Consider the following 51,689-nt stretch of genomic DNA (forward strand, 5'->3'; position numbering starts at 1 on the left):
AATGGGGTGCGGGGTGGCGGTCATGGGCATTCCTGTCGGCGCGGTGCAAAGGTGAGGGTTATTCCCCTACACCGGGCGACAACGAAAAAGGTCTCAGCGAACAGTGAAAAAAAATTCAGCGCGGCTCAACGGTGACCCAGTAGCCGGTCAGGCTGCTGACCTTCACCGGCAGGGTTTCCTGCAGCAAACGCAGGCTGGCGTCGGTGTCGCGCAACGGGAACGCGCCGGAAACGGTCAAGCCCGCCACACGTTCATGGCAGCGCAACACACCGGGGCGGTAGCGGCCCAGTTCGTCGAGCAGATCCGCCAGGCGCATGTGCTGGGCCAGCAGCATGCCGTTCTCCCAGGTGGTCGCGCTGACCGCCAACGGTTCCACCGCCGCCACACGGTCGCGGCCAAACGCGCTCTGTTCACCGGCCTTGAGGATCACCCCACGGCTGGCTTGTTCCGGCAGCATTTCCACGGCCCCCTCAAGCACGGCGACGTGACTGCTCTGCTCACCCACGCGCACGCTGAAATGCGTCCCCAGGGCGCGGGCGGTGCCGTGGCGGGTCTGCACGATAAACGGGCGATGTATCGGCGCAGGGTCTTTGGCGGTGGTAATCATCACCTCGCCTTGCAACAGCTCGATGCGTCGCACCTGGTCGGTGAAGGCGATATTCAAGGAACTGTTGGTGTTGATCAGCAGCTGTGTGCCGTCGGGCAAGGTGAGGGGGCGCTGTTCGCCGATGGCCGTGTGCTGGTCGGCCGTCCAGGCTTGCCAGGGTTTGTGCTGGTACGCCAGCCATGTCGCCGGGCCCGCCAGCAGCAACAGCCCGAGCGCCTGGCGCCGGCCCAGGGATTGTTTGCGACCGATGCGCTTGAGGGTCTCACCGGCGATGGCCCCCGGCACGCTGTTGAAGTCGCCCAATATCGCTTCCGCGCGCTGCCAGGCTTGCGCGTGCTGGGCACTGCGGCCCTGCCATTGGGCCACGGCGCGGCGGTCTTCGTCGGTGGCGATGCCGGACTGCAGTTGCACCATCCAGTCGGCGGCTTCGCCGAGGATCTGCGGGTCGATGGACGGGTTCATGCCACGCTCAGGCACGCGAGGAAGGCATCGCGCATGTAGCGCTTGACCGAGGCCAGCGACACCTTCAGCTCATCGGCGATCTGCGGGTAGGTCAGGCCATCGATCTGCGACAACAGGAACGCCTGGCGGGTTTTCTCGGGCAAATCGCGCAGCATGGCTTCGATGCGGTACAGCGCCTCAAGGATCAGCCAGCGGGTTTCCGGCGACGGGACGTGCTGCTCCGGCAGATGGGCGATGGTTTCCAGATAAGCGCGCTCGACTTCCTGGCGGCGCCAGCTGTCGATCATCAGGCCCTTGGCGATATGGGTGAGCAAGGCGCGCGGCTCGCTGCCATACCCTGCGGGGTTCTGGCGCGTGAGCAAGCGCATGAAGGTGTCATGGGCCAGGTCGGCTGCATCACTGGCGTTGCCCAGCTTGCGGTCGAGCCAGCGGTACAACCATCCGTGGTGTTCGCAGTACAGCGCCTGGAGCGGCAGATGGAGCGAAGACGACATGCAGATCACCCGGAATCCGGAAGTAATTAAGAATTGATCGCATTCTAATCGCAGCCACAGAGACCGGCAACGCGTTAATTAATGTTATAGGATAACGCCAATTTTTCGCCTGACCTGTGACCCTCGCCCATGACCGACGCTGTCCCCCTGCGCCAACGCCTGCTTTCCATCGACGCCCTGCGTGGCCTGGTGATCCTGTTCATGTTGCTGGACCACGTGCGCGAAACCTTCCTGCTGCACCGCCAGGTCAGCGACCCGATGAACATCGACAGCACCGAACCGGCCCTGTTTGTCAGCCGCACCCTCGCCCACCTGTGCGCGCCGGTGTTCGTGCTGCTCACTGGCTTGTCGGCGTGGTTGTACGGCCAGAAATACCAGGGCCGCCAGGCTGTATCGGCATTCCTGTTCAAGCGCGGTCTGTTTTTGGTGGTGCTGGAATTCACCCTGGTCAACTTCGCCTGGACCTTCCAACTGCCGCCGAGCGTGATCTACCTGCAAGTGATCTGGGCCATCGGCGTAAGCATGCTCGCCCTTGCCGCCCTGGTATGGCTGCCAAGGTCGCTGTTGATTGGGTTGGCGTTGCTCATCATCGCTGGCCACAACCTGCTGGATGGCGTGCACTTCGCGCCCGGCTCGGCCCTGCAAAACCTGTGGGCGATCCTGCATGAGCGCAGCTGGATCGAAGTCGGCGATTCGCTGCGCCTGCGCACCACCTACCCGGTAATGCCGTGGATCGGCGTAATTGCCCTGGGTTACGGCCTGGGTCCGTGGTTTGCCAATGGCCTGCAGCCAGCGAGGCGTCAGCGTTATCTGCTGCTGGCGGGTGTGGGGGCGCTGATCGGGTTTGCCGTGGTGCGAACACTCAATGGCTACGGTGAAAAGCCCTGGCAGAGCTACGACAGTGGCGTGCAGACGCTGATGAGTGTTTTCAACGTGACCAAGTACCCGCCTTCACTGTTGTTCCTGGCGATGACCTTGGGCGTGGGTCTGCTGCTGTTGCTGGCCTTTGAGCGCGCGGGGCACAAACGCTGGATCGCCCTGCTGGCCACCTTTGGCGCCGCGCCGATGTTCTTTTATCTGCTGCACCTGTATGTGCTGAAAATCCTGTATGTCGCGTGCGTGGCGTTGTTTGGCCTCAATCACGGCACCTACTTCGGCTTCGACAGCATCGGCGCCGTGTGGCTGGTGGCGCTGCTGCTACCGCTGGCGCTGTATCCGCCCGTGCGCTGGTTTGCCGGGCTCAAGGCACGCCGCCGCGACCTGGCTTGGCTCAAATACCTGTAACGCCTACACGATGTGCACATAAAACGCGTGAAACATGAAGTACGCGCACACCGCCAACGCAATCCCCATGCACCGGTTGAACACGGTGAACGCCGAAGTACCGTTGATACGCCGCCCCAGCCCAGCCCCGAGCAGTGCGTACACCCACGGCGCACCAAACGCGCCAAAGGCCAGCACCGCCGACACCAGCGCAATCGACACGCCGGTGATGTGTGCTGCCGGCAGCATCACACTGGTGATCGGCAGCACCGCCATGATGCCCTTGGGATTGAGCAACTGGATCACCAACCCGTTCCAGAACGTCAGGGTCTTGGTCGGCGCCGTTGACGCCGCCTCATCCACCACCGTGCGCGCAGTGAACACCTGGTACGCGAGGTACAGCGTGTACACGCCGCCCACCAACGAGATGTAGGGCAGCGCCGCCTGGGAGATGATCGCTTCGCCGGTGTAGCCAAACAGCACGAACAACACCAGCATCGCGCAGCCCACGCCGATGAAAAACCCGGTGGAACGACGGAACTGGCCGGTAAGCCCGGCATTAAGGCCCATGAAATTCACCGGGCCGGGGCTGTACATGACGCTGAATGCGTAGAGAAAAATGTCCATGGAAAACCTGCAGTAGAGGGAATGCAGCGAGTCTACTGAGGGCTGCCATGGGGGTTCTTGTACGTTCGTAGGTCGGCACGGCAGTGGGTGGGCCTACGAATCGCAACTGGCACCGGGGCTGAGATTACGCCTACCATGTAATGACACCTAGCCTGTGAACGTGCCCAATGCTCAAAGCCAGTCTGCGTACTCACCTGACCCTGTGGTTTGCCGGTTTATCGGTGCTCACTCTGCTGATCGTGGGCTTTTACGTAGGCCATATCGCCACTGAACAGGTGAAGCAGGCCAGCGGCAACGCGCTGCTCAGCACCGCCCGTTCCAGCGCGGCACTGCTGGCGGTGCAGTTGCGTGAGCGGCAGCTGGAAGTGTCGTTGCTGAGCAAGGCGCCACTGTTCCGCCAGGGCAACCTGGATGCACCGGACATCATGACCTTGATGGAGTTGCGCACCCAGTCACGCGCCGAGTACGCGTGGATGGGCGTAGCGGACGCCGAGGGCCGTGTGCGCCAGGCGGTGAAGGGGTTGCTGGTCAATCAGTCGGTGCAGCAACGCCCGTGGTTCCAGGCGGGCATGCGCGGTGAGTACACCGGTGATCCCCACGAAGCCGTGCTGCTGGCCAAGCTGTTGCCGAGTGCGGCCAAGGGTGAGCCGTTGCGCTTTATCGACTTTGCCGCGCCGATCCGCAACGCCAAGGGTGAAACCATCGGCGTGCTCGGTGCCCACGCGCACTGGCGCTGGGTGACCCAGATCGTCGATGCGGCGGTGATGCAAAAGGACGCCGCGCCCAACCTGCAAGCACTGATCATCGACTTCGACGGCAAGGTGCTCTACCCCGAGATCCTCGCGGGCGAGCAAATGCCCCAGGCCAATCTGCACTCGCCTACCGGCTGGACCACCGGCAACGGCTACGTGAGTGCCTCGGTGGCGGTGCCGAGCCCGTCCAATGCCAACCTGTCGTGGTACATCGTGGTCCGCCAGCCGCTGGACATCGCCCTGCAACCGGCACGGGTGCTGTTGTACAAATTGCTGATCCTGGGCGTGCTCGCCGCCCTCGTGTTCGGCCTGGTGGCGTACTACCTGGCACTGACCCTGAGCCGGCCGATCGAACGCCTGGCCAAGTCCGCCAAGCTTGTGCAGGAACAGCAGCCCGGGGCGGTGTTTTCCCAGGAGCATCCGGTGCTGGAAATCGCCCAGCTGGGGCAGTCCATCAGCCGCATGACTCAATCGTTGCTTAGCAAGGAACGTGAGTTGCAGGAAGCCAATGCGTCCCTTGAAGCGACGGTCGCCCAACGCACGGCCGACCTCACCCAGGCCAACGCTGACCTGTTGAAACTGGCGACTCACGACGCGCTGACCGGGGTCTACAACCGCCGTCGCTTCGATGAAAAACTCGCCGAAAACAGTCTGTTGTTCCAGCGCACCGGGCGCACCTTCGCCCTGCTGTTGATCGACGCCGACTACTTCAAACGGGTCAACGATACCTACGGGCACGCTGTGGGTGACGACGTACTCTGCCAGCTCGCTGCCCTGATCGAAAGCACCACCCGCGCCACCGACTTTGTCGCGCGTTACGGCGGTGAGGAGTTCGCGGTGCTGCTACCCGAAGTCGAAGAACCGGACAGCCCCGAAGTAGTCGCCGAAAAAATCCGCGCCGCCGTGGCCGCCGCCCAATTCCCCACGGTGGGCCATGTGACGGTGAGCATTGGCGTGGGCGTGGCCGAGCCGTCGGACCGCGACTCCTCGGCACTGCTCAAGCGCGCCGACATGCAGCTCTACCAGGCCAAGGGTGCGGGCAGGAACCGGGTGGCGTAAACCTTGGGTTTTGCTTATCACTGAAATATCCGCCAGCGTCTGTATCCGCTGGCAGGGGCTTTTCATAATCGTGCTTCCTTAACACCTCAGGAAGCACACCATGCACCCATTGACGATAGTGCTGGCGCACGTTTTGGCACTGGCCCTCACTCTGCTTGGCGTGGGTTGCCTGGCGCTATTGCTGGCCTGTTTAGGTCGCCTGGTGTATTAACGGAGGCGGGTCTGAAAAGGGAAACGGGATGCAGGTAATAAACGACAACAGACCTGAATACATACTCAGGCTCGAACATCTTCTTTACGGCTACAACTACATGGTTTCGGTGGACAGTTATGGTCCATTGAGTACTGAGCAACCGTTGATTGAAGCGCTCAAGCAAACGGTGAGTTCATCCTGCGAAGTCACTCGCAGTGCGCCAATCAGTGCCGAGGACGCGCGCGCACTCATGCTTGAGTCGTTCTTGTTTGTGGGCGACTCAGGTGGAGGCCCTATTGACCTGCCGGATAAACGCGAAGAAATCATCGGCTTGGTGGAGCAATTGACCCAAGGCGTTCATCTTCACCAGGCCGATGCAATCCATGAGTTCTACTTGGCCAAAGGTCATCCGGGCTATCCGGTGTGGTGGGAGTTCGCCCTGGATATTCACGCGCAAGGACAGCGCTGGATTCTACTGGGCAGCAGCAGCGACTAAGCACACTGGGCTTGTAGTGAGCGGGCTCGCCCCGCGCCGCGTTGTCCCAGGCACCCGATTTCTCCTGCGAACGGGCGGTGTCTGGGCTGGCGCGGCGCGAGCAAGCTCGCTCACTACAAAGATCGGGTTTATAGCAGGGGGATCGAGTAGCTCACGAACACGCGGTTCTGGTCCTGGTCCCGTGCGACGTCGCTGCGCGATACGCCGTTGCGCCAGCCAAACCCGACGTTCTTGAACGTGCCGCTCTGCACCACGTAATCCAGGGAGATATCCCGCTCCCACTCGCTGGCGTTGTTGCCGGCGGTGGTGAGGATGTGGTCGCCCTTGAGGTACATCACCGACGCCTTGAGCCCCGGCAGGCCCAGTGCGACGAAGTCGTAGGCGTATTGCGCAAACGCCGTGCGCTCGCCGGCCTGGATGAAGGTCTGCACGGTGCGGTCGGTGTAGAGGTAGAGGCTGGAACCGCCCTCCCCTTTGTTCACCAGACCACCCTGGTTGAGCTGGGCGAAGTTGCTGTCGTCCGACACTTGCTGGTAACCCGCCGTAATCGCGTGCGGACCCAGGGAGTAGATGAACGCCGCACTCCAGGTGTTGTTGTCGATTTCACCCGTGCCGTTCTTGGTATAGCCGCTGAACTTGTAGCCTTCGGCCCGCCCGGCGGCGCTGCTGTTTTTGCCGTCGGAGGTGGTCTTGAAGTAACGCAGGTCGGTTTTCAACGAGCCGTAATCGCCCAGCGGCAACACGTGGATCAAACCGGCAAAGTGCTGCTGGTAATAGTCTTCAAGATTGGCGTAGTAGTACTGGACCATCAGGTCCTTGGTCACCTGGTAATCGGCGCCGGCATAGTTGAATTTGTTGCTTTCCTGAGTGCCGCCCGCCGCCGCCAACCCACTGCGGTCGCTGGAACCTCGACCGGTGGTGTGTTGCAGCTGGCCGCCGATCAGGGTCAGGTTGTCGATGTCCTTGCTGGTGATCTGCCCGCCTTCGAACGACTGCGGCAACAGGCGGCCATCGTTACTCACCAGGATCGGCAAGTTCGGCCGCAGGTAGCCGTAGCGCAGTTCACTCCCGGCGAAACGCGCCTTGGCCGTTGCGCCGCCACGGGCCCAGCTGTCTGCCGCCTTGCCGTCATCGTTGGGGATCATCGAACTGCCCACATGGCGCCCGGCGCCGCTGTCGAGGGTCACGCCGAGCATGCCGATCGCATCCAGGCCAAAGCCGACCGTGCCGTCGGTAAAGCCCGACTGGTAGTTGAGGATAAACGCCTGGGCCCACTCTTCAGTCTTCGACGGTGCCGCCGCACCGTCACGGTTATCGTTGTTGAAGTAGAAGTTGCGCATGTTCAAATTGGCTTTGCTGTCCCCCAGGAAGTCAGCCGAGGCCAAGGGGCTCAGGGCCACGCCCAACGTACCGGTCAATACGCTTAATACATTCAAAGTGGCTTTCATCAGGACGAGCTCCAGCGCGGAATTCAAGTTCCGGGCGCAAAAAATGGGCAGCAGAAAGCACTCGGCCAAACTCGGGTTGGCCGGTGCGTTAACTAACGTTCAACGACTTAGTTGTGCGAAGTGGACCTCCGTAAACGGCTAGTCAATCAATCCATGAGCGTCATAAAACGGGTACGGCCCCGGGTAGTCCCCGAACACCGCGTTGTGGCTGATCAACCCTTGAGATTGATCCCAGCGGTGCAGCAGGTAACCGGCCGGTTCCAGGTTGAAATGCGCAGGGGCTGCATCCTGCAAATCAAGCACGATCTGGTGCGAGGTGCCCGGGCACACACAACTGATGCTGCCACCGAAACGCCGCTGCATCGGACGATGCAAATGCCCGCAGAGCAGGCGCTCCACCTGCGGGTGACGAGCGACCACACGCTCCAGGGCAGCGGCGTTGATAAAGGGTTCGCGGTCCATATGGCCAATGCCGCTGATAAACGGCGGGTGGTGCAGGATCAGCAAAGTGGGCGCGTCGGGGCGCAGCGCCAACTGTTCGTCGAGCCACTGCAATTGACTGTCGAGCAACTGGCCGCCGTGGCCACCGGGGATGGTCGAGTCCAGGCCGATCAAGCGCAGCGGATGTTCGTCCACCACCCAGTCCAGCGGGCCGTCAGCCGACGCTGGCAAGTAGGCGTGATCCGCAAATGCGTGAAGCAACGGCCCCCGCGTGTCGTGGTTGCCTGGCACCAGGTAGCACGGCATGTGCAGGCGTGCGAGTTCAGGGTGCAGCACGGCGTATTCATCGGCACGGCCGAAGTCCACCAGGTCGCCACTGATGACCACGATGTCGGGCCGTGGGTGACTGGCGTTCAAATGGTCGACGGCACGGCGCAGCGCGCCCAAGGTATCGACCACACCATAGGTGAGGCGTTGGCCGGCTTTGAGGTGCAGGTCGCTGATCTGCGCAACGATAAACGGACGATTCACAAATAGAGTCTCAGGCATTCAGGGTGAACAACATATGCGGCGCAATCGCCAGGGCAATCGGTGCGCCGACGGCGTAGAGCTGGTTGTCGCTGCTGTCCACCAGCAGCGGTTGCGGGCCGCCCACCTCCACCAGTAAACGGCTCTGCGCGCCCTGGAAGAACTGCGCCAGCAGGTGGCCGTGCAGGTGCCCTTCGCTCTCCATCACCTTGAGGTGTTCGGGGCGGCAATACACCGTGCTGGGCCGCTCGGCGGCATGCCACGGCAGCTCGCCGCCGCAGACTTTCAAACCATGGGCCGACGACGCGATCACCGGGAAAGCATTGAGGTTGCCGACAAAGCCTGCGACGAAGGCATTGGCCGGTTTCTGGTAGATCTCCCGCGGGCTGGCCAACTGCGCGACACGCCCCTGCTCCATCACCAGGATGCGGTCGCCCAGGGCCATGGCTTCGCCCTGGTCGTGGGTGACGAACACCGAGGTGATGCCGAGGCCACGCAGCAGCTCATTGAGCTCGCTGCGCAGGCGTTCGCGCAGTTGTGCGTCGAGGGCCGCCAGGGGTTCGTCCAGCAACAACACTTTCGGGCGCGGGGCCAAGGCGCGGGCCAACGCCACCCGCTGGCGCTGGCCGCCCGACAACTCATGGATGCTGCGCTTGCCATGATTTTGCAAGCCAACCAGTTCCAGCAACTCGTCGCAGCGCTTGTTGCGCTCCAGCGCGGCCATGCCGCGAATCTTCAAGCCGTAGACGATGTTCCCGGCCACATCCAGGTTGGGAAACAGCGCGTAGTTCTGGAACACCATGCCCACGTCGCGGTGCTCGATGGGCAGGCGGGTCACGTCCTGATCACCAAACAGCACCTGGCCCACATCCGGGCGTTCCAGGCCGGCGATCAGGCGCAAGGTGGTGGTCTTGCCGCAGCCGGACGGGCCCAGGATCGCCAGGGTCTCGCCGCCTTCGACGGTCAGGTTCAAGTCATGCACGGCCACGGTGCCGTCGGCGAACGCCTTGCGACAGCCTTGCAGGCGGATAGTGATAGCGGTCATCGACGCTCTCCACGGGACAAACGGGCACTGATGGCCTGCAGCGCAATCAGCAGCGGCACGATCATCAGCAAAAAGATAAGGGTGTAGGCGCTGGCGATTTCCAGGCGTGCCGAGGCGTAGCTGTCGGCCAGGCCCACCGGCAGCGTCTTGGTCATGGGCGTGTGGAGCATCCAGGTCAGGTTGAATTCACCCAGGGACAAGGTCACCACCATCAGCACACCGGCCAGGATCCCGGCCCGGCAGTTGGGCACCACCACGCTGAAAAAGCGCTTGATCGGCCCCGCGCCAAGGCTGGCCGCCGCCTCTTCCAGCACCGGCAGTTGCTGGCGCTGCATCACCGCCATCACCGGGCGCACCAGGAACGGCAAGGTGAACAGCACATGGCCGACCAGGATGAACAGCCAGTTGCTGCGAAAGCTGCCGAACTGGCCGTAGGTCAACAGCAACGCCAGTGCACTGGCCAAGCCGGGCATGGCCACCGGCAGCACCATTAACTCTTCGAAGGCGCGGCTGAAGCGGTTGTTCATGCGCACCAGGGCGTAGGCCGCCGGTACGCCGATCATGCAGACGCACACCGCGCAGGCCAGGGCCAGTTGCAGCGACAGCCACACAGTGGGCGAATAGGCTTGCCACACCTGGACCAGCCAGTCGAAGGTCAAGCCGCTGGACAGGCCCACGAAGAAGTTGCGGGTCAAGCCGGCCAGCAGCGACATCAGCACCGGCACCAGCATGAAGGCGCACACCAGCAAGGTGAACAGCAGTTGAATCACGAACAGCGATGAACGTTTCACAGCACAGTCCCCGCGTTTTTCACCAGGCGCCGGGTAAGCAGCAGCACCGCCCAGGTCACCGCGCCCAGCACCACTGACAGCGCAGCAGCGACGGCAAAGTTGGCGTAGTTGGTGAACACGTTGTAGATCGCCACCGGGGTGACATTGAGCCGCGTGCCCAAGGTAAAGGCCGTACCGAAGGCGCCCATGGACGTGGCAAAACAGATCGCCCCGCACGACGCCAACGCAGGCGCCAAACCCGGCACGATCACGTCGCACACCACGCGCCAAAGCCCGGCGCCCAGGGAGTGCGCGGCCTCCTCCAGGCTGCGGTCGAGGCTCTCGCACGCCGCCATCACCGTGAGGATCACCCGCGGAATCGAGAAGTATAGGTAGCCCACAAACAGTCCTGCCAGCGAGTAGGCGAAGATCCAGCGCTCACCGACCAATTGCAGGCCCAGTGAAGCCAGCAAGCCTTGGCGACCGGCCAGCAGGATCACCAGGAAGCCCACCACCACGCCGGGAAAGGCCAAGGGAAAGGTGAGCAACGCGACCAATGCCGAGCGCCCGAAGAACTGGTGCCGGGCGAGGAACACCCCGCTGATGCCGCCGATCACCAACGCGACCAGCGTCACCACCACGGCCAGGACCAAGGTTTGCCCGAGGCTGCCCAGGTACTGCGCACTGCTGAGCACCTGCCAATAGCCGCTGCCATTGGCGTCACGGCTCTCGGCGCCAAGCACCACCAGGTGCGCCAGCGGCAACAGCCAGAACGCCAGCAGCACCGCAAAGGCCGGGGCCAGGGCCCAGGCTGCCTGTCTTGCCGATGCGGCCACTTACTTGACCTCGTTCAGGTAACGGGCGGCGAAGGCTTCCTGCACGGCGGCCATTTTTTCGTAGTCCACCACGCCGGCGCGGGCATAGTCGCTATCGGGCAGGAACTGTGCCGCCACGTCAGCCGGCATTTTCATCGCGCGCACCGGGCGCAGATAGGCCTTGGCCCACAGTGCCTGGCCTTCGTCCGACAGCACGAAGTCGAGGACCTTCTCGGCATTGGCGCGGTGCGGTGCGTTGGCCACCAGGCTCATCACGTAGGGAACGCTGATGCTGCCTTCCTTGGGGATCACGAAGGCGACGTTGGCGTTGTCCTTGTAGCGGGCGCGGTAGGCGTTGAAGTCGTAGTCCACCAGGATGGGCAGCTCACCCGACAGCACCCGCGCATAAGCAGTTTGCTTGGGCACGATGGGGGCGTTTTTCGCCAGCTTCTGGAAGTAGTCGATGGCCGGCGCGAAGTTGTCCAGGTCGCCGCCCATGGCGCGGTTGATCGCCACGGCCGAGACGTAGCCGACAAACGCGCTGGACGGGTCGAGGTAGCCGACCATGCCTTTGTACTCAGGCTTGAGCAGGTCGGCCCAGCTTTGCGGCACCGGCAAACCACCCAGCGCATCGACGTTGACCATGATACCCAAGGTGCCGGAGTGGATTGCGAACCAGTGGCCGGCCGGGTCTTTCAAACCAGCAGGAATCTGGTCCCAGGCCTTGGGTTTGTAGGTGCCCACCACGTCGGCCTTCTGCGCTTGCAGGCCGAAGGTCACGCCGTAGTAAACGACGTCGGCCACGGGCGCGGCTTTTTCGGCCACCAACTGCGCCAGGGACTGGCCGGAGTTCTTGTTGTCCAGCGGCACCTGCACGCCGGTGCTGGCGGCGATGGCCTTGAGCTGAGTGCCCCAGTCGGCCCAGTCGGGCGGGCAGTTGTAGCAGATAGCGGTTTCGGCAGCCTGGGCCAGGCTGGCGGCCCCGCACAGCAGCACGGCTGCCAGGGTTTTACTGAACGCGCGCATCAGGCGTCTCCTCATGGGGTTGGGTGCTGTCGCCCGGCCGGATATGGCAAGGCAGGCAATGGGAAATCGGATCGTTGCCGGCGATCTGCGCCAGCAACTGGTCAATCACGGTGCTGGCGAGCAGCGCGATGGGCTGCACCACGCTGCACAGGGTCGGGTGCATTTGGGTGCCGAGGCTGATGCCGTCAAAGCCCATCACCGAGAGTTGCTCGGGGACGTTCCAACGGTTGCGGCGCAGTTCGGCGATCAGGCTGATGGCCAGGAAATCGTTGGAACACACCAGTGCGGTGGGCGCGTCCGGACCTTGCAGGAAGGGTTCGATCGCGGCGAATTCGGCCTGGGTGTGGGCCGGCATTTCGATCACCGGGCGGCTGTCGAGGCCGTATTCGTTCATGGCGTCGCAGTAACCGGCGTAGCGCAGGCGCGCCCGGTCGGATTGCAACGCGGGGCCGGCGACCATACTGATACGGCGGTGCCCGGCCTCCAGCAAATAACGCGTGGCCAGGGCCATGCCGGCACGGTTATCCACCGACACGGCGCTGTAGTTGGGGTTGCTCGGTTGGTGATAAGCCAGCACGAACGGGGTTTGTTCGGTGTTCAGGCTGCTGAGCACGGCATTGCTTTCGGCATCGGTGACCGTCAGCACCAGGCCGTCGACCCGTTGGCGCAGCAGCTCTTCCACTACGATGCTCTCGCGCTCGCTGTTGTAGTCGGTAGTGGCCAGCAACAGGCTGTAGCCACGCAACCGAGCGGCGCGCTCCATGGCCTGGAACTGTTCGGCGAACACCGGGTTGAGCAGGTTGGGCACCACCACGCCGATCAACTGGGTGGTTTGCAGGCGCAACTGGCGACCCAGCAGATTGGGGCGAAACCCCAGTTCACGGGCGGCAGCGAACACCTGCTCACGGGTGGTCGGGCGCACTTGGTCGGGAGAAGCAAAGGTACGGGCGGCGGTAGCGCGGGATACGCCAGCCAGCCGTGCAACGTCTTTCAAGTCAGTCATTGTCACTCGCTTGAGATCGATCTCATTGGCGAGGACAGTAGCGAGGGAATGTGGCAGTCCAGTGGTGAGAAGATGACAATTTGATGGCAATCAGCAACGACACCCTCTGCCGCCAAGAGGAGATCCAATGGGGGAGCTGGCTTGCCTGCGATAGCGATGTGTCCGGCAGCACATCCGGCACAGGAAGACCGCTATCGCAGGCAAACCAGCTCCCACATTCGACCGCATTTCAAAGAGTGGACTCGGTCACCTGTGGGAGCTGTCGAGCTTCAGCGAGGCTGCGAAGGCGGTGGGTCAGGCGACGTCTCTATTGGCTGCGCCGCCGCTTTCGCAGGCAAGCCAGCTCCCACATTCGGCCGCATTTCAACGGATAGACTCGGTCACCTGTGGGAATTGTCGAGCCCCAGCGAGGCCGCGAAGGCGGTGGGTCAGGCGACGTCTCTATTGGCTGCGCCGCCGCTATCGCAGGCAAGCCAGCTCCCACATTCGGCCGCATTTCAACGGATAGACTCGGTTACCTGTGGGAGCTGTCGAGCTTCAGCGAGGCTGCGAAGGCGGTGGGTCAGGCGACGTCTCTATTGGCTGTACCGCCGCTTTCGCAGGCAAGCCAGCTCCCACAGTGAATTGCATTTCAAAGGATGGACTCGGTCACCTGTGGGAGTTGTCGAGCCCCAGCGAGGCTGCGAAGGCGGCTTGCCAGGCGACATCTGTATTGGCTGTACCACCGCTTTCGCAGGCAAGCCAGCTCCCACATTCGGCCGCATTTCAACGGATGGACTCGGTTACCTGTGGGAGCTGTCGAGCTTCAGCGAGGCTGCGAAGGCGGTGGGTCAGGCGACGTCTCTATTGGTTGTACCGCCGCTATCGCAGGCAAGCCAGCTCCCACATTCGACCGCATTTCAAAGGATGGACTCGGTCACCTGTGGGAGTTGTCGAGCCCCAGCGAGGCTGCGAAGGCGGTGGGTCAGGCGACGTCTCTATTGGCTGCGCCGCCGCTATCGCAGGCAAGCCAGCTCCCACATTCGACCGCATTTCAACGGATGGACTCGGTTACCTGTGGGAGCTGTCGAGCCCCAGCGAGGCTGCGAAGGCGGTGGGTCAGGCGACGTCTCTATTGGCTGTACCGCCGCTTTCGCAGGCAAGCCAGCTCCCACATTCGACCGCATTTCAAAGGATGGACTCGGTCACCTGTGGGAGTTGTCGAGCCCCAGCGAGGCTGCGAAGGCGGTGGGTCAGGTGGCACCTCTATTGGCTGTGCCATCGATTTCTCAGGCAAGCCAGCTCCCACAGGGAACGCGGTCAGGGATGGAACACCAAGCCTTCCTTGAAAGCGACTGCAAGTATGTCTTGGGCCGAAACGTTCACCCACCCCTCCGCATCGGGCGTACCGACAGTTGCCAACCATCGCCCCACCATCTGATACCCCAGCGCATAGCCCAGCCACCTCGGCTTGTCGCCCGTGCCAAAAAACCACGCGCTGTGATCGTAGTACGTCGCTGCCAGGTCACTCGCATCCACCGGATCCGCCTGCAAGGTTTCCAGGCTCAGCGCCCTCTCCCACGGCTCTGGCTCACTGCCCAACACGTGCCGCACAAACTGCCCGGCCAGGCCTTCGCTGATCAGAGCTTCGCCCAACGTCCAGCCATACCCGGGGCCCGCCATGCGCAGGCAGTGATGCACCTCATGAATGATGTGACGAAGCATCGCGCCGTCGCGCAGGCTGGCGGCAAAGTTTGGATTGTCAGGGTCCAGGGTCATGGAGAACATCGTACTGCGATAGGCGCGTCCCACCAGGCCGAGTTCGGCGAGGGTTTCGCCGGGCAGTCGCTGGATCAGTACATCCAGCCGAGGGGGTGGCATCCAGCGGGAAATGGCCTGGTAGGCGTTCTCGAATGCGAGGGTCAATTGACCGCGCTGCTCGACCAGTGAGCCCGAAGCCTCCAGCCAATGAAGTGTCCAAGCGTCCATTCTCACCTCTCGTCGTCCCAACCGGTTTATGTCACTGGAGCGGCCCATCATACCGTTGAGCTGTCATATCCATAGGTCAGTTTAAAAGCAGGGCAGCAAAATCCGCCCGCTAACCTTTCGATTCGATCCAAGTGCGGGCACAATGCGTGTCCTTTTTTGGCAGGCACCGCCGCAGGCTCTCAAAAATGATCAAAACGCCGTACTACCTCATCGATAAACAGAAGCTTCTGGTCAACATGCAGAAGATTGCTTACGTGCGCGAGCAGTCCGGCGCCAAGGCGTTGCTGGCGCTCAAGTGCTTTGCCACCTGGTCGGTGTTCGACCTGATGCAGCAGTACATGGACGGCACCACGTCGTCGTCGCTGTATGAGCTCAAGCTCGGTCGCCAGAAGTTCGAAGGCGAGGCGCACGCCTACAGCGTGGCCTGGGCCGACGATGAAATCGAAGAGATGCTGGATAACTGCGACAAGATCATCTTCAACTCCATCAGCCAGCTGCAGCGTTTTGCCGAACGTAGCGAAGGCAAGACCCGTGGCCTGCGTGTGAACCCGCAGGTGAGCAGCTCCGACTACCTGCTGGCCGACCCGGCGCGCCCGTTCAGCCGCCTGGGCGAATGGGACCCGGTGAAGATCGAAGGCGTGATCGACCAGATCTCCGGTTTCATGTTCCACAACAACTGCGAGAACGGCGACTTCAGCCTGTTCGACAAGATGCTCGGTGTAATCGAAGAACGCTTTGGCGCGCTGCTTCACAAGGTCGAGTGGGTCAGCCTCGGCGGCGGCATCCACTTCACCGGTGAAGACTATGCCGTGGACGCGTTCTGCGCCCGCCTCAAGGCGTTCTCCGAGAAGTACGGCGTGCAGGTCTACCTGGAGCCCGGCGAAGCGGCGATCACCAACAGCGCTTCCCTGGAAGTCACCGTGCTCGACACCCTCTACAACGGCAAGAACCTGGCCGTGGTAGACAGCTCCATCGAAGCCCACCTGCTGGACCTGCTGATCTATCGCCTCAACGCCAAGCTGGCGCCAAGCGACGGCGAACATACCTATATGGTGTGCGGCAAATCCTGCCTGGCCGGGGACATCTTCGGCGAGTATCAATTTGATCGTCCGCTGGCCATCGGCGATCGGCTGTCGTTCATCGACACCGCAGGCTACACCATGGTCAAGAAAAACTGGTTCAACGGCCTGAAAATGCCGTCCATCGTAGTGAAACAACTCGACGGTACTGTCGAGGTGGTTCGTGAATTTGGTTACGACGACTACCTGTCCAGCCTTTCGTAAGCTGGCGGATAAAGGAGAGATAAAGCAATTGAAAAAGAACGTTCTTATCATTGGTGCAGGAGGTGTCGCCAAGGTGGTGGCCCACAAGTGCGCGCAGCACAACGACGAACTCGGTCGTATTGCTATCGCGTCGCGCAACATCTCCAAATGCCAGGCCATCATCGACAGCGTCAAGGCCAAGGGTAGCCTCAAGGTTCCCGCCGACATCCAAGCCTTCGCGCTGAACGCCCTGGACGTGGAAGCGACCAAGGCCCTGATCCGCGAGACCGACTCGCAGATCGTCATCAACGTGGGTTCCGCGTTCCTCAACATGTCGGTCCTGCGTGCCTGCATCGACACGGGCGTTGCGTACCTCGACACCGCCATCCACGAAGAGCCGGGCAAGGTCTGCGAGACCCCGCCGTGGTACGGCAACTACGAATGGAACCACCTGGAAGAGTGCAAACAGAAGAACATCACAGCCATCCTTGGCGTGGGCTTCGACCCGGGTGTCGTCAACGCGTATGCCGCGCTGGCGCAGCAACAGCATTTCGACCGCATTGATTCGATCGACATCCTCGACGTCAATGCCGGCTCCCATGGCAAATACTTCGCCACCAACTTCGACCCGGAAATCAACTTCCGCGAGTTCACCGGACAGGTGTGGAGCTGGCAGAACAGCCAGTGGACCAGCAACACCATGTTCGAAGTCAAACGTACTGACGACCTGCCAGTTGTCGGTTCGCAGAACCTCTACCTCACCGGCCACGATGAAGTGCACTCGCTGTCGAAAAACCTCGACGTGCCCAACGTGCGTTTCTGGATGAGCTTCGGCGAACACTACATCAACGTGTTCACCGTGCTGAAGAACCTCGGCCTGCTCTCCGAGAAGCCGGTCACCACCGCCGAAGGCCTGGAAGTGGTGCCGTTGAAACTGGTCAAGGCCGTACTGCCCGACCCGTCTTCGCTCGCCCCTGGCTACACCGGTAAGACCTGCATCGGCGACCTGGTCAAAGGCACCAAGGACGGCCAGCCGCATGAGATGTTCATCTACAACGTGGCATGTCACGAAGAAGCCTTCGCTGAAACTGACAGCCAGGGCATCTCCTATACCGCAGGCGTGCCACCGGTGGCCGCTGCGCTGCTGGTTGCCCGTGGCGAGTGGGATGTCAAGCACATGGCCAACGTCGAAGAACTGCCGGCCGAGCCGTTCCTGAAGGCGCTGGATGTGATGGGCCTGCCGACCCGCATCAAGGACGAGCACGGTGATCGTGCGTGGGATGCGACTGCCTGATAGGCAATTGCTGACCAAAAAAATGCGCCCCACGGGGCGCATTTTTTGTTTGGGGCTCACACGAATCTCAAAGCCAATGAAGCTCTAAATGTGGGAGCGGGCTTGCTCGCGAATGCGGTGGGCCAGTCGATATCTCTAGTGACTGATACCCCGCATTCGCGAGCAAGCCCGCTCCCACATTTGGATCTCCAGTGGATTTTGAATATCGATTATTCCAGGTTACGGGCCGAGTTACTCAGCGCTCTCGAACATTGCAACAACGCCGGCGCCAACTGTTTCTCTGCATCCGCCCGAGTCCAGCGGCTGGTGGGCGCGACCACATGCACCGCCGCCACCGGCCGGCCATTGGCACCCAGCACGGGCGCGCCGATGGTCATGTCACCCAGGAACAGCTCCTGGCCATTCACCGCATACCCCTGCTCGCGCACCTGTTGCAACGATTCCAGAATCTGTTCGACGTCCGTCAGCGTCTGGCTGGTGTGGGCAATACGCTGGCTGTGCTTGATCAACACCAGCGCCTCTTCCTGCGGCAGCGCGCTCAGATACGCACGCCCCGACGCCGTGCAATACATCGGCACTCGCGAGCCGATCGGCATGTGCACCGGCACAAACCCCGAGCTGACGAATCGTGCGATGTAAGTCATGTCGTAGCCCGCAGGCTCAGTGAGGCACGAGGTTTCGCCGGTCAGCCGGGTCAGTTCCGACAGAAACGGGTTGGCCACTTCAATCAACGAATGCGCATCCAGGTAGCTGAAGCCCAGCTCCAGCACCCGTGGGGTGAGTTGGTAATGCCGTGTGCGAGAGTGTTTCCGAAGGTAACCCAGGCTTTCGAGGGTAAACACCATGCGCTGGGCCGAACTTTTGGTCATGCCGGCCGCCTCGGCCACCTCTGCAAGGCTCATGCTGCGGCGCTGTGCGCTGAATGCCTTGAGCACCGACAGGCCTTTTTCCAAGGATTGGTTGTGCAAACTGTTGCGTTCTTCAGACATGGCGGACTCGCGGCGTAGGTGGCTCAGGCGTGGCGATATTTCTACCGCAAATTACAAAAATAGACCACTAAATATCGCATATCGATACGAACAGTTCATTTTGTCGATTTTATAAAGCGCTATACGATTTTTAACAATCGAAATGGCACAGAGCTTGCGTTTTCATCGGCAGCCGCTTGCGGTACTGACTTTCCGTTTTCCTTCTGGAGTAACCCGATGAACAGTCTTTCGCCCTTGTTTCGCCGCCTCGCCTTCGGTCTCTGTGCCGCCCTGTGTGTCACCGCCGTGCACGCAGAAAGTGCGTCCTCGTACAAAGTCGGTGCAACGGCCAGTGGTTCGCCGTTCACCTTCCTCGACATCAAGAGCAACAGCATTCAGGGGGTGATGGTCGACGTGGCCGAGGCCGTGGGCAAGGCCGGTGGATTTACCAGCCAGATCGAGCAGACCAACTTCGCCGCGCTGATTCCCTCCCTCACCTCCGGCAAGCTGGACTTCATTTCGGCCGGCATGCTCAAGACCGAGGAGCGCACCAAGGTCGTCGATTTCAGCGCCCCGGTGTATGCCTACGGTGAAGGCCTGATCATCAACGCCGACGACAACGCCAGCTACCCCGACCTGACGCCCCTCAAAGACCAAGTGGTCGGCGTGCAGGCCGGCACGATCTTTTATGACCAACTGAACAAGCTCGGCATCTTCAAGGAAATCCGCACCTACGACTCCATCGGCGAGATGGTTCGCGACCTGTCCCTGGGCCGCATTAAAGCCGCCGTGGGCGACCAGCCGGTGGTGGCGTACCAGATCCGTCAGAAGCTGTTCAAAGGCGTGAAACTGGCCGCCGACTACAAGCCCACCAACGTCGGCGAAGTGTGCCTGGTGGTGCGCAAGGGCGACACGCAAACCCTGGAACGCCTGAACAGCGCCATCGCCAGCATCAAGGCCGACGGCACCCTGGACAGCATCCTCAAGAAGTGGGGACTTGATACCCAGGTGCGCCCATGAACCCGGCTGAGTTCCTGCAAAACGCCCAGGATTTCCTGCCGATCCTGCTGCAAGGCGCCTGGGTGACGATCCAGATCACCGTGCTGTCGTTCCTGCTCAGCAGCGCCATCGGCCTGGTGCTGGCGCTGCTCAAGCTGTCGCCGATCCGTGCGCTGTCGTGGACCGCCAGCACCATCATCAACGTGATCCGTGGCCTGCCGATCATCGTGCAGCTGTTCTACATCTACTTCGTGCTGCCGGACATGGGCGTGCACCTCACCGCGTTCTATGCCGGTGTGATCGGCATGGGCATCGCCTACTCGGCGTACCAGGCCGAGAACTTCCGCACCGGCATCATTGCCGTGGAACAGGGCCAGCGTGAAGCCGCCGAAGCCCTGGGCATGCGCTCGGTGCTGATGATGCGCCGGGTGATCCTGCCCCAAGCGTTTCGCATCGCCTTGCCGCCCTATGGCAACACGCTGGTGATGATGCTCAAGGACTCGTCCCTGGTGTCCACCATCACCGTGGCGGAGATGACCCGCCAGGGCCAACTGATCGCCTCGTCGACCTTCCAGAACATGACCGTCTACACCCTGGTCGCCCTGCTCTACCTGCTGATGAGCCTGCCGCTGGTGTATGGCCTGCGCCGCATGGAACAGCACCTGGGCCGGAGGAAAAAAGCATGATCGAGATTCGCCAACTGCAAAAACACTACGGCAGCCACCGCGTTCTGCACGGCGTCGACCTGGACGTGGCCAAGGGCGAAGTGGTGTGCCTGATCGGGCCGTCGGGTTCGGGCAAGTCCACCCTGCTGCGCTGCATCAATGCGCTGGAAGCCTATGACGGCGGGCACATCAACGTGTTCGGCGAAACCGTGCAGCGCGGCAGCAAGACCGTGCACGCCCTGCGCAGCCGCATGGGCATGGTGTTCCAGCGCTTCAACCTGTTCCCCCACCGCACCGTGCTGGAAAACGTCATGGAAGGCCCGGTGTACGTCAAAGGTGAACCCGTACAGCAGGCCCGCGAAGAAGCCCTGGTGCTGCTGGAAAAAGTCGGCCTGAGCGCCAAGGCCGATGCCTACCCGGAACAACTCTCCGGTGGCCAGCAACAACGCGTGGCCATCGCCCGCGCCCTGGCGATGAAACCCGAAGCCATGCTGTTCGACGAACCCACCTCGGCCCTCGACCCTGAGCTGGTGGGCGACGTGCTGGCGGTGATGCGCACCCTCGCCGACGAAGGCATGACCATGATCGTGGTCACCCACGAAATGGGCTTTGCCCGGGAAGTGGCCGACCGCGTGTGCTTCCTGCACGGCGGCTACATCGTCGAAAGCGGCCCGGCCGAGCAAGTGCTGGGCAACCCGCAGCAACCGCGCACCCAGGACTTCCTGCGCCGCGTGCTGCACCCCACCGGCGATACGCGGAGCCTGTCATGAAGTCATTGTGGTCAGCGACCGCTCCTGCGGCCGTGCCAACCCCGACGCTGGGTGAGTCGGTGAAGGTGGATGTGGCAATTGTCGGCGCCGGCTATACCGGCCTGTCCACCGCCCTGCACTTGGCCGAACGTGGCGTGAGCGTGTGCGTGCTGGAAGCCAACGAGCCGGGCTGGGGCGCTTCCGGGCGCAATGGTGGGCAGGTCAACCCGACGCTCAAATACGACCCGGAACAGCTGGTGCAGATGTACGGGCCAGAGCGTGCCGAACCGTTGATTTCCACCGTGTCGAATTCGGCCGACCTGGTGTTCAGGTTGATCGAAAAACACCGCATCGATTGCGCCCCAGTGCGCAAGGGTTGGATGCAGGTGTCGTACACCGAAAAAGGCGTGGCCGGGTTGCACGCACGGGCCGAGCAATGGGCGCGGCGTGGCGTGCCGGTGCAGGCCTTGAACGCCACAGCAGTGGCTTCGCGCATGGGCAGCGAGGCCTTTGCCGGTGGTTGGCTCGATGGCCGCGCCGGGGCGATTCAACCCTTGGCCTACGCGCGCGGCCTGGTGGGCGCGGCGTTGGCGGCGGGTGTGCGGATTCATGGGCAAAGTGCGGTGACGGGCTTGCAGCGCCAGGGTTCTGGCTGGCAATTGCAGACGGCTGGCGGTGCCCAGGTCACGGCGGATCGCGTGGTGCTGGCCACCAACGGCTACAGCGGCAACCTGTGGCCGGGCATGGCCCAGAGCATCCTGGCGGCCAACAGTTTTATCGTCGCCACCAAGCCGTTGAGTGGGCGTGCGGCCGAGAGCATTTTGCCGGGGCAGGAAACGGTGTCCACTGCTCAGCGGCTGTTGTTGTACTTCCGCAAAGACAGCCATGGGCGCTTGCTGATGGGCGGACGCGGGTTGTTCAACGACCCCACTGACCCCACGGATTTTGCTCACCTTGAGCGCTCACTGGCGCTGCTGTTTCCGCAACTGGGGCCATTGGAATTCGAGTATCGCTGGGCCGGGCGGATCGCGATCACACGGGACTTCATGCCCCACGTTCACGAACCGGCACCGGGGCTCACGTTGGCGCTGGGTTGCAATGGCCGAGGCATCGCGTTGTGTACCAGCCTGGGGCAGCAATTGGCCGGGCGTTTGTGTGACAACAGCGCGGAGTTTGCCTACCCGGTCACGCCGTTGCAGCGTTTGCCGATGCATGGGTTGCAGCGCTTCTACATCGGCGCGGGGGTGGCGTGGTACAGCCTGCTGGATCGGCTCAATGTGAGCTGATATGGGAGCGGGCAAGCCTTAATGCCGATCAGTTAAGCGCAACACGACCTCTGTAGTGAGCGGGCTTGCCCGCGCTGGGCTGCGAAGCGGCCCCCAAACCAGACAACCGAATTCTGTCTGGAAGAACGCTGCCACAGGTTTAGGGCGGCTGTGCCACCCAGCGCGGGCGGTGCGACGATTCGACAAGCCCGCTCACTACAAGAACCTGGCTGCCCTTTGGTTCCTTAACTGACTGGCATTAGGGCTTGCCCGCGATGGCGGAGTATCAGCCACTGGAGGTGCTGGCAGATGTATCGCTATCGCAGGCAAGTCGAATCGTCGCACCGCAGCTCCCACACTGGATCGCCTTTTCTGGAGAATCGGATAGTCAATATTCCTCCCCCTCATCGCCCCTGATCCTGGCAGCCAGGGCCTGAGCAATGGACTTAGCTTTTACGAAGGCCTCGTCGCTGTACACGAAGGAAATTTCGCCACGGCGGTAGTCGAAATAGTAAGCCTGTTGCGTCGTGGGAGAGGTCCAGTACGCGGTTTGGTGACCACCGATGGAAATGGTCGCACCCGTGGTGGGATTAACGGCCGTCACTTCATCCTGCAACGTCATTGAAGGGTCATTGGCGCATAGCGCACGCCATTCTTCAAATGTGATTACGTGGCTTTGCGTACGAGCGATATGGAGTTCATAGGCCATGAAAAGATCCAATTGAGATGGGGTTGAAAATCCCTGAGTCGCAGCGTATCACTCGTCATCTACATTGGCTCCTCTCGGACTTTTCCGACAAGGCTTTCAGGTTGTCGCTCGGAACTTCGCTGGCTAACCTCCCTGCCGTCGCTGCCAATTCAGCGGCCGGATTTGACCGTCTGACTTCAAAGAGCAACTGCGCCAACACCGAGCTTAGGCGTTTTTTTACGTCTGATGTATCGTGTAGCGGCAGCTGTACGCGGGATACCTTCGGGTATGCCGGTTTTGTTCTTTGGGCCGGTCGGTCAACCCGCGTACAGTTGCCACCCTCTTCGATTGACCGCGAATCGTGGCAGCCCCATTTACAAAGGAGCTTCACCATGATCAGAAACACTCCAATTCCCCCAGAAACACTCTTCACTGTCCGCTCCGATTTAGACACAGAAACCTTGCTGGCCAACGCATCCCAAGACCTGGCCTCCATCAATGACATCGCGGCCCACCTGGCATTTGAAGTCAACGGTGCTCAACGCAACGTGGCGCTGGGTATCTGCCGCATGCTGGAAGGCGTGCAACTCTTAGTGAACAGGGCATTGGACGAGGCCCATCCAACCACTTGAACGTAGACGATATAAGGCGTCTGAGCTATCTTCGGACGCTTTATTGACCGACCTGGAACAGGAAGTTACCGCTTGAGCACGTCGTCCCTACTGCGAGGCCGCACCTTCGCCCTCTTCGCAGGCCTCGCCTTCATTGCAATGGACCAACTCGTCAAACTACTGGCCCTGATTTCACTGCAAACCAACAGCTTCAAATTCGGCTCCAACCTCTCAACCTCGCCTTGGAACTGAGCCTGAATCCAGGCGCCTTTCTGATCCTGGGCGCGGCGTTGCCGCCGCAGGTCAAGCAACTGATTTTTATCGTCGGGGTTGCCGTCGCAGTGGCGTGGGCGATGTGGTGGTCGCTGTCCAAATGGAGCCAACCGCTGCGTAAAGTCCTGCCGCTGTACACCATCGCCCTGGGCGGTCTCGCCAACCTGATCGACCGTATTTTCCACGACGGTCATGTGGTCGACTACATGGTGTTGAACATTCGCCCGACACATACCGGGGTGTTCAATATTGCCGATATCGCCATCACTGCCGGGGCACTACTCTAGATGCGTGAATCATTGGTAAAAACCGCATAAAGCCTAACCTGCGAGTTCAGCGAGTTGCTTAGTCTATCTTTCTATTTTGCAAGCCTTCGCGCCGCCGAGATCGACGAATATGTAGTTAAAGCACTCCAAGCTAGCAGCGCCAAACAAAAAAACGCTAAGAAGCTGGCAGCGGCATCGCCCCATTGTTTTTCCACGCAAAGGAAAAGCCCGAATTGAAAAAACACTAACGCCAAAGGGCCAAGTAAAAAATAAAACCACGTGGACAGCTTGGCATTGAAATCCGCCTTCTTGGCATCCTTTAAAACAAAACGCCCTTGAACCAGATCCAAATAACTTCTACCGCTTCTATAATCATACATACCCGATAATGGCTCGGGCCCGGACATTACGGCTCTAATGAAATTCGGATCGCCTTGGAAGTTATAATCCGATTTAACCGCCAATTGTAGGCTATAGTCACTGACCCCTGCCAAACCGCTCTGCACCAGACCAAGCAAAGCGCCGCCAAATGCCGTTCGAGGCATCCGTTCCAAATACCTCCAATAAAAAAATATAGAAATAAATACACATACCGCTCCGACATAAAAAAATATCATTTCCGGCCCCACGTCAGCCTTCCAGGAAACTGAATATCCAGCTCCTTTCAACTCAGCACTCGCGCTACCAAAAAACTTATATCCCAAAACACTGCTTATCAACAGCACCCCCAAACCAAACAACCTCTTGATAAACTTGATCTGATAAGGCCCATTCAGAAAAGAATCAAACTTGCGCAAGACACTGTCCATAAATCTATCCCAATGCATCACACTATCTCCTTGAAAAACCAATAATGACTTAAAATTCAGCGAGCAAAAGTATCAATTAGCCATCACTGCGTCCAGCACAAATATACTGGCCAAGCTGACACCTGATCGATCTGTCTAAAATTTTTAAACTTTCAAAACACCGACCACCCAATCCGCTCACTCAACAACTCCAACGCCTTCATCCCCGCCAGCGAGTTCCCCGCCGTGTTCAGCTCCGGCGACCACACGCACACCGTAAATTGCCCCGGCACCACCGCAACAATCCCGCCGCCCACGCCGCTCTTGCCCGGCAACCCAACGCGGTAGGCAAAGTTGCCCGCTTCGTCATACAGCCCGCTGGTGGCCATGATCGAGTTGACTTGCTTGGTCTGGCGCGCGGTGAGGATCTGTTCGCCGCTGTGGGCGCTCACGCCTTCGTTGGCCAGGAAGCTGAATGCGCGGGCCAGGTCCAGGCAGCTCATTTGCAGGGCGCAGTAGTTGAAGTAGCTGTGCAGCACGGCGTCCACGTCGTTGTGGAAGTTGCCGAAGGATTTCATCAGGTAGGCCATGGCGGCGTTGCGCGCGCCGTGCTGGGCTTCGGAGTCGGCGACCACGCTGTTGACCAGGATCTGCGGGTTGCCCGACAGGCGCCGCACGAAGTCGCGCATCGACAGAATCGGCACGGCAAAACGCGATTGGTTGATGTCGCAGATTACCAGCGCACCCGCATTGATGAAGGGGTTGCGCGGCCGGCCGCGCTCGAACTCCAGCTGCACCAGGGAGTTGAACGGCTGTCCGGAAGGCTCGTGGCCCAGGCGTTCCCAGATGGTTTCGCCGCCATGGTCGATGGCCTGCACCAGGCTGAACACTTTGGAAATGCTCTGCACCGAGAACAAGGTGTCGGCATCGCCGGCGCAATAGGCCGAGCCGTCGTTGCCGTACACGGCGATACCGAGCTGGTTGGCGGGCACATCGGCGAGTGCGGGGATGTAGTCGGCGACTTTGCCGAGGCCGATCAGGGGGCGCACTTCGTCGAGGATCGACGAAAGCATTGCCTGCATGTCTTGTCCTGTCATCTGTCTTTGAATCGGTGATAAGCGGGGCGCGGAGGATACCTGAAGCGAGTGCTAAGATGCGCGCCACCTCTGCACTCAGGACCTCCCGAATGAAACTGCCACTCGCCCTTGCCTCCCTGCTGCTGATATCCGCCTGCACCGCTACGCCACCAGTTGCGCCACCCGCTCAGGATTCCGCAGCCTCTACCTGCCTGGCGGGTGGTGGCAGCATGAAGCAAGTCGGCAAATTGCAGACCTGGAAGTGCATCACGCCGTACAAGGACGCAGGCAAGGCCTGTACCGATTCGAGTCAGTGCGAAGGCGAGTGCCAGACCAGCGTCACCACCCAGTCGAACAAAGGCCCAGTGACCGGCGCATGCCAGGTGGACAATAGCCACTTCGGCTGCTCGGCAACCGTGGAGAAAGGCAAGCTGGGCCGTGCGATTTGCGTGGACTGACCCACCACAACCTGTAGGAGCCGGCTTGCCGGCGCCTACAGGTTGTGGTGTTGTTTAGAAATGCGCCACATCCGACACCCGCTCATCCAGTACATCCCGCGCCAGCGCCCAGGCGCGGTCCTGGGACTCCACCACCAGCAGCGGGTAGCCCCAGGCCTTGCCGAAGGTCACGGCAAACGGCTTGAAGGCCAGGCGCTTGGCCGCACTGGGCTCCACCTGGATCATGCCTTTGACGTAGGCCCGCAGCGCCGGCTTGTTTTTCTTCATCCAGATCGACGCGTGCTTGCGCTCTTCGTGGGAGTGTTCGTGGTTGCTTTCATCCACGGCTTTTTCATGCAGCAGCACAAAGGCTTGCTGACGGGCCAGGAGGCCTTCGAAGACCAGGAAAGCGTCAGCCGGGCCGCCTTCGTTGGGAGCGTCGAAAACGATTTTCACCACCGGGAATGTTGTGCTGTCGAGTCGCATGGCAGAGCTCCTTGTTGAGAATGGATCTCACTATAGCGATCGACCTACTGGACGGCATTGCACAAAATAGCCAGACTGTTTCGCAATTCAGCCAAGCTGTGATGCCCGCCATGAAACACCACCGTCTTGAAATGCATGACCGCTCGATGGTCAAGGATGCGGATCAATTCCCCCGCGCCGTGGTGGCCGTGGGCGCCACCAGCACGTCGGATGCCTGGGAGCATGCGCAGCACGCCCACCGCAAGGGCCAGCTGCTGTACACCCTGCGCGGGGTCATCCATTGCGAGATCGAAGCGGGCATCTGGATCGTGCCGCCGCAGTGCGCGCTGTGGATTCCCGGCGGCGTCTCCCATGCGGCCCGCGGCTCGGGCGAAGCCGAAGTCTATTGCCTGCTGATCGACCCCGACGCCGCCTGCGCCCTGCCCCCGCAATGCTGCACCCTGGCGGTGTCAGGCTTGCTGCATGAGCTGATCAGCAAGGCCGTGAGTTTTCCGCTGCTGTATGACGAGGACGGTGCCCAGGGCCGTTTGATCAACACGCTGCTGGATGAATTGGCGGCCGCGCCCATCGAGGCCCTGCACCTGCCCATGCCCCAGGACCCGCGTTTGCGTCGCCTGGCCGACAGCCTGCTGGCCGAACCCGCCGACAAGGCCACGCTCAGCCAATGGGCGGTGCGCATCGGCATGAGTGAACGCAGCATGACGCGCCTGTTGCTGGAGGAACTGGGCCTGAGTTTTGGCCGCTGGCGCCGGCAGTTGCACGTGATCCTCTCGTTGCAACGCCTGGCCAAGGGCCAGAGCGTGCAGACGGTGGCGCTGGACCTCGGCTATGAGAACGCCAGCGGCTTTATCACTATGTTCCGCAAGGCCGTCGGACAACCGCCAGCGCGTTACCTGGCAGACCGTGCCGGGGCCCTGAACGCGCCGTCCCCCGCGGCCATTGCGCTAAAGGAGGCAAAAGGCTAGCTACGTTGCACTGCAATCGGGTGATTTAAGACCCGAATCGGGTAGTGCGGAAAATGAGAACCCGTATCATTTGCGCCATTCTCCTTCAGGCGTGGACACCATGGAACGCTCTTCCCTCTCCCAAGCCGTACGCTGTGCCTTGTTTTTGTCTTGCACCCTGCCGCTGATGCAATCGGCGACGGCCGCCGATGTGACCGTCGATGAGCTGGATGCCACGGTTATCACGGCGACCAAGCAGGACACGCCGCAGTTCAAGACCACCAACAGCGTCAGCGTGGTCAAGGGCGAAAAAATCGAGGACAGCCACCTCGACACCCTTGGCGAAGTGGCCCAGCGCCAACCCAACCTGTACTTCAGCACGTTCACCCAGCACACGCCGTCGCTGACCATTCGTGGCCTGGGTTTTTCCGATGATGAAGGCGATAGCATCAGCAACAGCGTGTACATCGACGGCGTGCCCATGAATGGCCTGGTGCTCGGCCAGCTGTACGACATCGACCAAGTGGAAATCCTGCGCGGCCCGCAAAACACCCTGTACGGGCAAAACAGCATGGGCGGCCTGGTGGCCCTGCGCACCCGAGACCCGGAGTTCACGGCGGGTGGCAAGGTCAAGCTCGAATACGGCACCCACAACCAGCAGCGCGCCGAGGTCACCGGCAACCTGCCCCTCACTGAAAACACCGCCGTACGGGTGACCGTCGGCGGCGAAAAGAACGATGGCATGATCGCCAACTCCACCCTCGGCCGCCACGACACAGCCGGCTGGGACAGCGGTTTCGGCCGTATCAAGTTGCTGCACCTGGACGACGACGGCGGCGAGTGGCGCTTCGGCTTGCACCACATGAACACCCATGGCGACAACGACTATTTCGCCACCCGCGACCTGGCGAAAAAGTACCAGTCCAACGCCACCGACGCCGGCACCAACAACACCGAATACACCTTGTTCACCGGCGAATACCGCAAGCGCTTTGCCGATGACACGCAACTGGTGGTCAACGTCGGCGCCAACCAGACCGAGTGGGATTACTGGTTGCCCAAATCGATCTTCGGCGGCACTGCCGGCTACGACATGAAGACCCGTCAGTACACCGGTGAAGCCCGGCTCAACGGCCAGAACGGCAACATCGACTGGCTGGTGGGCGGCTTCCTGTCCCATGTGCGCCGCGACGCACCCTACACCTTCGACCTCAGCCCGTCTTTCCTCAGCGCCACCAAGGCCAAGGTCGAGGGTGACACCGTGGCCACCTTCGGCGAGCTGGGCTGGCGCTTCCAGCCGCAATGGCGCGCCGCCGTCGGCCTGCGGGTGGAACACAACCGTCGCACCATGGACTGGAGCAGCACCCAGGGCGGCATGTTCGACAGCGATGGCGACGGCGTGCCCGACACCAGCTTCGCCAGCCTGGAATCGTTCAACGACCGCAAGGTCAGTGAAACCGTGGCCCTGCCGCGTTTCAGCCTGGAGTTCAGCCCCAACGACCAGCACTTCACCTACCTGGTGCTGGCGCGCGGCTACAAGGCTTCCGGCTTCAATACCTATTCCACCACCGCCAGCGCGGCTGGCGATGCCTACCACCCGGAATACGGCAGCTACGCCGAGCTGGGCTACCGCTACCGCGCGCCGAGCAAGGTGTGGGAAGTCGGCGCCGACGTGTTCTACACCCGCCTGCGCGATCAGCAGGTAATCGTCGAGGACGGCGGCGGCCAGACCTCCACCAGCAACGCCGGCAAGTCCCATAACAAAGGCCTGGAGCTGACCGCCACGGTGCGTCCGGTGGAGTCGGTGCAGGTCAATGCCTATGCCGCGCTGCTTGAGGCGCAGTTCGACGACTACACCCGTGGCGCGGTGGACTATTCCGGCAAGCAGTTCCCGAGTACACCCAAGCACAGCTACGGCGTGTCGATGGACTGGGCGGCCACCGACCACATCACCGTCGGCACCGGCCTGACGCGCCAGGGGCAATCCTATCTGTACCCGAACGCCACGCTGTCCCAGGGCGCCTACACCCTGTGGGACGCCAACATCGATTATCGCCTCAAGCAATGGACCATCGGCCTGTTCGGCAAGAACCTGGGCGACACCACCTACTTCACCCGCGCCATGGCCAACGGCATGGTCATCGCCGGACAGCCGCGTACCCTGGGCGTGCGGGTGGGCATGGAGTTCTGAGACTAACGTTACAACCTTGCAAATGAGAACAATTAGTAATAGCCTGCGATCCATCTTGAATGCTCGCAGGGATTTCCGGGCAATGCGCTGGCCTCTCCGTAACAGGGGCCCGCGCAGGAACAAGGACACTTGCGAGCCGTCTGCCCCCTGCCCAGGTCTCCTGGGCGGTTGCCTGCGAGGACGACCATGTACCAGCTTCGCGCTTCCACCTTCTTTGACGAAACCGCGCCCCAGGCCGGCCCGCCCGGCTGTCACGTGCGAACCCAGGTGGTCCAACCCGGCCTGGAAGTCTCCCTGGTGACCTTCAACGCCACGGACTCGGTGCGCATCAGCACCATCGACGACAACCCTCACCTGCACTTCAGCTGCATGCTCAACGGCGATATCGACGTGCGCGTCGGCCGCAAAGGCCTGCACCTGGGCAAAGACCAACTGATGACCAGCTTCGCCCCCGCCGAACGCTTCGAGCTGGAATTCGCCCCCGCCCATCGCAACCTCGAACTGCGCATCACGCCCCAGCGCCTCAGCGAACTGGCCGGCGAGGATTACCAGCGGCTGGGCGACAGCATCGAAGGCAACTTCTGCCTGCACACCACCCACGGCAACCAGCGCATCAAGGACGCCGCCCTGCGCCTGGAACGCCTGCTGGGGGATGATTCAGCCTCGCCGCTGCTGGTGCACTCGGCCAGCCTGGAATTCCTCGCCTGGCACCTCAAGGCCTTCAACCCCAAGGACCAGAGCGAGCAGATTTCCCGGCGCGAACAGAAGCAACTGCTGGCCGCCCGCGAACGCCTGCTGATGGACCTCAGCGCCGCGCCCACCATCGAACAACTGGCCCGCGAGACCGGGCTCAACCAGCTCAAGCTCAAGCGTGGGTTCAAGGCCATGTTCGATGTGAGCATCTACGCGCTGTTCCAGCGCGAACGCATGGGCAAGGCGCGCCAGTTGCTGCAGCACCATGGGGTGACCGACACCGCCTCGATGCTCGGCTACAGCAACATCAGCCACTTCAGCGTGGCGTTTCGCAAACAGTACGGCGTACTGCCGCGCGATGCCCGGCGCGGCGCGCTGGAATAAGCCTTACCCCGCCTGCTGCTGCCACAACTCGGCATACAGCCCGCCACGTGCCAGCAACGGCGCGTGGCGGCCGCGCTCGACGATACGCCCCTGGTCCAGCACCAGAATCACATCGGCATGGCGCACCGTGCGCAAACGGTGCGCCACCATGATCAGCGTGCGCCCCTGGGCCAGGCGCGACAACGCGCGCTGGATCTCATACTGCGCCAGCGGGTCGACCGACGCTGTGGCTTCGTCCAGCAGCAAAATCGGCGCGTCCTTGAGCAACGCCCGGGCGATCGACAAACGCTGACGTTCGCCCCCGGACAAACGCTGGCCGTTCTCGCCGATGGGCGTGTCATACCCCTGGGGCAAACGCTGGATAAACTCATCACAACCGGCCTGGGCACAGGCGTGCCTCACCTGCGCCAGGCTGGCGTCGGGTTTGCCCAAGCGCACGTTGTCGAGCACGCTGGCGTCAAACAGTTGCACGTCCTGGAACACGAAACTGCACGCGGCGTAGAGCTGGTCCAGGCGCATGTCGCGTACGTCTACGCCCCCCAATTCAATGCGCCCCTGCTGCGGGTCATAAAAGCGCGCCAGCAAGTGCAGCACGCTGCTTTTACCGGCACCAGAAGGCCCGACAATCGCCAGCATCTGCCCTGGCTCCACGGCAAAAGCCACCCCCTGCAACGCCCACTCCGGCTGTTCGGGGTAACGCAGGCTCACGTCACAAAAACGCACGCCATGGCCCTGTGGCGCCACCGGCTGCGAGGGCTCGACAACTGCCGGAATATCCAGCAAGGCCTGCAACCGCGCTTGCGCCTGGGCCAGGCCGCGCAGTTCGCTCAGGTACGCTGCCACATCCAGCAAGGGGTCGAGCAAACGCGGCGCCACCAGCGCGAACAACATCCAGGTCAGCGCCGGCAGTTGCTCGGCATTTGCCAGCAGGCCCGCCACGAGCAACAACAGCACCAGGCTCAAGTCCACGCACAAACGGTACAACTGGATGGCGCTGCCACCCCACACTTCCACGCCCAGGCTGTGACGTTCGATCTCGCCGAACTGCTGGTCCAACCCTTCGCGCCACGCCCCGGCGCGATTGAACAGACGCAAGGTGCGCAGCCCGCCGATAAACTCCACCAGCAGTCCCGCCGCCCGCATAAAGCTGTGCTGCTTGCGCCGGCCCGCCGCCAGGAAAAACCCGCTCAAGCGGTTCAACAACACAAACGCCAAGGGCAGCGTCACCAGCAGCGCCGGGGCCAGGCGCCAGTCCACCCACACCAGCACGCCCATAAACAGCAACGGCACCGCCAGCGACGCCAGCAACTCGCCGAGCACGTGGGTGAAAATGGTTTCGATACGCTTGACGTCTTCCGTCAGGCGCTCACCCAGTTGCCCGATCCTCTCTTGGCGAAGCGCGCCCAACGGCAAATGCGCCACATGGTCGAGCAAGTGGCGCCGGTAACCGTGCATCAACTCATAACCGCCGAGAAAACTGTTGAGCTGCCCGAAGTGCGAACACACCAACTGCGCCACCAACAGCGCCGCCAAGCCCACGCTCAGCCACACCAGTGAAGGCATCGCGGGTTCAAGCAGCCACACAAACCCGAGAAAGAACGGCGCAATCGCACACGCCCGCTCCAACCCGCGCAAGCCCAAGCCCCACCACAGGCGCGGCGAGCGTGTATCGGCAATGCTCACCACTTGGCGCAGCCCTTCAATCAACCCGTGCATGCTGCGTACTCCCGTCTCGGATGGTCCAGTCTTCGCTGTCGAACTGGTGCTGCCATTGCGTGGCATAAGTGCCGCTGCGCGCGAGCAACTGGGCGTGGGTGCCCGATGCCTGGATCACTCCGCGCTCGAGCAACACGATCTGTTCGGCATCGCAAATGCTGGTCAGGCGATGGGCAATCACCAGCAAGGTCTTGTCCGGCCAGGTGGCGCGCAGGGCCTGGTAAAAGCGCCGCTCCGTGCGGCTGTCGGCAAAGGCCGTCGCCTCGTCCAGCACCAGGATCGGCGTCTGCGCCAGCAGCGCCCGGGCCAGGCCAATGCGCTGGCGCTCGCCCCCGGACAAACGCACGCCACGCTCATCCATCGGCGTGTTCAGCCCCATTGGCAAGGTCCGTACAAAGTCCTCGGCCTGGGCCACGCGCAGGGCGCTGTCGATCTGTTCGAGGGTCGCGTCGGGCCGGCCGATGCGCAGGTTATCCAGCAACGTGCCCTGGAAGATGAATGCGTCCTGGGACACCACGCCCACCGTGGCCGCACGGGCCGCTTCACTGAGTGCCGACAGCGGCTCACCGTTCACCCGCACCTGCCCGCTTTCAGCGTCCAGCAACCCACCCAATAACCAGGCCAGGGTACTTTTGCCACTGCCGGAGGGCCCTACCAACGCAGTCATCTGCCCGCCAGGCAAGTGCAGGTCGATGTGTTGCAACACAGGCTGCCGGTCATAGCTGAACGACACCCCTTCAAACATCACTTCCAGCGGCGGGTTCAAGGCTTGATCACGCGCGCCCGCCGGCTGCGGCCACACCAGCAACGGCGCGAATCGACGCACGCCGCCCATGATTTCCTGTACCTGGGAATTGAGCCGCGCCACCCGTAATAACGGCCGCAGCATGCCGGTGCCCAGGATCAACACCAGCACCAGCTCGGCCTGGGTCAACTGCCCCGCGCCGTACAACCACAACCCCACGGGGAACAGCACCGCGACGTTGGCCCCCAGCAACACCACGAACACCGACCAACCGGGCACCGTCATGCCGATCATGCGGCCGATCAATTGCCGGTAATGGACCAAGGCCTCGCGCATGCGCTTGAACGAACGGGCGTCCTGGCGGAAGGCTTTCATCAACGGTGCACTGCGCAAAAACTCCAGGGTGGCGCCATCCAGGTCATCCACCGCCCCGGCGTATTGCGCCAGCCGCTCACCCAGTCCGCGCATCATCCAGGCCTGGGCCAGCAGCGCCAACGGCACCGGCAACAAGGCACACAACGCCAGGCGCCAATCGAGCAAGCACAGGGCGATGAATACCCAGATCGGGCTCAACAGAGCCGCCACGCACTCGACGCTGTGGTGGGCGATGAATTGCTCCATGCGCTCCACATCCTGGATCACCCGCTGCTTGAGTTCGCCGCTGCTCAAGCGGCTCAACCACGGCAGCGGCGCCCACGACAAATGCCGCACCAACGCACGCCGGGTGTTGAGCAACACGCGATACGCCGCCACATGGCTCAGGTAATACGCCAGGGTGTACAGCAGGTATTTGCCTAGCAGGGCCGCCGCCATCCAGCCGGCCAGGGTGAACAGGTCAGCCCCCACGCCAGGCCCGCCCTGCACCACGCGGTTCACAGCCTGAGCCAGCAAGAAAAACGGCAGCAACTCCACTGCCGCCGCCAGCACCGCCATGGCCACCGCCAGGCCCAATCGTCGCCCCTGGCCCCGTAGCAGCCAACGCCAGCTCGGCGTTGGCGCGTCGGCCTGTTCAGTTTTCATCGCCATCCCCAGCCTGATTCGAGTGTCCCGGGATGATTGATCAAGTGGCCGGCCGACGGCTCCCCTGATCGGTTCGCACAGGCCCCGGATGGGAATTATTGCTGGCCCGGCGCTGCGCACTTTTGGGCATAAGGTTGTAACCAAAAAATTCGGATCAGGGCCATGACGTTCGGTTTCGGGCAGTCCATTCGTTGAATAAGGAGAATGATTCTCAACAAACCAGCTTTCCAGCGACCCTCACAAGGAGCCCGAACCATGCACCCTCTTCATTGGCGCGACACTCAAGCCCTGCACCTGACCGGAGGCGGCCTGTGGCAACCCCAAAGCCTGAATGAGCACCTGCAAGGCTGGGCACGCGCCTTCGGACCACGCATCGCCCTGATCGAAGGCGAGCAGCAACTGAGCTACCGCGACTTCGAACATCAAGTGTGTTGCCTCGCCGGTGGGCTGGCCGACCTCGGCATCCACAGCGGCGACCGCGTACTGGTGCAACTGCCCAACGGCATCGACTTCGCCCGCACCCTGTTCGCCCTGCTGCGGGTGGGCGCATGGCCGATCCTGGCAATGCCGGCGCACCGCGAACGGGAAATCCAGGCCCTGTGCGAGCTGGCCGAACCCAGTGCCTACATCGTCGCCGAGCGCTTCCTGGGCTTTGATTACCGGCCCATGGCCGAACGCCAATTGGCGCTGTGCCCGTCCCTGAAACAGCTGATCATCGCCGGTGCCGTGGCCACCCAAGGCGTGCCCCTAGCCAGCGTCAACGGCGCACTGCGCGAACCGGCGAAGGTAGCCCCCCACAGCACCGCGTTGCTGTTGCTGTCCGGCGGTACCACCGGCACCCCCAAACTGATCCCACGCAGCCATGCCGATTACGCCTACAACGCCATGGCGTCTGCGCAACTCTGCGGGTTCGACCAAGACTCGGTGTACCTCGCCGCCCTGCCCATCGCGCATAATTTTCCACTGGCTTGCCCGGGGCTGATCGGTGCCTTGTCCACCGGCGGTCGCGTGGTGTTTTCGCGCACGGCGGGCGCCGATGAAGCCTTCGACCTGATCGCCCGCCACCGCGTGACCCACACCGCCCTGGTGCCGCCCCTGGTGAAGCTGTGGTTGCAGGCGCGCGAGTGGGACCACAGTGACCTGTCCAGCCTGCGCCTGTTGCAGGTGGGCGGCGCGCGGCTGTCCAGCGACGTCGCCGCACGCGTCACCCCCGCCTTGGGTTGCGCCTTGCAACAGGTGTTCGGCATGGCCGAGGGTTTGCTCTGCTACACCCGCCTGGATGACCCACAATCGGTGGTGCTCAACACCCAGGGCCGGCCCCTGTGCGACGCCGACGACGTGCGCCTGGTGGACGCGAATGGCACACCCGTTGCCCCCGGCGAAGTCGGCGAGCTGATCGTGCGCGGCCCCTACACCATCGCCGGCTATTACCGTGCCGACACCCACAACCGCCAGGTGTTCGACGCCGAAGGCTTCTTCCATTCCGGCGACCTGGCGCGCTGGACCGCCGACGGCAACCTGGTGGTCGAAGGGCGGATCAAGGAACAGATCAACCGCGCCGGGGAAAAAATCGCCGCCGCAGAAATCGAACAACTGCTGCGCGAGCACCCGCTGGTGCAAGACGCCGCCGTCGTCGCCCTCACCGACGAACGCCTGGGCGAACGGGTGTGCGCCTGCGTGATCCTGCACACACCGCAACCCTTTGCCTTGAGCACCCTGCACCAGCATTTCCAGGGCCTCGGCCTGCCGCGCCACAAGTGGCCGGACCAGCTGGAAATCCTGCACAGCTGGCCCCTGACCAGCGTCGGCAAACTCGACAAACGCCAATTGCAGCAACGCTTCCAATGCAAGGCCGAACCGCGCCAGCGTTACCTGGAATGCCGCGTACCGATCAGTGCCGAACCCCAGGAACTGGCGGCGGCTCTGGCCGGTGTCTACCTGCCCGAGGACCTGACCCTTTACGAGCACCAAGGCGAATGGTCCCTCGGCGTGGGCAGCATCGCCCAGGTGCGCCTCAGTGGCAGCAACGTGCAACTGAGCGTGGCCGGCCAGCGCTGGAGCTGGCCCGCCGACGACATCCCGCTGGCCCTGGAAAAAGCCGCCCAGGCCCTGCCTTTCGAACAGTGGCGCGCCTACGGCACCGCCACCTTTGAACTGGCGCGACGCTTTTACCAACTGGCAGACCTGCCCAGTACCCGCCCGCTGCTGCAGCTGGACATCCCCACCCTGGAGATCCGCCTGCGCGAGGGCTGCGCGCTGATTCGCGCCCTGCAACCGGCCGCCCTCGCCGCTGCGCAAAGCCGCGTGCAGGCCCTGGACGCCGAGTGCGCCCTGGAGCAACCGTTGCCCCGCACCGCCAAGGTAGACGTCGCCGGGCATGACGCCGCGCGGTATTGCAGCCAGGTCGAAAGCGCCGTGGCGCAGATCGTCCGTGGCGATTACCAGAAGATCATCCTTTCGCGCAAAGTGCCTCTCGACGGCCACGTCGACCTGGTGGCCAGCTACCGCGCCGGGCGCCGCGCCAACACACCGGCGCGCTCGTTCATCCATCATCAGGGCGGGTTCTCCTGTGTGGGCTTCAGCCCGGAAACCGTGGTGGAAGTCAGTGCCGGCGGCGCCGTGAGCACCCAGCCTCTGGCCGGCACGCGCGCGCTGGGCCGTGACGTGGAAGAGGAAGCGCGCCTGCGCCAATCGCTGTACCAGGACCCCAAGGAAATCGCCGAACATGCCGTGTCGGTCAAGCTGGCGTTTGAAGAGCTGCAACCGATCTGCGAGCCACAGGGCCTGGGGGTCAGCGAGTTCATGGGCATCTCGCGGCGAGGCAGCGTGCAGCACCTGAGTTCGCGCCTCAAAGGTCGGCTCAAGCCCGACTGCAATGCCTGGCACGCTTTCGCCGCGCTGTTCCCCGCCGTGACCGCATCGGGCATTCCCAAGCGTGAAGCCATTGCCGCGATTGCCGAGCACGAGGGCCGCAGCCGCGACCTCTACAGCGGTTGCGTGCTGATCGCCGACAGCGACGGCAGCCTCGACGCCGCCCTGGTGTTGCGCAGTGTGTTCGAAGATCAGGGCCAAGCGTGGGTGCAGGCCGGCGCGGGGATTGTCTCGTTGTCGCTGCCCGAACGGGAACTGGAAGAGACCCGCGAAAAACTCGCCAGCATCGCCCCCCATGTGCGCGTGCTGGCCGTTGAAACCCAGCGCGCCGCCGAGGTGCAGCCATGAGCGCGCTGACGGTCGAACACCTGCGCGAACAGATCGGCGCGCTGCTGCACGGTGGCCCGGCGCTGGACGATCAAGCCAACCTGATCGAGCTGGGCCTGGACTCCCTGCACCTGATGCGCCTGGTCAACCAATGGCGCCAGGCCGGCGCCCCGGTGACCTTCGCCGACCTGATCGAACAACCGACCCTCGCCCACTGGCTGCCACGGCTCACGGCCACCCCGCGTAAAGCGGCCAACGCGGCTGTCGTCATCGACCCAGCGGCGCCCTTCGCCCTCACCGACGTGCAACACGCCTACTGGATTGGCCGAGGCGCCGAACAGGTGCTGGGCGGCGTCGGTTGTCACGCTTACCTGGAGCTGGACGGCAACGCCCTCGACCCACAGCAACTGGCCCTTGCCTGGCAAGGGTTGCAGCAATGGCACGGCATGTTGCGCGCGCGGTTTGATGACGAAGGCCGCCAGCAGATCCTCGACGACGGCATGTCCGCGCTGCGGGTTCATGACCTGCGCGGCCTGGCACCGGCGGCTCGTGAACAGGCCTTGCAGGCGACGCGTGACAGCCTGTCTCATCGGCAACTGGCGGTCGAACACGGCGAAGTCGCCGGGCTGCAATTGAGCCTGCTGCCCGAGGGCCGTACGCGCCTGCACTTCGACCTCGACCTGCTGGTGGCGGACGTGCACAGCCTGCACCTGATCCTGCGCGACCTGGCCGCGCTGTACCGTGGCGAACGCCTGCCCGAGGCCGGGCGCGATTGGCATTTCGCGCACTACCTGGCCCAACGCCCGGCTCCTAAAGCCAGCGCCGCGCAGTACTGGCAGGCGCGACTGGACCACCTGCCCGCCGGCCCCGCCCTGCCTTTGGCCTGCGAACCCCAGGCCATCGAGCAGGTGCGCTTTACCCGTCGCCAGCAACGCCTCACGCCAGCGGTGTGGCAACGCCTGCGGGAAGCCGCCGCCAAGCGCCAACTCACCCCGGCCATGCTGCTCGCCGGGGCCTTCGCCCAGGTGTTGGGGCGCTGGAGCGAGGTGCCGCACTTCCTGCTCAACCTGCCGCTGTTCGATCGCCAGGGCGACGCGCCGGGGCTGGATCAAGTCGTCGCGGACTTCACCAACCTGCTGTTGCTCGAAGTCGACCTGCGCCAGCCCGGCAGCCTCGCCCAGCAGTTGACGCAGGTGCAGGCGCAGTTCCACCGCGACATGGCCCACGCCGACTATTCCGGCGTGCAGGTGCAACGCGACCTCGCCCAGCGTGGCGCGGGCCAGCGCAGTTTTTCGCCGGTGGTGTTCGCCTGCAACCTCGGCACGCCGCTGTTGGGCCAAGGGGACGCGCAAACCCTCGGCGCCCTCACCCAGATGATTTCCCAGACGCCGCAGGTGTGGCTCGACCACCAGGTCTACGAAGAGGACGGCGCCCTGCTACTGGCGTGGGATGCCCAGGACGCGTTGTTTCCCGATGGCCTGCTGGACGCCATGTTCGGCGCCTACCTGGACCTGCTCCATAATCTGCAACACGACACTGCTTGGGATGCGCCCGCCCTGCCTCATCTGCCGGTGCACCAGCACCAGGTGCGCCAACAGGTCAACGCCACCGCCACCGCGATTGCTCCACGCACGCTGCATCAAGCGCCGTTTGCCATCAGCGGTGAGCGCCTGGCCCTGATCGATGGCGAGCAGCGCATCAGCTACGCACAGCTGCAACAGGGCGCCCTGCGAATTGCCGCGGCGCTGCTGGAACAGGGTGTACAACCGGGTGAGGCAGTTGGCGTATGCCTGCCCCGTGGCCATCGCGCGGTGCTGGCGTTGTATGGCGTACTCGCGGCGGGCGCATGTTACGTGCCCATCAGCCCGAGCCAGCCCCGGGCCCGTCGTGAACGCATCTGCCAACGTGCCGCCATCGACACGCTGATCGACCCTGCCTGGCTGGATCACGCCCTGGCCTTCGCGCCGCTGCCGGCACCTGTGGCGGTGAGCCCCGACAGCCCGGCCTACGTCATCTTCACCTCCGGCTCCACCGGCGAACCCAAGGGCGTGCAGATCAGCCATCGCGCTGCCTGCAATACCCTGGATGACCTGAACCAACGCTTCTGCATCAATGAGAACGACCGCTTGCTCGCCGTGTCAGCGCTGGATTTCGACCTCTCGGTGTACGACCTGTTTGGCGTGCTGACCGTGGGCGGCAGCGTGGTGCTGCTGGACGAAGCGCAACGCCGCGACGCCTCGGTGTGGAACCGCCTGATCCAGCAACACCAGGTCACCCTGTGGAACTCGGTGCCGTTGCTGCTGGACATGCTGCTGACCGTGGCCGACACGCTGCCGCTGCGCATGGCGTGGCTGTCCGGCGACTGGATCGGCCTCGACCTGCCTGCACGCCTGCACACAGCGAGCAACGGCGGTTGCCGTTTGATCGCCATGGGCGGCGCCACCGAAGCGGCGATCTGGTCCAACTACCAGCCGGTCGACCTGCCCTTGCCGGCGCACTGGCGCTCGATCCCTTACGGCACACCGTTGGGCAACCAGCAATATCGCGTGGTCGACAGCCTGGGCCGCGACTGCCCAGATTGGCTGGCAGGCGAGCTTTGGATCGGCGGCGCGGGTATTGCCGACGGTTACCGAGGTGCGCCGCACCTGAGCGCCGAGCGCTTCGTTGAACACCAGGGCGCACGCTGGTATCGCACCGGTGATCTAGGGCGCTATTGGCCCGATGGCCGCCTGGAGTTCCTCGGCCGCCGCGACCACCAGGTGAAAGTGCGCGGTCACCGTATTGAGCTGGGTGAAATCGAAAATGCCCTGCTCGTGCAACCGCGCATCCGCCAAGCCGTGGCCCTGGCGGTGGGTACGCCGTTGCACCTGCTGGCGGCGGTGGTCCCGACCGAAGGGGCGCTGTGCACCGAGGAACTGCGCCAGGCCCTCAGCACGCAATTGCCCGACTACATGTTGCCCAGCCAATGGCTGCTACTGGACGCGCTGCCCCTGAGTGCCAACGGCAAACTCGACCGCCATGCACTGGTGACACGTGCCGAGCAGGTTCACCCGCAACACGCCACCGCCAACGAAGCGCCATGCGGTGAGCGCGAGCAACAGGTTGCCGCGATCTGGGCCGAGTTGCTGCCCGGTGCCCAGGTGTATCGCCAGAGTGATTTCTTCCGTTTGGGCGGCGACAGCCTGCTCGCCACCCAATGCAGCGCACGCCTGCGCCGTGCCGGCCTGGCCAATGCGCAGAGCCTGCGACAGCTGTTTGCCACGCCGCGCCTGGCGGAGTTCGTGGCACAGTTGCAAACCCCCGGTGTACAGGCCGAGCAACGCCTGGTGGCCGACCCCGGCCAACGCCATCAATCCTTCCCACTCACCGAAGTGCAGCAAGCTTATTGGCGCGGGCAAAGCCAGGGCCTGCCGCTGTCGTGCGGCACCACCTACCTGATCGAACTGGACGGCGAAGCGCTGGATATTCCACGCTTTGAACAGGCCTGGGACCGCCTCATTCAGCGCCATGAAATGCTGCGTGCGCAGTTGGTGGGCGATGATCAGCAAGTGATCCTGGCCGAGGTACCGCCGATGCAGGTGCATCGGCACCAGGCGCCTGACGCACACGCCGCCCGCCAGCGCCTGGCCGACTGTTGGGCCTCGCGCCCGCGCCAACGCCATCAGTGGCCGATGTTCGAGGTCCACGCGGTGAACTACGGCGAGCACGGCTGGCGTGTCGGGCTGTTCTTCGACTACCTGACCCTCGACGGCCTGAGCATCAAGCGCCTGCTGGCGGAACTGGCGCTGCTCTACACCCAGCCGCACACGCAATTGCCTGCGCTGGACCTGTCGTTTCGCGATTACGTGCTGCAGGTCCAACCCGACCCGGCGGGCCTTGCACTCGCCCAGGCCTATTGGCAGGCACGCCTGGACGACCTGCCCGGCCCACCCGCGCTGCCGTTGCACACCGCGCCGCAGCAGTTGGGCGAGGTGCACTTCAGCCGCCGTGAATTCCGCCTGGCCGCGCCGCAGTGGCAAGCCTTGCGCCAACGCGCACGGGAGTCTGGCATCACCGCCTCGGTGCTGTTGCTGAGCGTGTATGCCCAGACCCTGGCGCGCTGGAGCGATGGCCAGCCGCACACCCTCAACCTGACGCTGTTCGACCGCCAGGACCTGCACCCGCAGATTGGCCAGGTGCTGGGGGATTTCACCTCCTTGGCGCCGGTGAGTGTCTACCCGCGCGCCCACGCCAGCTTCCTCAGCGAAGCCCAGGCGGTGCAGGCCCAGGTCGCCGATGTGCTGCAACACGCAGCGTGCTCATCCATCTGGGTGCAGCGCGAACGCGCCCGTCGTGTCGGGCCACAGGCCGCCGCGTTGCCGGTGGTGTTCACCAGCACGCTGGGGCTGGCCGATGACCTGCTGCAAGACCTGCCCGAAGGCTTCCCGGACATCGTCGCTGGCGGCCTGTCGGAAACCCCGCAGGTGTGGCTCGACCACCAGCTTTATGAACATCGCGGCGCGCTGGTGCTGTGTTGGGACGCGGTAGATGCGCTGTTTCCCGAAGGTCTGCTGGACGCCGCCTTTGCCAGCTACACCCAGGCTTTGCTCGGGCTGATCGACGCCGACTGGCAGGCGCCACTGGCCTTGCCACTGCCAGGCAACCAAGCGCAAATACGCGCCCAGGCCAACGCCACTGCCGTCGAGATTGCCCCCCGGACCCTGCTCGACGCGCCCTTCGCCATCGCCTCCCGACGCTTGGCGTTGGTCGACGGCGAGCGCCGCGTCAGCTACGGGCAATTGCGTGAAGGCGCCTTGCGAGTGGCCGCCTGGCTGCAGGCCCAGGGCGTGCAACCCGCAGACGCCATTGGCGTACACCTGCCCCGGGGTGCTGACACGGTGATCGCCCTGTTCGGCGTATTGGCCGCCGGCGCCTGCTACGTGCCGATGGGCATACGCCAACCGCTGGAGCGCCGCCAACGCATCGAACAGCGCGCAGCGATTCGCCTGACCCTGGATGCCGAACGACTGGCCCTGGCCCTGCACAGCGAAGCATTGCCCACGCCCGTCGCCGTCAGTGTCGACAGCCCGGCCTACGTGATCTTCACCTCCGGCTCCACCGGTGAACCCAAGGGTGTGCAGATCAGCCATCGCGCCGCCTGCAATACCCTGGACGACCTCAATCAGCGCTTCGTCATCGGTGCCGAAGACCGCTTGCTGGCCGTGTCCGCGCTGGATTTTGACCTGTCGGTGTACGACCTCTTCGGCGTGCTGGCGGTGGGCGGCAGCGTGGTGCTGCTGGATGAAGAGCAGCGCCGCGATGCCTCGGCCTGGCAGCGCCTGATCCAGCAACACCAGGTCACCCTGTGGAACTCGGTGCCGATGCTACTGGACATGTTGCTGACCGTCGCCGACACCTTGCCGCTACGCCAGGCCTGGTTGTCCGGTGACTGGATCGGCCTTGACCTGCCGGCGCGCCTGCACGCGGCCAGCCATGGTCGCTGCCAGTTGATCGCCATGGGCGGTGCCACCGAAGCGGCGATCTGGTCCAACTACCAGCCCGTTTGCCTGCCGCTGCCCCGCCACTGGCAATCGATCCCGTACGGCCGCCCGCTGGGCAACCAGTGCTATCGCGTGGTGGACAGCCAAGGGCGCGATTGCCCGGACTGGCTCACCGGCGAGCTATGGATTGGCGGGCGCGGCGTGGCCATGGGGTATCGCGGTGCACCCGAGCTGACGGCCGAGCGCTTTGTCGAGCATGACGGCCAGCGCTGGTACCGCACCGGCGACATGGGCCGCTACTGGCCGGACGGCAGCCTGGAGTTTCTCGGCCGCCGTGACCAGCAGGTGAAAGTGCGCGGCCATCGCATTGAACTGGGGGAAATCGACAACGCTCTGCTCGCCTGCCCGCAGGTGCGCCAGGCGCTCACGGTAACCCTGGGCAACCCGCCAAGCCTGGCCGCCGCCGTGGTGGTCGACGGCGAAGTGTCGCTGGAAGTGCTGCGCCAACAGCTGCGCCAGCGCCTGCCGGACTACATGCTGCCCGCCAGCCTGCACCTGCTCAACGAGCTGCCCTTGAGCGCCAACGGCAAGGCCGACCGCAATGCACTGCGCCACTGCCTGGCGGACATCGCCATTGAGCACAGCGATGCCCCGCAAGGTGCGCAGGAACGGGAAATGGCCGAAGTCTGGAGCGAGGTGCTGCAACGCCCGATCACCGGGCGCCACAGTGATTTTTTCCTGCTGGGGGGCGACAGCCTGAGCGCCACGCGCCTGGTGGAAACCCTCAAGCGCCGCCGCGTGTGCCAGGCCCCGCTGAGCCTGCGCGAACTCTTCGCTCATCCGAGCATTGCCGCCCTGTGCGACTACCTGGGCAGCCCTACCGAACAACACGCCGAGCATTTCGAGGAAGGCACCTTATGAATTCCCCATTGAACCTGTCGCACTTTCTCGCTGAATGCGAAGCCCTGGGTATCCGCCTGTGGGCCGAAGACGGCCAACTGCGGTTTCGCGCACCAGCCGGCGCCTTGGACGACGCCCTCAAACAACGCCTGCGCGAGCACAAGGAACTGCTGTTGCAGTGGTTCAGCCCGCAGCAGGCGGAGGTGGTCGCCGACCCGGCCAATCAGTTCCAACCCTTTGCCCTCACCGATGTGCAAGCCGCCTACCTGGTGGGTCGCAGCGATGCCTACGACTATGGCGGTGTCGGTTGCCACGGCTATGTGGAACTCGATGGCCCGGCCCTCGACCCCAAGCGCCTGGAGCGCGCCTGGCACCAACTGATTCTGCGTCATCCGATGCTGCGTGCGGTGATTGCCCAAGCTGGCCACCAGCAGGTACTGCCCGAGGTGGAACTGCCATCGCTGCACAGCCAGGACCTGCGTGCACTGCCTGCCGATGCCGAGCAACAGGCGCTGCTGGCCACCCGCGAAGACTTGGCCCACCGCGTGTACGCCGCCGACGCCTGGCCGCTGTACGAACTGCGCCTGAGCCAGCGCAACAACGGCAGTCGCCTGCACTTGTCGATTGATTTGCTGGTGGCCGACTTTGTCAGCATCCAGTGCCTGCTGGGGGAGCTGGACCAGCTCTATCACGCTCCCGAGCAGCCACTGCCGGCACTGGAACTGACCTTTCGCGATGCCCTGCTGGCCGAGCGCGCCGCCCTCGACACCCCCGCCGCGCAAGCCCGTCACAGCCGTGACCGCGACTACTGGCTGGCACGCCTGGAGCAATTGCCGCCGGCCCCCGAATTGCCCACTCTGGAACCGGTACAGGGCCAGACGCCGCGTTTCGAACGCCATGCCACCGGCCTCTCCCCTGAGCAGTGGCAACGCTTCTGCGCCCACGCCGCGCAACAACGCCTCACGCCCTCGGCCGCCGTGCTCGCCGCCTTCGCCGAGACACTGGGGCGCTGGTCACGCCGACCGGCGTTCAGCCTGAGTGTCACCGTGCTCAAGCGCCCGCCGTTGCACCCCGACATCGACAAGGTGCTGGGCGACTTCACGGCGGTGAACGTGCTGGCGGTACAGCCGCCCTCCGACAGTGATTTCCACCAACGCGCCAGTGCTTTGCAGGAACAGCTGTGGCAAGACCTGGAGCATGGCGCCTTCTCCGGCATCGAGGTGCTGCGTGAACGCGCCCGGGTTCACGGGCGCAGCCTGATGCCGGTGGTGTTCACCAGCACCCTGGGCGTGGGCGAAGCGCGCCCATTCATGCGTGGTTCAACCCTGGGCTATGGCATCACCCAAACACCCCAGGTGTGGCTGGACTGCCAGGTCAGCGAAGGCCCGCAAGGCTTGCAAGTGAACTGGGACGTGCGCAGCGGCGTGTTCCCCGAAGGCCTGGTGGAGGCCGCGTTTGCCAGCTTTGAACAGTTTCTGCGCGAGCTTGCCGAACACCCTGCCAGCTGGCAGGCCGTAAGCCCCTCGCAGTTGCCTGCTGCCATGGCCGAACGCCGTTTGCACAGTAATGCTACCGAGGTCTACTGGCCACACGGCTGCCTGCACGACGGGTTTGTCGACAGCCTGCAACGCACGCCGCAGGCCCCGGCACTGATCACCCATGAAGGTACGTTCAGCTACCGCGCCCTGGCCGAACGAGCCAACGCCGTGGCGCAAGCCTTGCATCGTGAAGGCTGCCAGGCGGGTGCCAAGGTCGCCATCGTGCTCGACAAAGGGGTGGACCAAGTGGCCGCTGTACTCGGCACGCTGCTGCGCGGCGCAGTGTATGTGCCCATCGACAGCGGCCAGCCAGAGGCACGCCGTGACGCGATTCTTGAAGACGCGGGCATCCGCTACGTGCTCACCGACACCGCCCAGGCGGAACACCGTATCTGGCCAGAGCATGCCACGTTAATCGCCGTCGAACGCCTGGCGCCATTGCCCTTCGAGCAGTTGCCCCAGGTGAAAACCGACCCGGCCAGCCTCGCCTATGTGATCTACACCTCGGGCACCACCGGGCGCCCCAAGGGCGTGATGATGAGCCACCGCGCCACCTTCAACACCCTGCTCGACATCAACCAACGGGTGACGTTGAGCGCACAGGACCGTGTGCTCGGCCTGGCCAATCTCGGCTTCGATCTGTCGGTGTACGACCTGTTCGGCAGCTTCCTCGCGGGCGCCACGCTGGTGCTGCCCGACCCGGCTCAACGCAGCGACCCGGCGCACTGGGCCGGCTTGATCAACCTGCATCAGGTCAGCCTGTGGAACTCGGTGCCGGCGCAGATGCAGATGCTTTGCAGCTACCTGGAAGCCGAACCCTATGCCGCCCCCAAATGCCTGCGCGTGGCGCTGTTGTCCGGCGACTGGATCGCCGTCAGCCTGCCGGGTGCGATCAAGGCCCATTGCCCGGGGTTGCGTTTGATCAGCCTCGGCGGTGCCACCGAGGCGGCGATCTGGTCGATTGGCCATGAGATCGACAGCGTCCCCGCCAACGCCCGCAGCATTCCCTACGGAACCCCCTTGGCCAACCAGCAGTTCCATGTGCTGGATGAACAGTTCCAGGACCGCCCGGACGGCGTGGTCGGCGAGTTGTACATCGGCGGCGTGGGCCTGGCGGACGGTTACCTCAACGACCCCGAGCGCACCGACCAGCGTTTTATCCGCCACCCCCACAGTGGCGCACGGCTGTACCGGACCGGCGACTTCGGCCGCTACCGTGCCGACGGGCAAATCGAGTTCCTCGGCCGCGAAGACACCCAGGTCAAGTTGCGCGGCCACCGCATCGAACTCAGCGAGATCGAAAGCCTGCTCAACGAACACCCGGACGTGGCCCACGGCGTGGTGCTGCTCAGCGGTGACAACCCGATGGAGCGCCGCCTGGCCGCGTTCGTCGAGGCGCGCCACCTGAACACCGACAGCAGCGCCGCGCCCCTGGCCGACTGTGCCCTGGCATGTGGCGCCCAGGCCACCGAACAGCTGGACCGCAGCCTGTTCGCCGAATGGGTGGCGATGGCCAACCGTATCGCCCTGCTCGACATCCTCAAGACCCTGCGCGACGCCGGGCTGTTCACCGATGCCAAGGCCCACCACAGCCTGGCCCAGGTGCAGCAGCAATGCCGTGTTGCGCCTGCCCATCAACGCCTGATGCGCCGCTGGCTCAAGGCGTTGGTCAACGAAGGCTGGCTGTTGCACGACGCCGATCAGTACCGCTTGGGCGAGGCACCGGGGGCCGAACAGCGCGCCGTGTGCTGGCAGGCCATGAATGCCTTGGAGCAACGCCTGAACTATGGTGCTGAACTGCTGCGTTACCTGCACGAATCCAGCGAGCGCCTGCCGCAGTTGCTCAGTGGCGAGGTCGACCCGCTGGCGTTGCTGTTCCCCCAGGGCAGCATGGACACCGCGCTGGCGGCCTATAACGAAAACCTGTTGATGCGTTGCATGAACCAGGTGATCTGCGCCAGCGCCCAGCACATTGCCCGTGAACGCGCCACCCTCGGCCTACCGTTGAGAGTGCTGGAAATCGGCGCCGGGGTGGGTGGCACCAGCCGCGATTTGATCCCGGCCCTCGATGGGTTTGCCGTGGATTACCTGTTCACCGACGTCTCGACGTTTTTTATCAACGAAGCACGGGAGCATTTTGCCGACCGACCGTGGGTGCGCTTCGGCCTGTTCGACATCAACAGCGATGCCCTGACCCAGGGGCTGAACGCGGGAAGCTGGGACCTGATCGTCTGCGCCAACGTGCTGCACAACGCCCGCCATGCGCCCACGGTGTTGAATAACCTACGCGAATTGGCGGCGCCCGGTGGGCACTTGCTGGTGATGGAGGCCACCCGCGAGATCCTTTCATTGCTGACTTCCATGGAGTTCAAGGAAGGCCTGGACGGCTTCACCGACTTGCGCGCCGGCAGTGACCAGACCTTTATCAGTCGCGCCCAATGGCAGGCGTTGTTCAGCGACGCCGGCGCCGAGCTGGTGGCCGCGTGGCCCCAGGCCCAGGACGTGCTCGATTGCGCGGGCCAGACCACATTTGTCACGCGCTTCCCGGCGCGGCGCGTAGCGCTGGGTGGCGAACAACTGCAGGACTACCTGCACCAGCGCCTGCCCGGCTACATGGTGCCAAGCCAGCTGCAAGTGCTCGAAAGCCTGCCGCTGTCGGCCAATGGCAAGGTCGATCGCGCACGCCTGGCCCAGCGCATGCAGGCTCAAGGCAGCAGCGTGATGGACAGCGGTGAGGCGCCGCAAACCGATTTGGAACAGCGCATCGCCAAGCTGTGGAGCCAGGCCTTGGGTTGCACCGAGCTGGCCCGGGACCAGGACTTTTTCGCAGCCGGTGGCGACTCGCTGCTGGTGGCGCAGATCGTCGCCAGGATGCGCGAGCAACTGCCGGAAACCTCAGGCTGGGAGTGGGACCGCCTGCTGCGCGAAGTGCTGCGTGAACCCACGGTCAAGGCCATCGCCGCACGCTTGCAGGATGCGCCAGCGCAAGCGTCCACCGGCCAAGCCACTGACGCGTCGTGTTTGAGCGTACTGGCGCCGGCCCGCGACCCGGCGTGCAGCACCGTGCATGTGTTGCTGCACGATGGCAGCGGCACCCTCGCCCCTTACCGCAGCCTGCTCGCCGCCCTGCGCACGGCGCCGCAACGCCAAGGTGCAATCCTGGGCCTGAGCCTGCTGGATGAGGCGGCTTACCTGAAGGTGGACGCCGAACAATTGATCGAGCAATTGGGCGCACGGTATGCCAATGAACTGTTGGCCCACGGCAACCTGCGCTTCGAGTTGGTGGGCTATTGCATGGGCGGCCTGCTGGCCACTGAGGTCGCCCGCTGCTTGCTGGAAGCCGGTGCACAGGTGGGTACGGTGAGCATCATCAGCAGCGACCGCTTCCGCTATGAAATCGCCGATGAACTGTTGCTGGAACGCGCCTTCGGCCGCTTGCTCGGCGCCGATATCCAGGCGGCCGGGCATGCGGTCGACGACGCCGGTTTACACAGTGCCCTGGCGCACTTGATTGAGCGCCACGGCCGACAACTCCCGGCCGATTGCCTGCAACAGCTGGATGGTGAATGGGCGCCCATCGCGGCCAGCTACCGCCAGCTCGCCGAGCAACCCAGCGATAGGCGTCTGCAAGCCCTCGCCGCTCAGGTACCGACCCAAGCCGAGGCGATGCCAGCCGAACAAGTGCAGGCGCTGTTCCGCGTGTTCCGCCACAGTCTCAATGCCGTGGCGCGTTACCAGCCGGCGCCGTTTACCGGTGACCTGCGCATCCTGCTCGACGATGAAACCCTGCATTTCCTGCCGGGCCTGCAAGGCGATATGCGCGGCTTCTGGAATGACCTGGCGTTGGGGGACATCAGCTTGCAGACCATCAGCGGCGACCATGTGTCGTGCATGCAGGCGCCCCATGTCAGCCAACTGTTGCCCGTGCTGCTGGGCGCGCAGGTGCCCGCATGAACCGGTGTTTGGTTGGACTGGTCGGCGCCGGAGGGGCCGTGGGCAGCGCGGCGCTGGCTCAGTTACGGCGGCAAGCGGACGTGCACGTGCGTGCAGGCCAGCGCCGGGCTCAACGCTGGCCTGACGATGTCGAGGGATGGGTGTTGGATGTATTCGACCCGCAGGCACTGGCAGCGTTTTGCAGCGGCTGCCAGGTGGTCCTCAACTGCGCGGGGCCGTCGTGGCAAGTGGGTGACCGCGTGGCCCAAGCCGCCCATGCGGCGGGTGCGGCGTATGTGGATGCCTTTGGCAATGCGGCGTTGCTGACGGCGTTGCAGGGTGCCCGTCAGCCGTCGATCATCGGCGCCGGGGTGTTTCCGGGCCTTACTGCGTTGCTGCCGCGCTGGATGGCGAATCGGGGCTTCGACCGGGTCAGCAGCCTGCACATTCACGCCGGTGGCCGCGAGTATTGCAGCCAGGCCGGCGGTGCCGATGTGTTACTCAGCGCCTTGGGCGGCTTTGGTACGCCGAATGCCCAATGGGTGGAAGGCCGTATGCAAACATCGCCATTCGAGCAGCAGGCGCAGCGCCTGGCGGGCTTTCCCGAGGCGGTGTTTTGCAGTGCCTACTTCACCGATGAACTGCAACGCCTGGCCCGCACCCTTGGCGTGCCCCGGGCGAGCTTTCATAACGTGTTCGACCAGGCGCAGATCCCTGCGCTGATCGCTGCGTCATGCCAACGCCTGAGCCAGGACCCGAGCGCCCTGCCCGCTGCGGTGGCGCAACTGGTGCACGCCGCTGAACTGCAATTGCTCGGCCGTCGCCCGTACTACCGGCTGAGCGTGGAACTCAGCGGCTGGCGTGGCGGGCAAGCCGTGCGCCAACGCGCGGTGCTCAGCAGCCAGGACAGCTACGGGCTGAGTGCCTGCGTCGCGGTGTGTGCGACGTTGCAACTGCTGCGCGATCCGTCCTGGCGTGGCGCGCACTGGGCCGGTGACTGCCTGATGCCCGACGACGTGATCACGGCCGTGCAAGCCGACGCTGCGTGCCAGGCCCTGAGCATCGTCAACCTGGCGGCGCAGACGACCTCGGCCGAAGAGGAAGGCGTGTTATGAGCACGGTATTAAAGGTGATTGTGTGCGGCACCACCTTCGGCAACGTCTACCTGCAAGGGCTTGCGCGATTGCCGGCGCACTACCACGTGGTGGGCATCCTGGGGCGCGGCAGCGTAGCGTCCGAGGCCTGTGCCCGGCACTGGAAGGTGCCGTTGTACCGCAGTGTCGAGGAACTGCCCGAGGTGGACCTGGCCTGCGTGGCCGTGCGTTCGGCGGTGGTCGGCGGCCATGGCACCGAGCTGGCCAAGGCATTGCTGGCCCGAGGCATCAACGTGGTCCAGGAGCACCCGGTGCATCACGACGAAGTGGTCGACTGCCTGCGCCTGGCCCGTCAGCACGGCGTGCTGTACCGGCTCAATCCGTTCTACAGCGACCTGGCGCCCGTGCGGTGTTTTATCGACGCGGCGCGCCATGTGCTGAGCCTGCGTGAAGCCGAATACATCGACGCCGCCTGCAGTGTGCACGTGCTGTTCCCGCTGGTGGAGATGCTCGGCCAGGCCCTCGGTGGCCTGCGCCCCTGGGCCTTCAACCTGCACGCCGAGGCCGTGGGGCCGTTCATGAGCATCAGCGGCGAACTGGCCGGAATCCCCCTGCATTTGCGGGTACAGAACCAGATGCACCCCGGCGACCCGGACAACCACACCCAGTTGCTGCACCGCATTGTGCTGGGCACCCGTGGCGGCACGTTGAGCCTGACCGACACCCACGCCAGCGTGCTGTGGAGCCCCCGCGCACACGTGCATCGCAATGCCCAGGGCGTGCTGGAAATGGACGGCGACGCCCCCGCCCTGGACCTGGCGGTGAGCAGCCTGATCGGTCATCCGCAGCCACCGACCTTGCGCGAGGTGTTCAGCGACCTGTGGCCCGACAGCATCGCCCAGGCGTTGCTGCGGGTACACGCGGCGATTGGCGAGCCCAACGACTCGGCCCTGGCGCAGTTCCACCTCAGTTGCTGCAAGGCCTGGCAGCAACTGGGCACCGTGCTGGGCCCCGCCCAAGCCATCCACC

The 51,689-nt window shown here is 63.5% G+C and carries 37 protein-coding genes and 3 pseudogenes (1 of these 40 only partly in view); 21 read left to right on the top strand and 19 right to left on the bottom strand.

Annotated elements, in window-relative coordinates:
• The 3 genes from HX803_RS18065 to HX803_RS18075 all read right to left on the bottom strand — a co-directional run.
• Positions 1 to 24: the beginning of a TonB-dependent receptor gene (locus HX803_RS18065; RefSeq protein WP_178922220.1), read on the bottom strand. Its footprint begins 2,412 nt before the window's first position; only the first 24 of its 2,436 coding nucleotides appear in the window; the start codon lies at positions 22 to 24; its stop codon lies off the left edge, out of view.
• 91 nt (positions 25 to 115) lie between these two features.
• Positions 116 to 1,069, bottom strand: a complete 954-nt coding sequence (locus HX803_RS18070; protein ID WP_178922222.1) for a FecR domain-containing protein — start codon at positions 1,067 to 1,069, stop codon at positions 116 to 118.
• The gene (locus tag HX803_RS18075) at positions 1,066 to 1,563 is read right to left on the bottom strand and encodes a sigma-70 family RNA polymerase sigma factor (RefSeq protein ID WP_178922224.1); all 498 of its coding nucleotides are present in this window, start codon (positions 1,561 to 1,563) and stop codon (positions 1,066 to 1,068) included. Before HX803_RS18075 ends, HX803_RS18070 begins: the two co-directional genes overlap by 4 nt.
• A gap of 129 nt (positions 1,564 to 1,692) precedes the next feature.
• On the opposite strand from HX803_RS18075, the gene HX803_RS18080 reads away from it, so the two are divergent.
• Positions 1,693 to 2,847 (top strand): DUF1624 domain-containing protein, encoded by a 1,155-nt coding sequence (locus HX803_RS18080; RefSeq protein ID WP_178922226.1) that lies wholly within the window; start codon positions 1,693 to 1,695, stop codon positions 2,845 to 2,847.
• A 3-nt stretch (positions 2,848 to 2,850) separates the two neighbouring features.
• Here HX803_RS18080 and HX803_RS18085 read toward each other — a convergent pair whose 3' ends face one another.
• Positions 2,851 to 3,453, bottom strand: a complete 603-nt coding sequence (locus HX803_RS18085) for a LysE family translocator (RefSeq protein WP_178922228.1) — start codon at positions 3,451 to 3,453, stop codon at positions 2,851 to 2,853.
• Positions 3,454 to 3,620: 167 nt separating this feature from the next.
• Here HX803_RS18085 and HX803_RS18090 point away from each other — a divergent pair, with 167 nt between their 5' ends.
• The gene (locus HX803_RS18090; RefSeq protein ID WP_178922230.1) at positions 3,621 to 5,264 is read left to right on the top strand and encodes a sensor domain-containing diguanylate cyclase; all 1,644 of its coding nucleotides are present in this window, start codon (positions 3,621 to 3,623) and stop codon (positions 5,262 to 5,264) included.
• Between the two features lie 239 nt (positions 5,265 to 5,503).
• Positions 5,504 to 5,953: a hypothetical protein gene (locus HX803_RS18095; RefSeq protein ID WP_178922232.1), complete on the top strand. Its 450-nt coding sequence runs from the start codon at positions 5,504 to 5,506 to the stop codon at positions 5,951 to 5,953.
• 128 nt (positions 5,954 to 6,081) lie between these two features.
• Here HX803_RS18095 and HX803_RS18100 read toward each other — a convergent pair whose 3' ends face one another.
• The 8 genes from HX803_RS18100 to HX803_RS18135 form a co-directional block, all read right to left on the bottom strand.
• Entirely contained in the window at positions 6,082 to 7,401 is a 1,320-nt protein-coding gene (locus HX803_RS18100) for an OprD family porin (RefSeq protein WP_178922234.1), read from the bottom strand.
• A 138-nt stretch (positions 7,402 to 7,539) separates the two neighbouring features.
• Positions 7,540 to 8,373, bottom strand: coding sequence for a phosphodiesterase (locus HX803_RS18105; protein WP_178922236.1), 834 nt, complete (start codon positions 8,371 to 8,373; stop codon positions 7,540 to 7,542).
• Positions 8,374 to 8,383: 10 nt separating this feature from the next.
• Positions 8,384 to 9,415 carry an ABC transporter ATP-binding protein gene (locus HX803_RS18110; protein ID WP_178922238.1) on the bottom strand — a complete coding sequence of 344 codons (1,032 nt, stop codon included), beginning with the start codon at positions 9,413 to 9,415 and terminating at the stop codon, positions 8,384 to 8,386.
• Complete coding sequence (locus HX803_RS18115) at positions 9,412 to 10,206, bottom strand: ABC transporter permease subunit (RefSeq protein ID WP_178922240.1); 795 nt, start codon at positions 10,204 to 10,206, stop codon at positions 9,412 to 9,414. The genes HX803_RS18110 and HX803_RS18115 overlap by 4 nt, the downstream gene beginning before the upstream one ends.
• Positions 10,203 to 11,021, bottom strand: a complete 819-nt coding sequence (locus HX803_RS18120) for an ABC transporter permease (protein ID WP_178922242.1) — start codon at positions 11,019 to 11,021, stop codon at positions 10,203 to 10,205. Before HX803_RS18120 ends, HX803_RS18115 begins: the two co-directional genes overlap by 4 nt.
• Entirely contained in the window at positions 11,022 to 12,026 is a 1,005-nt protein-coding gene (locus tag HX803_RS18125) for an ABC transporter substrate-binding protein (protein ID WP_178922244.1), read from the bottom strand.
• A complete protein-coding gene (locus HX803_RS18130) occupies positions 12,010 to 13,029 on the bottom strand; it encodes a LacI family DNA-binding transcriptional regulator (protein WP_176995643.1) in 1,020 nt (339 codons plus the stop codon). The genes HX803_RS18125 and HX803_RS18130 overlap by 17 nt, the downstream gene beginning before the upstream one ends.
• A 1,299-nt stretch (positions 13,030 to 14,328) precedes the next feature.
• Complete coding sequence (locus HX803_RS18135) at positions 14,329 to 14,997, bottom strand: DUF2268 domain-containing putative Zn-dependent protease (protein WP_178922246.1); 669 nt, start codon at positions 14,995 to 14,997, stop codon at positions 14,329 to 14,331.
• A 185-nt stretch (positions 14,998 to 15,182) separates the two neighbouring features.
• On the opposite strand from HX803_RS18135, the gene HX803_RS18140 reads away from it, so the two are divergent.
• Positions 15,183 to 16,280, top strand: a complete 1,098-nt coding sequence (locus HX803_RS18140) for a carboxynorspermidine decarboxylase (protein WP_178922248.1) — start codon at positions 15,183 to 15,185, stop codon at positions 16,278 to 16,280.
• A gap of 28 nt (positions 16,281 to 16,308) precedes the next feature.
• Positions 16,309 to 17,553: a saccharopine dehydrogenase family protein gene (locus HX803_RS18145; RefSeq protein WP_176995639.1), complete on the top strand. Its 1,245-nt coding sequence runs from the start codon at positions 16,309 to 16,311 to the stop codon at positions 17,551 to 17,553.
• A 209-nt stretch (positions 17,554 to 17,762) separates the two neighbouring features.
• Here HX803_RS18145 and HX803_RS18150 read toward each other — a convergent pair whose 3' ends face one another.
• Positions 17,763 to 18,542, bottom strand: a complete 780-nt coding sequence (locus HX803_RS18150; RefSeq protein WP_178922250.1) for an IclR family transcriptional regulator — start codon at positions 18,540 to 18,542, stop codon at positions 17,763 to 17,765.
• A 216-nt stretch (positions 18,543 to 18,758) separates the two neighbouring features.
• On the opposite strand from HX803_RS18150, the gene HX803_RS18155 reads away from it, so the two are divergent.
• From HX803_RS18155 to HX803_RS18170, 4 genes are read left to right on the top strand one after another with little or no spacing between them, the layout of a single operon-like run.
• Positions 18,759 to 19,541, top strand: a complete 783-nt coding sequence (locus HX803_RS18155) for an ABC transporter substrate-binding protein (protein WP_178922251.1) — start codon at positions 18,759 to 18,761, stop codon at positions 19,539 to 19,541.
• Entirely contained in the window at positions 19,538 to 20,206 is a 669-nt protein-coding gene (locus tag HX803_RS18160) for an amino acid ABC transporter permease (RefSeq protein WP_178922253.1), read from the top strand. Before HX803_RS18155 ends, HX803_RS18160 begins: the two co-directional genes overlap by 4 nt.
• Entirely contained in the window at positions 20,203 to 20,955 is a 753-nt protein-coding gene (locus tag HX803_RS18165) for an amino acid ABC transporter ATP-binding protein (protein ID WP_176995635.1), read from the top strand. The genes HX803_RS18160 and HX803_RS18165 overlap by 4 nt, the downstream gene beginning before the upstream one ends.
• Positions 20,952 to 22,220: an FAD-binding oxidoreductase gene (locus HX803_RS18170; protein WP_178922255.1), complete on the top strand. Its 1,269-nt coding sequence runs from the start codon at positions 20,952 to 20,954 to the stop codon at positions 22,218 to 22,220. The genes HX803_RS18165 and HX803_RS18170 overlap by 4 nt, the downstream gene beginning before the upstream one ends.
• A gap of 367 nt (positions 22,221 to 22,587) precedes the next feature.
• On the opposite strand, the gene HX803_RS18175 is transcribed toward HX803_RS18170, so the two are convergent.
• Positions 22,588 to 22,908 (bottom strand): hypothetical protein, encoded by a 321-nt coding sequence (locus HX803_RS18175; protein ID WP_178922257.1) that lies wholly within the window; start codon positions 22,906 to 22,908, stop codon positions 22,588 to 22,590.
• Positions 22,909 to 23,279: 371 nt separating this feature from the next.
• Here HX803_RS18175 and HX803_RS18180 point away from each other — a divergent pair, with 371 nt between their 5' ends.
• Both HX803_RS18180 and HX803_RS18185 read left to right on the top strand, forming a co-directional pair.
• On the top strand, positions 23,280 to 23,519 hold the full coding sequence (locus HX803_RS18180) for a DUF6124 family protein (protein ID WP_178922259.1): 240 nt from the start codon (positions 23,280 to 23,282) through the stop codon (positions 23,517 to 23,519).
• 72 nt (positions 23,520 to 23,591) lie between these two features.
• A pseudogene (locus HX803_RS18185) lies at positions 23,592 to 24,058 on the top strand (signal peptidase II).
• A 71-nt stretch (positions 24,059 to 24,129) separates the two neighbouring features.
• On the opposite strand, the gene HX803_RS18190 reads toward HX803_RS18185, so the two are convergent.
• Entirely contained in the window at positions 24,130 to 24,834 is a 705-nt protein-coding gene (locus tag HX803_RS18190) for a hypothetical protein (protein ID WP_178922260.1), read from the bottom strand.
• A 164-nt stretch (positions 24,835 to 24,998) separates the two neighbouring features.
• The gene (gene glsB, locus HX803_RS18195; protein WP_176995631.1) at positions 24,999 to 25,907 is read right to left on the bottom strand and encodes a glutaminase B; all 909 of its coding nucleotides are present in this window, start codon (positions 25,905 to 25,907) and stop codon (positions 24,999 to 25,001) included.
• Between the two features lie 104 nt (positions 25,908 to 26,011).
• On the opposite strand from glsB, the gene HX803_RS18200 reads away from it, so the two are divergent.
• The gene (locus tag HX803_RS18200) at positions 26,012 to 26,359 is read left to right on the top strand and encodes a hypothetical protein (protein WP_178922262.1); all 348 of its coding nucleotides are present in this window, start codon (positions 26,012 to 26,014) and stop codon (positions 26,357 to 26,359) included.
• Between the two features lie 54 nt (positions 26,360 to 26,413).
• On the opposite strand, the gene HX803_RS18205 is transcribed toward HX803_RS18200, so the two are convergent.
• A complete protein-coding gene (locus HX803_RS18205) occupies positions 26,414 to 26,824 on the bottom strand; it encodes a hypothetical protein (protein WP_178922264.1) in 411 nt (136 codons plus the stop codon).
• A 110-nt stretch (positions 26,825 to 26,934) separates the two neighbouring features.
• On the opposite strand from HX803_RS18205, the gene HX803_RS18210 reads away from it, so the two are divergent.
• From HX803_RS18210 to HX803_RS18220, 3 genes are all read left to right on the top strand, one after another.
• Entirely contained in the window at positions 26,935 to 27,789 is an 855-nt protein-coding gene (locus HX803_RS18210; RefSeq protein WP_178922266.1) for a helix-turn-helix domain-containing protein, read from the top strand.
• Between the two features lie 100 nt (positions 27,790 to 27,889).
• The gene (locus tag HX803_RS18215) at positions 27,890 to 29,959 is read left to right on the top strand and encodes a TonB-dependent receptor (protein ID WP_178922268.1); all 2,070 of its coding nucleotides are present in this window, start codon (positions 27,890 to 27,892) and stop codon (positions 29,957 to 29,959) included.
• Positions 29,960 to 30,145: 186 nt separating this feature from the next.
• A complete protein-coding gene (locus HX803_RS18220) occupies positions 30,146 to 31,036 on the top strand; it encodes an AraC family transcriptional regulator (RefSeq protein ID WP_178922270.1) in 891 nt (296 codons plus the stop codon).
• A gap of 3 nt (positions 31,037 to 31,039) precedes the next feature.
• Here HX803_RS18220 and HX803_RS18225 read toward each other — a convergent pair whose 3' ends face one another.
• Positions 31,040 to 32,752 carry an ABC transporter ATP-binding protein gene (locus tag HX803_RS18225; RefSeq protein ID WP_178922272.1) on the bottom strand — a complete coding sequence of 571 codons (1,713 nt, stop codon included), beginning with the start codon at positions 32,750 to 32,752 and terminating at the stop codon, positions 31,040 to 31,042.
• Entirely contained in the window at positions 32,736 to 34,517 is a 1,782-nt protein-coding gene (locus HX803_RS18230; protein WP_178922274.1) for an ABC transporter ATP-binding protein, read from the bottom strand. The genes HX803_RS18225 and HX803_RS18230 overlap by 17 nt, the downstream gene beginning before the upstream one ends.
• A gap of 255 nt (positions 34,518 to 34,772) precedes the next feature.
• Here HX803_RS18230 and HX803_RS33160 point away from each other — a divergent pair.
• From HX803_RS33160 to HX803_RS18255, 6 genes and pseudogenes are all read left to right on the top strand, one after another.
• Positions 34,773 to 36,347, top strand: a pseudogene (locus HX803_RS33160) ((2,3-dihydroxybenzoyl)adenylate synthase); the annotation flags it as partial.
• Positions 36,348 to 36,431: 84 nt separating this feature from the next.
• Positions 36,432 to 37,736, top strand: a pseudogene (locus HX803_RS33165) (salicylate synthase); the annotation flags it as partial.
• A complete protein-coding gene (locus HX803_RS18240; protein WP_178922278.1) occupies positions 37,733 to 44,116 on the top strand; it encodes a non-ribosomal peptide synthetase in 6,384 nt (2,127 codons plus the stop codon). The pseudogene HX803_RS33165 and the gene HX803_RS18240, both read left to right, overlap by 4 nt.
• On the top strand, positions 44,113 to 49,587 hold the full coding sequence (locus tag HX803_RS18245; RefSeq protein ID WP_178922280.1) for a non-ribosomal peptide synthetase: 5,475 nt from the start codon (positions 44,113 to 44,115) through the stop codon (positions 49,585 to 49,587). Before HX803_RS18240 ends, HX803_RS18245 begins: the two co-directional genes overlap by 4 nt.
• Complete coding sequence (locus tag HX803_RS18250) at positions 49,584 to 50,681, top strand: saccharopine dehydrogenase NADP-binding domain-containing protein (protein WP_178922282.1); 1,098 nt, start codon at positions 49,584 to 49,586, stop codon at positions 50,679 to 50,681. Before HX803_RS18245 ends, HX803_RS18250 begins: the two co-directional genes overlap by 4 nt.
• Positions 50,678 to 51,689, top strand: a 1,012-nt coding sequence (locus HX803_RS18255; RefSeq protein ID WP_178922284.1) for a Gfo/Idh/MocA family oxidoreductase, incomplete at its 3' end; no start/stop codon positions are given. The genes HX803_RS18250 and HX803_RS18255, both read left to right, overlap by 4 nt.

Source organism: Pseudomonas sp. P7548, assembly GCF_013386585.1.
Classification (GTDB): Bacteria; Pseudomonadota; Gammaproteobacteria; order Pseudomonadales; family Pseudomonadaceae; genus Aquipseudomonas.

Bases quoted from the DNA above. Each gene is read 5' to 3' on its own strand.
- HX803_RS18070 (WP_178922222.1), bottom strand. From the start codon at position 1,069: ATGAACCCGTCCATCGACCCGCAGATCCTCGGCGAAGCCGCCGACTGG.
- HX803_RS18075 (WP_178922224.1), bottom strand. From the start codon at position 1,563: ATGTCGTCTTCGCTCCATCTGCCGCTCCAGGCGCTGTACTGCGAACAC.
- HX803_RS18080 (WP_178922226.1), top strand. From the start codon at position 1,693: ATGACCGACGCTGTCCCCCTGCGCCAACGCCTGCTTTCCATCGACGCC.
- HX803_RS18085 (WP_178922228.1), bottom strand. From the start codon at position 3,453: ATGGACATTTTTCTCTACGCATTCAGCGTCATGTACAGCCCCGGCCCG.
- HX803_RS18090 (WP_178922230.1), top strand. From the start codon at position 3,621: ATGCTCAAAGCCAGTCTGCGTACTCACCTGACCCTGTGGTTTGCCGGT.
- HX803_RS18095 (WP_178922232.1), top strand. From the start codon at position 5,504: ATGCAGGTAATAAACGACAACAGACCTGAATACATACTCAGGCTCGAA.
- HX803_RS18100 (WP_178922234.1), bottom strand. From the start codon at position 7,401: ATGAAAGCCACTTTGAATGTATTAAGCGTATTGACCGGTACGTTGGGC.
- HX803_RS18110 (WP_178922238.1), bottom strand. From the start codon at position 9,415: ATGACCGCTATCACTATCCGCCTGCAAGGCTGTCGCAAGGCGTTCGCC.
- HX803_RS18125 (WP_178922244.1), bottom strand. From the start codon at position 12,026: ATGCGCGCGTTCAGTAAAACCCTGGCAGCCGTGCTGCTGTGCGGGGCC.
- HX803_RS18130 (WP_176995643.1), bottom strand. From the start codon at position 13,029: ATGACTGACTTGAAAGACGTTGCACGGCTGGCTGGCGTATCCCGCGCT.
- HX803_RS18135 (WP_178922246.1), bottom strand. From the start codon at position 14,997: ATGGACGCTTGGACACTTCATTGGCTGGAGGCTTCGGGCTCACTGGTC.
- HX803_RS18140 (WP_178922248.1), top strand. From the start codon at position 15,183: ATGATCAAAACGCCGTACTACCTCATCGATAAACAGAAGCTTCTGGTC.
- HX803_RS18150 (WP_178922250.1), bottom strand. From the start codon at position 18,542: ATGTCTGAAGAACGCAACAGTTTGCACAACCAATCCTTGGAAAAAGGC.
- HX803_RS18155 (WP_178922251.1), top strand. From the start codon at position 18,759: ATGAACAGTCTTTCGCCCTTGTTTCGCCGCCTCGCCTTCGGTCTCTGT.
- HX803_RS18160 (WP_178922253.1), top strand. From the start codon at position 19,538: ATGAACCCGGCTGAGTTCCTGCAAAACGCCCAGGATTTCCTGCCGATC.
- HX803_RS18165 (WP_176995635.1), top strand. From the start codon at position 20,203: ATGATCGAGATTCGCCAACTGCAAAAACACTACGGCAGCCACCGCGTT.
- HX803_RS18170 (WP_178922255.1), top strand. From the start codon at position 20,952: ATGAAGTCATTGTGGTCAGCGACCGCTCCTGCGGCCGTGCCAACCCCG.
- HX803_RS18175 (WP_178922257.1), bottom strand. From the start codon at position 22,908: ATGGCCTATGAACTCCATATCGCTCGTACGCAAAGCCACGTAATCACA.
- HX803_RS18180 (WP_178922259.1), top strand. From the start codon at position 23,280: ATGATCAGAAACACTCCAATTCCCCCAGAAACACTCTTCACTGTCCGC.
- glsB (WP_176995631.1), bottom strand. From the start codon at position 25,907: ATGCAGGCAATGCTTTCGTCGATCCTCGACGAAGTGCGCCCCCTGATC.
- HX803_RS18200 (WP_178922262.1), top strand. From the start codon at position 26,012: ATGAAACTGCCACTCGCCCTTGCCTCCCTGCTGCTGATATCCGCCTGC.
- HX803_RS18205 (WP_178922264.1), bottom strand. From the start codon at position 26,824: ATGCGACTCGACAGCACAACATTCCCGGTGGTGAAAATCGTTTTCGAC.
- HX803_RS18210 (WP_178922266.1), top strand. From the start codon at position 26,935: ATGAAACACCACCGTCTTGAAATGCATGACCGCTCGATGGTCAAGGAT.
- HX803_RS18215 (WP_178922268.1), top strand. From the start codon at position 27,890: ATGGAACGCTCTTCCCTCTCCCAAGCCGTACGCTGTGCCTTGTTTTTG.
- HX803_RS18220 (WP_178922270.1), top strand. From the start codon at position 30,146: ATGTACCAGCTTCGCGCTTCCACCTTCTTTGACGAAACCGCGCCCCAG.
- HX803_RS18225 (WP_178922272.1), bottom strand. From the start codon at position 32,752: ATGCACGGGTTGATTGAAGGGCTGCGCCAAGTGGTGAGCATTGCCGAT.
- HX803_RS18230 (WP_178922274.1), bottom strand. From the start codon at position 34,517: ATGAAAACTGAACAGGCCGACGCGCCAACGCCGAGCTGGCGTTGGCTG.
- HX803_RS18240 (WP_178922278.1), top strand. From the start codon at position 37,733: ATGAGCGCGCTGACGGTCGAACACCTGCGCGAACAGATCGGCGCGCTG.
- HX803_RS18245 (WP_178922280.1), top strand. From the start codon at position 44,113: ATGAATTCCCCATTGAACCTGTCGCACTTTCTCGCTGAATGCGAAGCC.
- HX803_RS18250 (WP_178922282.1), top strand. From the start codon at position 49,584: ATGAACCGGTGTTTGGTTGGACTGGTCGGCGCCGGAGGGGCCGTGGGC.